The organism is Mucilaginibacter dorajii, assembly GCF_024808255.1.
GTDB classification, from domain to species: Bacteria; Bacteroidota; Bacteroidia; order Sphingobacteriales; family Sphingobacteriaceae; genus Mucilaginibacter; species Mucilaginibacter dorajii.
Map to the genome: position 1 here is coordinate 1 of NZ_JANTYS010000005.1, position 57,671 is coordinate 57,671.

General features: G+C 42.0%; 42 protein-coding genes (1 of these 42 running past the window's edge). 16 read left to right on the top strand and 26 right to left on the bottom strand.

Features of this window, described 5'->3' with window-relative positions; genetic code table 11:
- Nucleotides 1–117: 117 nt before the first annotated feature.
- The 12 genes from FHS10_RS08015 to FHS10_RS08070 all read right to left on the bottom strand — a co-directional run bounded on the left by FHS10_RS08015 (nucleotide 118) and on the right by FHS10_RS08070 (nucleotide 19,122).
- The gene (locus FHS10_RS08015; protein ID WP_259089186.1) at nucleotides 118–2,400 is read right to left on the bottom strand and encodes a glycoside hydrolase family 3 N-terminal domain-containing protein; all 2,283 of its coding nucleotides are present in this window, start codon (nucleotides 2,398–2,400) and stop codon (nucleotides 118–120) included.
- A gap of 30 nt (nucleotides 2,401–2,430) precedes the next feature.
- The gene (locus FHS10_RS08020) at nucleotides 2,431–4,227 is read right to left on the bottom strand and encodes a glycoside hydrolase family 9 protein (protein WP_259089187.1); all 1,797 of its coding nucleotides are present in this window, start codon (nucleotides 4,225–4,227) and stop codon (nucleotides 2,431–2,433) included.
- Nucleotides 4,228–4,462: 235 nt separating this feature from the next.
- Nucleotides 4,463–5,065, bottom strand: a complete 603-nt coding sequence (locus FHS10_RS08025) for a porin family protein (RefSeq protein ID WP_259089188.1) — start codon at nucleotides 5,063–5,065, stop codon at nucleotides 4,463–4,465.
- A 189-nt stretch (nucleotides 5,066–5,254) separates the two neighbouring features.
- Nucleotides 5,255–6,688, bottom strand: coding sequence for a TolC family protein (locus tag FHS10_RS08030; protein WP_259089189.1), 1,434 nt, complete (start codon nucleotides 6,686–6,688; stop codon nucleotides 5,255–5,257).
- A 14-nt stretch (nucleotides 6,689–6,702) separates the two neighbouring features.
- A complete protein-coding gene (locus FHS10_RS08035) occupies nucleotides 6,703–7,380 on the bottom strand; it encodes an ABC transporter ATP-binding protein (RefSeq protein ID WP_259089190.1) in 678 nt (225 codons plus the stop codon).
- A gap of 360 nt (nucleotides 7,381–7,740) precedes the next feature.
- Nucleotides 7,741–10,098, bottom strand: a complete 2,358-nt coding sequence (locus FHS10_RS08040) for an ABC transporter permease (protein WP_259089191.1) — start codon at nucleotides 10,096–10,098, stop codon at nucleotides 7,741–7,743.
- A 348-nt stretch (nucleotides 10,099–10,446) separates the two neighbouring features.
- Nucleotides 10,447–12,876, bottom strand: coding sequence for an ABC transporter permease (locus FHS10_RS08045; RefSeq protein WP_259089192.1), 2,430 nt, complete (start codon nucleotides 12,874–12,876; stop codon nucleotides 10,447–10,449).
- A 61-nt stretch (nucleotides 12,877–12,937) separates the two neighbouring features.
- Nucleotides 12,938–15,343 carry an ABC transporter permease gene (locus tag FHS10_RS08050; protein ID WP_259089193.1) on the bottom strand — a complete coding sequence of 802 codons (2,406 nt, stop codon included), beginning with the start codon at nucleotides 15,341–15,343 and terminating at the stop codon, nucleotides 12,938–12,940.
- A gap of 226 nt (nucleotides 15,344–15,569) precedes the next feature.
- Entirely contained in the window at nucleotides 15,570–16,247 is a 678-nt protein-coding gene (locus FHS10_RS08055) for an ABC transporter ATP-binding protein (RefSeq protein ID WP_259089194.1), read from the bottom strand.
- A gap of 238 nt (nucleotides 16,248–16,485) precedes the next feature.
- Nucleotides 16,486–17,739 carry an efflux RND transporter periplasmic adaptor subunit gene (locus FHS10_RS08060; RefSeq protein ID WP_259089195.1) on the bottom strand — a complete coding sequence of 418 codons (1,254 nt, stop codon included), beginning with the start codon at nucleotides 17,737–17,739 and terminating at the stop codon, nucleotides 16,486–16,488.
- A gap of 433 nt (nucleotides 17,740–18,172) precedes the next feature.
- Entirely contained in the window at nucleotides 18,173–18,631 is a 459-nt protein-coding gene (locus tag FHS10_RS08065; protein WP_259089196.1) for a MarR family winged helix-turn-helix transcriptional regulator, read from the bottom strand.
- 71 nt (nucleotides 18,632–18,702) lie between these two features.
- Nucleotides 18,703–19,122, bottom strand: coding sequence for an SRPBCC family protein (locus tag FHS10_RS08070; protein WP_259089197.1), 420 nt, complete (start codon nucleotides 19,120–19,122; stop codon nucleotides 18,703–18,705).
- Between the two features lie 407 nt (nucleotides 19,123–19,529).
- On the opposite strand from FHS10_RS08070, the gene FHS10_RS08075 reads away from it, so the two are divergent.
- Nucleotides 19,530–19,751: a DUF6965 family protein gene (locus tag FHS10_RS08075; protein WP_259089198.1), complete on the top strand. Its 222-nt coding sequence runs from the start codon at nucleotides 19,530–19,532 to the stop codon at nucleotides 19,749–19,751.
- Between the two features lie 4 nt (nucleotides 19,752–19,755).
- On the opposite strand, the gene FHS10_RS08080 is transcribed toward FHS10_RS08075, so the two are convergent.
- The gene (locus FHS10_RS08080; protein WP_259089199.1) at nucleotides 19,756–21,864 is read right to left on the bottom strand and encodes an HRDC domain-containing protein; all 2,109 of its coding nucleotides are present in this window, start codon (nucleotides 21,862–21,864) and stop codon (nucleotides 19,756–19,758) included.
- Between the two features lie 106 nt (nucleotides 21,865–21,970).
- Complete coding sequence (locus tag FHS10_RS08085) at nucleotides 21,971–22,522, bottom strand: C40 family peptidase (protein ID WP_259089200.1); 552 nt, start codon at nucleotides 22,520–22,522, stop codon at nucleotides 21,971–21,973.
- 239 nt (nucleotides 22,523–22,761) lie between these two features.
- Here FHS10_RS08085 and FHS10_RS08090 point away from each other — a divergent pair, with 239 nt between their 5' ends.
- Nucleotides 22,762–23,025 (top strand): CHC2 zinc finger domain-containing protein, encoded by a 264-nt coding sequence (locus FHS10_RS08090; protein WP_259089201.1) that lies wholly within the window; start codon nucleotides 22,762–22,764, stop codon nucleotides 23,023–23,025.
- 330 nt (nucleotides 23,026–23,355) lie between these two features.
- The gene (locus FHS10_RS08095) at nucleotides 23,356–25,917 is read left to right on the top strand and encodes a BamA/TamA family outer membrane protein (RefSeq protein ID WP_259089202.1); all 2,562 of its coding nucleotides are present in this window, start codon (nucleotides 23,356–23,358) and stop codon (nucleotides 25,915–25,917) included.
- A 104-nt stretch (nucleotides 25,918–26,021) separates the two neighbouring features.
- Here the strand turns inward: FHS10_RS08095 and FHS10_RS08100 are convergent, their stop codons facing one another.
- From FHS10_RS08100 to FHS10_RS08115, 4 genes are all read right to left on the bottom strand, one after another.
- Nucleotides 26,022–28,172: a c-type cytochrome domain-containing protein gene (locus FHS10_RS08100; protein WP_259089203.1), complete on the bottom strand. Its 2,151-nt coding sequence runs from the start codon at nucleotides 28,170–28,172 to the stop codon at nucleotides 26,022–26,024.
- A 410-nt stretch (nucleotides 28,173–28,582) separates the two neighbouring features.
- Nucleotides 28,583–30,040, bottom strand: a complete 1,458-nt coding sequence (locus tag FHS10_RS08105; RefSeq protein ID WP_259089204.1) for a DUF1501 domain-containing protein — start codon at nucleotides 30,038–30,040, stop codon at nucleotides 28,583–28,585.
- A 1-nt stretch (nucleotide 30,041) separates the two neighbouring features.
- Nucleotides 30,042–32,360 (bottom strand): PSD1 and planctomycete cytochrome C domain-containing protein, encoded by a 2,319-nt coding sequence (locus tag FHS10_RS08110; protein WP_259089205.1) that lies wholly within the window; start codon nucleotides 32,358–32,360, stop codon nucleotides 30,042–30,044.
- 200 nt (nucleotides 32,361–32,560) lie between these two features.
- Nucleotides 32,561–33,439: an OmpA/MotB family protein gene (locus FHS10_RS08115; protein WP_259089206.1), complete on the bottom strand. Its 879-nt coding sequence runs from the start codon at nucleotides 33,437–33,439 to the stop codon at nucleotides 32,561–32,563.
- A 315-nt stretch (nucleotides 33,440–33,754) separates the two neighbouring features.
- Between FHS10_RS08115 and FHS10_RS08120 the strand changes: the two genes are divergently transcribed.
- Entirely contained in the window at nucleotides 33,755–36,139 is a 2,385-nt protein-coding gene (locus FHS10_RS08120) for an ABC transporter permease (RefSeq protein WP_259089207.1), read from the top strand.
- Between the two features lie 14 nt (nucleotides 36,140–36,153).
- Here FHS10_RS08120 and FHS10_RS08125 read toward each other — a convergent pair whose 3' ends face one another.
- From FHS10_RS08125 to FHS10_RS08135, 3 genes are all read right to left on the bottom strand, one after another.
- Nucleotides 36,154–37,386, bottom strand: coding sequence for an RNA polymerase sigma factor (locus tag FHS10_RS08125; RefSeq protein ID WP_259089208.1), 1,233 nt, complete (start codon nucleotides 37,384–37,386; stop codon nucleotides 36,154–36,156).
- Between the two features lie 41 nt (nucleotides 37,387–37,427).
- Nucleotides 37,428–37,784, bottom strand: coding sequence for a YciI family protein (locus tag FHS10_RS08130; RefSeq protein ID WP_259089209.1), 357 nt, complete (start codon nucleotides 37,782–37,784; stop codon nucleotides 37,428–37,430).
- Between the two features lie 196 nt (nucleotides 37,785–37,980).
- Nucleotides 37,981–39,186 carry a proline dehydrogenase family protein gene (locus FHS10_RS08135; RefSeq protein ID WP_259089210.1) on the bottom strand — a complete coding sequence of 402 codons (1,206 nt, stop codon included), beginning with the start codon at nucleotides 39,184–39,186 and terminating at the stop codon, nucleotides 37,981–37,983.
- A 58-nt stretch (nucleotides 39,187–39,244) separates the two neighbouring features.
- Here FHS10_RS08135 and FHS10_RS08140 point away from each other — a divergent pair, with 58 nt between their 5' ends.
- The 9 genes from FHS10_RS08140 (at nucleotide 39,245) to FHS10_RS08180 (ending at nucleotide 49,391) form a co-directional block, all read left to right on the top strand.
- Nucleotides 39,245–39,451 (top strand): RNA-binding S4 domain-containing protein, encoded by a 207-nt coding sequence (locus FHS10_RS08140; RefSeq protein WP_259089211.1) that lies wholly within the window; start codon nucleotides 39,245–39,247, stop codon nucleotides 39,449–39,451.
- A gap of 2 nt (nucleotides 39,452–39,453) precedes the next feature.
- A complete protein-coding gene (aroB, locus tag FHS10_RS08145) occupies nucleotides 39,454–40,512 on the top strand; it encodes a 3-dehydroquinate synthase (RefSeq protein ID WP_259089212.1) in 1,059 nt (352 codons plus the stop codon).
- Nucleotide 40,513: 1 nt separating this feature from the next.
- Complete coding sequence (locus FHS10_RS08150; RefSeq protein ID WP_259089213.1) at nucleotides 40,514–41,437, top strand: sterol desaturase family protein; 924 nt, start codon at nucleotides 40,514–40,516, stop codon at nucleotides 41,435–41,437.
- A gap of 245 nt (nucleotides 41,438–41,682) precedes the next feature.
- Nucleotides 41,683–42,546 (top strand): PH domain-containing protein, encoded by an 864-nt coding sequence (locus FHS10_RS08155; RefSeq protein WP_259089214.1) that lies wholly within the window; start codon nucleotides 41,683–41,685, stop codon nucleotides 42,544–42,546.
- A 252-nt stretch (nucleotides 42,547–42,798) separates the two neighbouring features.
- Nucleotides 42,799–43,704 (top strand): prephenate dehydratase, encoded by a 906-nt coding sequence (locus FHS10_RS08160; protein WP_259089215.1) that lies wholly within the window; start codon nucleotides 42,799–42,801, stop codon nucleotides 43,702–43,704.
- Between the two features lie 96 nt (nucleotides 43,705–43,800).
- Nucleotides 43,801–44,931 (top strand): chorismate mutase, encoded by a 1,131-nt coding sequence (locus FHS10_RS08165; RefSeq protein ID WP_259089216.1) that lies wholly within the window; start codon nucleotides 43,801–43,803, stop codon nucleotides 44,929–44,931.
- An 80-nt stretch (nucleotides 44,932–45,011) separates the two neighbouring features.
- Nucleotides 45,012–46,316, top strand: a complete 1,305-nt coding sequence (gene aroA / locus FHS10_RS08170; RefSeq protein WP_259089217.1) for a 3-phosphoshikimate 1-carboxyvinyltransferase — start codon at nucleotides 45,012–45,014, stop codon at nucleotides 46,314–46,316.
- A gap of 293 nt (nucleotides 46,317–46,609) precedes the next feature.
- A complete protein-coding gene (gene aroC, locus FHS10_RS08175) occupies nucleotides 46,610–47,704 on the top strand; it encodes a chorismate synthase (RefSeq protein WP_259089218.1) in 1,095 nt (364 codons plus the stop codon).
- 448 nt (nucleotides 47,705–48,152) lie between these two features.
- Complete coding sequence (locus FHS10_RS08180) at nucleotides 48,153–49,391, top strand: MFS transporter (protein WP_259089219.1); 1,239 nt, start codon at nucleotides 48,153–48,155, stop codon at nucleotides 49,389–49,391.
- 12 nt (nucleotides 49,392–49,403) lie between these two features.
- Here FHS10_RS08180 and FHS10_RS08185 read toward each other — a convergent pair whose 3' ends face one another.
- Both FHS10_RS08185 and FHS10_RS08190 read right to left on the bottom strand, forming a co-directional pair.
- Nucleotides 49,404–49,919, bottom strand: coding sequence for a DinB family protein (locus FHS10_RS08185; protein WP_259089220.1), 516 nt, complete (start codon nucleotides 49,917–49,919; stop codon nucleotides 49,404–49,406).
- A gap of 2 nt (nucleotides 49,920–49,921) precedes the next feature.
- Entirely contained in the window at nucleotides 49,922–50,929 is a 1,008-nt protein-coding gene (locus FHS10_RS08190) for a glycosyl hydrolase (RefSeq protein WP_259089221.1), read from the bottom strand.
- A gap of 132 nt (nucleotides 50,930–51,061) precedes the next feature.
- Between FHS10_RS08190 and FHS10_RS08195 the strand changes: the two genes are divergently transcribed.
- Nucleotides 51,062–52,603 (top strand): L,D-transpeptidase family protein, encoded by a 1,542-nt coding sequence (locus tag FHS10_RS08195; protein WP_259089222.1) that lies wholly within the window; start codon nucleotides 51,062–51,064, stop codon nucleotides 52,601–52,603.
- Between the two features lie 56 nt (nucleotides 52,604–52,659).
- Here the strand turns inward: FHS10_RS08195 and FHS10_RS08200 are convergent, their stop codons facing one another.
- The 3 genes from FHS10_RS08200 to FHS10_RS08210 form a co-directional block, all read right to left on the bottom strand.
- Nucleotides 52,660–53,445 (bottom strand): murein L,D-transpeptidase catalytic domain family protein, encoded by a 786-nt coding sequence (locus FHS10_RS08200; RefSeq protein ID WP_259089223.1) that lies wholly within the window; start codon nucleotides 53,443–53,445, stop codon nucleotides 52,660–52,662.
- A 222-nt stretch (nucleotides 53,446–53,667) separates the two neighbouring features.
- On the bottom strand, nucleotides 53,668–54,249 hold the full coding sequence (locus FHS10_RS08205) for a nitroreductase family protein (protein WP_259089224.1): 582 nt from the start codon (nucleotides 54,247–54,249) through the stop codon (nucleotides 53,668–53,670).
- Between the two features lie 170 nt (nucleotides 54,250–54,419).
- Nucleotides 54,420–56,852: an alpha-ketoacid dehydrogenase subunit alpha/beta gene (locus tag FHS10_RS08210; protein ID WP_259089225.1), complete on the bottom strand. Its 2,433-nt coding sequence runs from the start codon at nucleotides 56,850–56,852 to the stop codon at nucleotides 54,420–54,422.
- A gap of 136 nt (nucleotides 56,853–56,988) precedes the next feature.
- Here FHS10_RS08210 and FHS10_RS08215 point away from each other — a divergent pair, with 136 nt between their 5' ends.
- Nucleotides 56,989–57,387: a DUF1573 domain-containing protein gene (locus tag FHS10_RS08215; protein WP_259089226.1), complete on the top strand. Its 399-nt coding sequence runs from the start codon at nucleotides 56,989–56,991 to the stop codon at nucleotides 57,385–57,387.
- 135 nt (nucleotides 57,388–57,522) lie between these two features.
- Nucleotides 57,523–57,671 carry the 5' portion of a pyridoxal phosphate-dependent aminotransferase gene (locus tag FHS10_RS08220; protein WP_259089227.1) on the top strand. It continues 1,078 nt past the right edge of the window, so the window shows 149 of its 1,227 coding nt (coding positions 1–149); its start codon is at nucleotides 57,523–57,525; its stop codon lies beyond the right edge, outside the window.

Here is a 57,671-nt window from a genome sequence, read left to right on the forward strand (position 1 = left end):
TACTCCTTGCTGAGAAATTCAACGAAAACAGATAAACATGGAGCCAATACGTTGCAAACATAGAGGCCGCATCATTTGAATTATGATACGGCCTCTTTTGAATGTAATTAGGTTTATTTACAACTTCCCTGTTCTTGAAGGAGTATTTAAAGCTGATACGTAATTAAAAGTTTGAGTTTGATCGCCTACCTGGATCTTAAATTCCCCGGCTTCGGTAACGGTTTTGCTTACATCGTTCACAAAAGCAAGGTCTTTAGGAGTGATTTTGAAACTTACTGTTTTGGTTTCACCGGGCTTTAACAAGATTTTATCATAAGCACGTAAGCGTTTGGTATCCGGCGAAATACTGGCATACGACTGACTGGTATACAACAACACCGATTCTTTACCTTCAATGGCGCCTGTATTTTTAACATCAACCGTAACCGTTAAAACTTCATTATCCTTTAACTCCGGCTTGCTGATGTGCAGGTTATTGTAGCTAAATGAGGTATAGCTTAAACCATAGCCAAACTCATATAAGGGGTTGTAGCCATGCTTATCATCGGGGTTACCGTTTTCCAGGTTCTTACGATAATAGTTATTCAACGAGTTGGTATAACGTGGATAGGTAATTGGTAACCTGCCAGATGGGTTTACATCACCGAATAACACACCAGCAATAGCATCTCCACCTTCGTTACCTGGTAGGTAAGCCATTACTGTTGCTGCCGATAGGCTTTCGGCGTCGGTAACTATTCTTGGTCTGCCTTCGGCTAATACCAATATCACCGGTTTGCCTGTTTTTGCCAAAGCCTGTGCCAATTGAATTTGCGCTGCAGGTAAATTCAAATCATCAATATTGCCCACGTTTTCGGTATATGACAATTCACCTAAACAAAGTACAATTGCGTCGGCCTTTTTAGCGGCTTTAATAGTTTCATCAATATTTTGAAGACTATCAAAAGCTGCACCAGCTTGATAGCTTACATTATCTTTACCTATTTTTTGTTGAATAGCTTCTAAAATGGTGTTTTTGCCGGCCGCGAATTTATCCGACTCATCGCCCTGCCAGGTATAGCTCCATCCACCATCTAATGAACGCATGGTATTTGCCGTTGGGCCTGTAACCAGCACTTTCATATCTTTTTTAAGCGGCAGGATGTGGTTATTGTTCTTTAACAACGTGATAGCCTCATTAGCGGCCTGCACGCTAACCTGGCGGTACTCTTCCGACCCAAATTTGGGATAATCTTCGGGATTGCCAACCGGGCGGTCGAATAAATTCAACTCGTATTTTACTTTCAAAATACGATGTACAGCCTCATTAATACGGCCCATGGATACTTTACCTTCTTTAACCAATTCAACCAGGTAGGTGAAAAACGTATAATCATAAGGCACCATGCTCATATCAACGCCGGCGTTAACGGCAATCATCACCGCGTCTTTTTGCGTAGCAGCAATGTGATGACGGTCATGCAGATACTGAATATCGCGCCAATCAGTTACGGCGACCCCTTCAAAATGGAGTTCGCCACGTAATACATCAGTAAGCAGGTATTTACTGGCGTGTACCGGTACTCCGTTAATCTCGCCCGAGTTGATCATCAGCGTTTTCGCGCCGGCCTTTACCGCCTCGGTAAATGAGGGCAAAAAATATTCGCGCATATAGCGATCAGGGATCCAGGCCGGGGTACGGTCTTTACCGCTTAGCGGGAAACTGTAGCCCAGGTAATGTTTCATACAGGCTGCCACATGATATTTATCGCCTACATCGTTACCCTGGTAGCCTTTAATGATGGCGGCTCCCATGGTTTTAACCAGGTAAGGATCTTCGCCAAAGGTTTCATAAATACGTGGCCATAGCGGCGACTTACCCAAATCTAAAACCGGCGAATAATTCCATGGAATATAGCTGGCACGGGTTTCGTAAGCTGTGATCTCGCCTGCTTTATGGGCGATATCGCGGTTAAATGTAGCAGCCATCGCAATCTCCTGCGGGAACAAGGTGCTGCCTGTAGTATAAGTTACGCCGTGTATAGCGTCGATACCATAAATAACCGGGATTTTTAACCGATCCTGATCCGCTGCTTTTTGAATGGTTGAGATCACCTCATACCAATGTGCACGGTCGTAAGCATGCCCTGTTACATTCAATATTGAGCCCACGTGGTATTTCATGATGGCCTCTTTCAATTTTTCGGCATCAAGCTGATGATCGGGAACATTGGTTTTGGATACCACGTCCGATGTAACTTCTGTCATCTGCCCTACTTTCTCTTCCAGCGTCATTTTGGCTATCAGAGCATCTACTTTTTTATCGATAGCAGTTGCCGTAGCTTTGGTTTGGGCTTGCACCGAAGGGGAAATTACATGGAGCAAAAGCAAACTTGCCGCCGTTATGTAAATTTTTCTCATGTGTTGATTGGTTTGAATTTGAGAGATATTTTACTTAGTTGATTTAGATTCTGGAGTGCTGCCAAGTTCTGCTTGCAGCGCTTCTATAGCGTTAGCCAAATAAGCTATAGGTGCATTCCAGTTAATGGTAATTTCATTAGCAGCATAAGCCCTGGTATCGTCTATATAAGCTTCATCGGGTACTTTGGAGGGCACTTTAATGCCATCCTGCATACCGGGATTTGGGCCGCCTACCAGCAAACCCGGAATCGGGTCAACTACACCATCACTTGCCGATGGACGATGATGCGGATGCATCGGCGTTTTGCTGCCGTACCCGGTAACGTAGCAATACCCGGTAGCATTTCGCCCCAAAAGATAATCAAGATCGGCCAGCGCATTATTCAGGTATTTTTTATCATTAGTTAGTTTATAAGCCTGTAGCAGCATTACCCCTTCATTAGCAGCATCCGAATTGCTGCCCCAGCCAAAATGCTTTGCAGATAATGTCATAGAGGTTTGCCAGGCATTATCCTCAACCCCATTAATCAGTTCATCCGACGCCGCTAATAATCGCTTTTTTATTTCGGGTAGATCGGTAATTTCTTTAACCCGACCCTCATTTTTAAGTAAAGTATAATATCCTAACAGCTTAACCTGCGCCCATGAAGGCACAGGCATTCTATCATCGGGTAACAGGTTGATGTGTTTTAAGTAAGCATCATCATGAGTAGTTACAAATAATTCACTTGCCGCCCAGATGAACTCATCCGTAAAAGTATTATCGCCATATGCACCGGTTGTTACCGAAGGGTTAAACTTCCTGTTGTTTTCATCCTGCCTGTAAGCTACATTGGGATATTCAGCGGCCCATTTCCAGGCGCTTTTGGAGGCTTTTAAACAAGAATCGGCCAAGCCAGGTAACTGTTGCGGAAATTGTTTAAAAATTCTTGCTGCCTGTGCTGTTACAGCAGCAAAATCAAGGGCAGCAGCAGTTCCTTTTTGCACTACGTAACGTGGTGTTTTATCCTTGTCAGGCATTTCAAACTTATCGAAAGCGGCATTGGTGAGCTTGTGGTATACACCGCCATCATTAGGATCTTGCATGGTCAGCATCCAGCGTAGATTCCATAAAACTTCATTAAGCAAGTCTGGCAAGCCGTTACCGCTTTCGGGAATATTAAGTTTCACTGTTTTCATGTAGGCAGGAAAATCCTCGTATAACGAAAGTAATGTACTGGTGCTGATGCCGCTGTTTACTACATATTTATTATAGTCGCCGGCATCATACCAACCGCGTGGCGATGAGATAATGAACCCAGCAGGCCGTTTATCACTTGCGGCAGATGGATGGATCAAAACGCTTGTATCGGGGTGCCCTTCTGTCCGGGCCCATTTGCCTGCGTATTTAGAAGGTAATGGTGTAGATGCCCGCATAAAATAATAGGCTTTAACAACTCCGGCCGCTATTTTTTGATGAACATTGTTATTGATAAAGAACGGATATGAATAGCCCAATCCTTCAATGTATAACTTATACTCGCCTGTTTTTTTTAGACCAGTAAAATCGGCTATGTAAGTTGTTTTACCGGAGAAGGCCGGTTTTACAGATTCCTTTAAATTCCCTTTAAATACAATCTGTTTGGTGATATTTTGAATAGTAAATGGAGCTGCGTTTTCAGTTAACACTACCGCCTTTTTTATGCTTTTGGGGTAAAAACCAATTTGGTTTAACTTTATCCGGCTCGATGCTGCATCCTTCGACTGAGCGTAAGCCGGGTGAATAAATAAAAGCACACTAAGTATATTACCAATAACACATCCCGGAATTTTGAAATTTTTGCGCATAGCAGTAAGCCTTTTTTTTAGGTAATTGTGGTTAAACAATAGGCTTATAAATATAGGTGTACCATATACAATAAGTATAATACTATTATGGCCATTTAGCTTGAATTTATAATACAAAAATTACAATTGACGATACGATATACCGGGATTTTGGCGGAGAAAGGCTGTCTTATTAAAACAAAAAAGACCTGCCAGAAATTGGCAAGTCTTTTAAAAAGTTTAGTCCTCTTAAAAATTAAAGAGAAAATATTTTATATGCTAAGGAAAGGCTAAAGATGCTTACGCGGGTGTGTGAATATCCCGGGCCGTAACTAAGCTTGTTTAGTCCCCCCTCGTATCTCAAATCAACAGAAAAATCTTTAATATCCACACCAGCGCCTAATTGGACCCCGTAGTTGGCGTCCTTGTAATTCAAATTTACCGCCTGACTTGTAGCACCAGATAAGTTTTGATCTTTATTGATAGCGAACGAAAAAACAGGACCGCCATAAAAGCGACCACCTAAACCAAGCGCTCCTATTTTGGTACCTATAAGCAATGGTACATCAAGGCTTGTAAATTTAGCCTTGTTTTCATTCCCTGCGTCGTCTTTAACGTTCAGGTTTTTTGAGGTAACATATAATTCTGGTTGGAAATTAAAACCCAGCGCTCCAAATCTCGCCCACACACCACCTAAGTAGCCAGCTTGTGAACTATTATCATATTTGCCGTTTGCAGGAAAAGCTGAAAAGTTGGCTCCCGCTTTGGCACCAAAAGAAAAGCTTGGAATAACCTGGGCAGATGCCATACCCGCTGATATCAGCAAAATTGTTAAAGAAAGTAAAATTGTTTTTTTCATTTTATAGGTGTCTAAGTTTAAAATAAGTCTTAACTTTTAAGATGATAAAATTAAGGCCGGTGCTAAATTAGGAATATCCGGTTTATATCCCCTGCCTTTGTAGCAGAAAATATAAAACCGGATATTAAAAGTTCAAATGCTGGGATAAATTTAGATTTTTTTTACAAATCCAAAAACATTTATCAACCGTTATAAAGTGAGCTTGCCCTGGTAATAATCTAATATTTTGTTATAGATGTAGCAATCATAACGGGCGTTGATCATGTTGATCTTTGATCTATCCAAATTGTTTTTAGCCAGCACAAAATCATAAGAGGTTAAAACACCATTATTGAAACGAATTTCAGCAATTCTGAACGACTCGCCATAGGCCTTTACCTGCTCAAGTAAAACCGTATATCTTTCGTAGGCCGATGTCATGTTCAGATACGCCTGTTCCACGTTCTGTTTTAAAACTATTTTGGTGTTGTTCTCCACGTACTTAGCCTCTTCCAGGTTTATTTTGGCCAGTTTTACCTTGTTACGATTTTGAAAATAGTTCAGAATAGGGATCTGTAAGCTTAAACTAACCTGAGTACTGTAATTGTTTTTAAACTGATCATAATAGCCAATGGTATGGTTACTATAATTGGCCTGTGTGGCATAAACGGCTTGTTTGGTACCGCCAGCGCCGTTTACAAAAGAGCCGGTATTTACAGTAGTTGAATCAACAAAAGTTGAGTTTTGTGCTGCACTTGAGTAGTTAGTGAAAATACCCGCACCTAAAGAAAGTGTTGGCAACAAAGCGCCCTTTGCAACTTTAACACCCTTTTCGGCACTTTTACTTCTTAATTCCGCGGCTTTAATATAAGCCAGCTGTTGTAGTGCTGCATCATAAACCTGGTCTGAATTTGCGTCGGTTTTTGAAGATACATCCTGTACACTTAAAGGCTTCAATTGAAGGTTTTTGTTGTACGGGATGTTGAGCATTTGCATCAGGGTAAGTTTTGAAACCTCTAACGCGTTTTTTGCCGAAACTAAATTTAGCTGATTATCGCCGTATTGCCCTTTCAAATCATACAGGTCAGATGGTAGTTTATTAGCACCTTCTTTTTCCAATATATCCAATCGCTCAACCTGCTTTTTTGAAACATCCAACTGATTGCCTACCTGGCCAAGCAATTCGGCATTATCCAAAACCTGCAGGTATGCTGTAATTACGTTGATGGTAACCTGGTCTTTAGCCTGCTGAAAGTCCATTTTACCAGCCTGGTATGAAAGCGAGGTTTGCTTAATGTTATTTAAGTTTTGCATCCCGCTAAACAAGGTAAGGTTACCATTTAAGCTATAGTTACCATAGGTAAGCGATTGCGTTACATAGCTATTGGTAAAGGGGTTAATGTTACGGCCATTGTTAATACCGTGATTAACTGCGCCGTTAATAGTTGGCAGCAGGTATTCCTTTGCCTGTTTGTAACCAACCTCCAGGCGATCCATCTGTAATTCACTTTTCTTAACGTCGAGGTTGTTTTTTATGGCGATGTCAACACATTGCTTTATAGAAAGAACAGAATCTGTTTGCGCCTGCGCGTTCATAGCCTGCACGGCAATCAAACTAAAAAATATAAATTTAAAATATCGCATTACTATATTGATGATCAGAGTTGGTGTGATGATGCTATTTTACCGTCGAGCAGGTTAATGACGCGCGTACCGTATTCAGCATTTTTTTCGGAGTGTGTTACTTGTATAATAGTTACCTTATCTTCTTTATTGAGCTTACGGAAAAGCTCCATAATCTCTTCGCCTTGTTTGGAGTTAAGGTTACCTGTAGGCTCATCGGCCAGTAATAGTTTTGGTTTGGCAATCAAGGCGCGGGCAATACCAACTAATTGTTGCTGACCGCCTGATAATTGTGCAGGGAAAAGGTCTTTTTTACCTACAATGTTAAATTTATCCAAAATATCGGCCACCATGGCTTTGCGCTCGCTGCTTTTAAAATCCTGGTAAATTAGCGGGGTTTCGATGTTTTCATAAACCGTAAGTTCGTCAATCAAATGATAGGCCTGGAAAACAAAGCCAATGTATTGTTTATACAATGCCGAACGTTGTTTTTCTTTAAGCTGATGCACCGCCTGTCCGGCAAAATAATGGAAGCCGCTTGATGGTTCGTCAAGCATGCCGATAACGTTCAATAACGAAGATTTACCTGAACCAGATGGCCCCATAATGGAAATAAATTCGCCCTCTTCAACTTCGAGGCTCAGGTCATTAAGCACGTAGTTTTTTAGTCCGCTTACCTGGTAATATTTTGAAATATGTTGAAGTGATAACATTTTTGTTTGGTGGATTAGATGGTTTGTGGATTAGTGATAGTCATTTTTTGTTGTAAACAATAATAGTGATCATTTTAATATTAAAGTATCAATAATATACCAAACTTTTAAAAAGTTGATTATCAATACATTAAATCGAAATCATTAATTAAAAACTGTACGCTTATGTAACAGGGAGCGTCCGTTTATGATACAGTGAGGAAAGAGAGAAAAGAATCAAGAGTCAAGAATCAAGACAAAGGTGGGAGAATGAAAAAGCAGGCCGGTTAAAAATGGCCTGCTGATTTTGTTTCTGTTCCGATTCTCTCTGATTTTGCTCCGGTCTTGACTCTGATTCTTAACTCTTAATTCTTTTTCCCGCTATTCGTTTCTCAAGCTCTTTATCGGGTTGGTTAGGGCTGCTTTAATAGATTGAAAACTTACTGTACCCAGGGCTACAAGCACTGTTAATAAACCGGCAAGCAGAAACACCCAAATCTCGATACTGACGTGATACGGATAGCTTTTAAGCCAGGTATACATACCGTACCAGGCTATAGGCGATGCAATTACAAAGGAAATAATAATGAGCGCTAAAAATTCTTTGGATAAAAGACCTGTTAAATTAGAAACCGATGCGCCCAAAACTTTGCGTACACTAATTTCTTTTTGACGGTTTTGTGCCATATAAGCCGCCAGGCCAAATAAACCAAGGCATGATATAAATATGGTTAACCCGGCAAACAAACTGGCCAGGGTACCCACCTGTTGTTCATCATTGAATTTTTTGGCGTATTCTTCGTCAACAAAATGGTATTCATAAGGATACTCAGAGTTGAACTTTTTAAATACCCCTTCGGCTCTTTTCAGGTTGTCGGCAGTGGTGTTATTAGGGTTCAGTTTGTAGTGGATTACATTGAACCATGATTTTGGCCCTTGTATGATCATTGGTTTAACAGGCTGATATGGCGATTGCAGGATGAAATCCCTTACCACACCAACTATGGTACAGGCCTGGTTATTACCATTTTTAATGACCTGCCCAACCGGGTTTTTAAAGCCAATAATCTTAACCGCGGCCTCGTTCAAGATCATGGCGTTGGAATCTGTTGGATAGGTCGCCACATCTATATCTCTACCGGCCACAATATGAAGGCCCATGGTTTTCACAAAATCGCCATCGGCATTAAATACATTAAAATCTATTTTTTGGCTCTGGTCTTTTCCTTTCCAGTCAAAACCCCAGCTGTCGCTCCAACCTTCGGTTACCGGCGCACTTGTTTTGGTTACAGATACCGCTGCACCGCTGCTAATGAGCTCCGAACGGATCATCTTATAATTTTTATCAATACTGCCCGACATCATGGTATAAACCAGGTTATCTTTTTTGTAGCCCAGATCCCGGTTTTGGGCGTACCTCATTTGGTTGCGTATAATAACAGTACAAATAATAAGCACTATAGCAAACGTAAACTGTATAACAACCAACAGTTTACGAGGTGTAACCAAAGCATTTGCAGCTTTAAAGGTTCCCTTCAAAACACTCACCGGCCTAAATGATGACAAGAAAAAAGCAGGATAACTGCCGGCAACTAATCCGGTGAACAAAACAAAACTCAAGCCGGCAAGCCAAAAGTAAGGACTGGCATATGGTATAAACAACTGCTTTTGGGTAAGCTGGTTAAAGCTTGATAAACTTACCTGTACAATAACAATGGCGATGATGCCAGCGATAAAAGCCAGCAAAATGCTTTCGCCCAAAAACTGCGCTATCAATGATCCTTTTTGTGCACCTACCACTTTACGGATACCTACTTCCCTCGCACGCCTTTCACTGCGGGCTGTGCTCAGGTTCATGAAATTGATGCAGGCTATAAGCAGGATAAACATGGCGATAACACCAAACAGCCTAACAGAACCGATCTTCCCTCCTACAATTTTTCCATTCTCGAATTTGGAGTATAAATGCCATTTACTGGCCGGGTGCATAAATACCTCATCGTCCTTTTGATCGGAATGCGACTTGGTAATGTTGATAACCTGTTTATTTAGCACTTCTTCTGTAATATTTGGTTTGGCTAACACCCAGGTTTGTACCGAGTTATTACCCCAATACTCATCATCACCGCCTGTTTTTTTGAGGTAGCTCCAGGGCATCAGGTATTCAAAATCAAAACGGGTATTGTTAGGCAAATCCTTCATTACGCCGGTAACCGTAAAGTTATCAACGCTGTCTATGCGCACTACCTTACCCATGGCATCTTCTTTACCAAATAGTTTGATGGCCAGTTTTTCGGTGATCACCAATGAATTGATGGAGTTTAGCGCCGTTTTAGAATTTCCTTTAATCAGCGGAAAGCTAAACATGGTTAAAAAGCCAGGGTCAGTAAAGATACCGGGCAGGTTTAGGTGTTTCTCGCCAATGGTAAATAAAAAATTGGACTGGGTTGTGCGGGCGGTTTCCTCAACAGCAGGATAACTCTGTTTCAGGGTTTTGCCCAATATTTTAGGCGTAGTTCCCCAGCACCATAGCTTGCCATCAAAAACGGCACGGTTATAAGCAAGATACAGGCGCGATTTGTTTTCATGGAACTGATCGTAACTCACCTCATTCTGGATCCAGAACAAGATAAGCGCCGCGCTGGCCATGCCAATGGCTAATCCCGAAATATTGATGAACGTAAATGATTTGTGGCGCCATAAGTTACGCCAGGCTATTTTTATAAAATTTTTGATCATATGCAGATAAATGAAGTTGTTAATCAAGAATAGCCCTGTAAAACGCCACAGGACATTAACTTACCTATCAGACGGCAAAAACCGGCAATAGGTTGCATCGTTTTTTAAACTCTAAAACCTAAAGTTTAAATTCCAAAAAACTATGTTCTAAAACGCTAATGATTAAATCCTAAAAGCTAAAAAACAAGTTCCTACTTCCAAAGCAGAGGGTCCTGATTTGCTTATCCGGAAACCTTTTAATCTAAAACTTTTCTTTTCAAAGTCCTCTCCCTTGGAGAGGATTTAGGTGAGGCTCTTTCTTTTCAAAGTCCTCTCCCTTGGAGAGGATTTAGATGAGGCCGAGGCTTCCTACTCATTCTTCAAACTATCCGCCGGATTTGCAACCGCTGCCTTAATGGATTGAAAGCTTACAGTTATAACCGCAATCAGCAACGCTGCAACACCAGCCAGCACCAGTACCCACCATTGAATGTTAATGCGATAAGCAAAGCCTTCCAGCCATTTATTCATAAAATACCAGGCAAGTGGTGATGCTATCAGGATGGAAATACCCACCAGTTTTATAAAATCTTTAGAAAGCATACCTGCTATGGCGCTAACGCTGGCTCCCAATACTTTGCGGATGCCAATTTCTTTGGTACGTTGCTCTGCAGCGTAAGCAGCCAGGCCAAACAAGCCTAAACAGGCAATTACAATGGCCAATGCAGTAAAAATGATAAAGATTTGCCCGGTGCGCTGCTCGGTACGATAGATGGCATCAAAATCCTGATCCATAAATGTGTAGTTGATCTGCACATTGGGGTTCACATCCTTCCAGGCGGCATTTATTTGTGTCATCAGCGCGCTTAGGTTATTGGTATTTACGCGGATGCTTAGTGCGCCATTATCGTCACCAAGCGTTAATATCACAGGGCTAACACTTTCGTGCAGCGAGTTAAAATTAAAATCTTTCACCACTCCCAATATGCGGTACTGCTTCATGTGGGCTAAATCATGCTGGCTACTCACCGAGCGGTAAATGATACTGTTTAAAGGATCTTTAAAACCCAGGAATTTGGCAGCTGCCTGATTAATTACTACTCCATCCGAGTCGGTAAGCATATCTTTTGAAAAATTACGCCCCGTGGCCATTTTCATATTCAAAGTAGGCACATAGTCGGCATCAACCTGCCAGCTTTGTGGAAACATGGATGTTTTTTCGCTTAATGAAGCATCTTTGTAGTAAATCGCAGTACTTTTAAATCCGGATGTTGGCAAAAAGCCGGTCATAGTTGCGTTAATTACACCGGGAAGCTCTTTTACCTTTTGCTTAAATAATTTAGCCTTATTATTAAGCTCAAATACATTTTTCACTATCAGTACCTGGCTGCGGTTGTAACCCAGGTTTTTGGTTTGGATATAATTGAGCTGGTTATAAATGACCAGTGTGCCAATGATAAGAACAATAGAGATAGAGAACTGGAAAACAACAAAAAAACTGCGCAGCCCACCTCCTTTAAAGCCCCTTGCTAATTTACCTTTCAACACATCAACAGGTTGAAACGCCGAGAGATAAAATGCAGGGTATGAACCCGAAAGCACACCTACAAACAACGCGATGCCAATCAAAGATGGCACTATCCATACCATTGATGTGCTGTTGATAGCTAATTCTTTGCCGGATAATTGATTAAATAACGGCAATAAAAACAAGGCGATTACAAATGCCAAAACAGTTGAAATGACGGTTACTAAAACCGATTCGGTTAAAAACTGGGCAACCAGGTGTTTGCGGGCCGATCCTAAAACCTTACGCACACCAACTTCGCGCGCCCGGTTTGCAGATCGCGCTGTTGATAGGTTCATAAAGTTTATACAGGCTATCAGCAATATAAAAACGGCGATCAATAAAAAAATATAAACATACTGTGTGGTGCCGTTTGCAGCCAATTCGCCGGATAGGCTCGATTTAAGGTGAATGTCCGTAAGGGGGATTAAATTTAACCTGAAAAAGCTGCCCTGTTTTTCAAAGTCGGCATAGCTCATATTAAGCTGGGCTTTCATTTGCGCGCCGCTGAATTTTTCTAATAAAGCAGGGAAACTGCTTTCCAGTTGTTTGGCGTATGATTTATCTCTTAAAAGCACATAGGTGTTATAATCGCTGCGCAGCCATTCGGTTGAACGACTATCGGGAAAGGACGACATCGATATGAAAAAATCAAAATTGAAATGCGAAGTGTGCGGTACATCTTTAATAACACCCGTTACTTTACAAAGTGTATTATCGTTAAACAGCAAAGTTTTGCCAACTACGTTGGTGCTGTTAAAATATTTTTTAGCAGTAGTTTCGGTGATAACAACACTATTGGGCTCAACCAACGCAGATGCAGGGTTGCCATTGATCATGGGCAATGTAAAAACGCTGAACAAAGAAGGATCGGCAAAGGCAACGTGGTTTTCAGAAATGTTTAGAGCCCCCTTTTTAACATGCGATGTACCGGCATTTTTTAACCGCGTAGCATTTTCAACAAAAGGATATTCGGCAATCAGTGTTTTGGCCAGCGGTGCCATACAAACTGCATATTTCACGCTGTTGTCGCCAAGCTTTAAATCCTCATTAACCCGGTAAATCCGGCCCGCTTTATCGTTATACCGGTCGTAGCTCAATTCATCGGCTACATATAAAATAATAAGCAGGCAGGTAGCCAGCCCAAGGGCAAGGCCCAGGATATTGATAGTGGTAAAACCCCGGTTTTTACGAAGCCCACGATATGCTGTTTTGATATAGTTTCTGATCATCTCTCTTGGTTCATTAAATTGTGTCATTGAGTCATTAGTATGCTTGTCAATGACTCAATGATTATTCGCTCCGGAGGCTCTCTACCGGGTTATTCAATGCTGCTTTTATAGATTGAAAACTAATAGTAATAAATGCTATAACCACGGCCGTACCACCGGCCAGCGCTACTATATACCAATGAATACTGGTGCGGTAAGCAAAATTCTGCAGCCAATTTTGCATGGCGTACCAGGCAATTGGTGTTGCTATTAGTATTGATATAAATACCAGTTTTATAAAATCCATTGACAGCATGCTAATGATGGTAGAAATATTAGCTCCTAATACTTTGCGGATGCCTATCTCCTTCTTGCGTTGCTCTGCCGCGTAAGCCGCCAGACCAAAAAGACCAAGGCAGGCTATGCTGATTGCCAATGTTGTAAACGATATAAATATGGTACCAATACGCTGTTCGCTGCGGTAGGTGGCATCAAAATCTTCATCCATAAATGAATAAGTAATTTGCTGATTGGGCGATATTGCCTTCCATTTATCCTGGATCTGCGACATAAGGCGGCCAATATCTGTAGTATGGATCCGCACGCTTATAGCGCCGTTATCCAGGGCATAGGTTAAAACCGCCGGCGAAATTTTTTCTTTGAGCGATTCGTAATTAAAATCCTTCATTATTCCTATAATATGGAATTTTTGCAGGCCCACCGAATAACGGTAAACATCTTTATTAAGGGGGTCCTTGGCGCCAAATCTTTTTACAAAAGCCTCATTTACTATTATACCCATCGAGTCGGTTGGCATTTGTGCCGAAAAATTACGACCAGCTACCAGTTTTATACCCATAGTACCCATGTAATCTTCATCAACCGGCCAAAATTCAGAAAGTACGTCTTTTTTAATATCAATGGTGGCATCGGGGAATAAGCCGGTTTTATTGCGGTCGTCGCCGGTAGGTGTATATGACGATAAGGTGGTACTTACTACCCCAGGCAATTGTTTTAGTTCTTGCTTTAGTATTTTGGCCTGGTTACCCAATACGCCTGTATTTTTAATTACCAATACCTGACTTCTGTTAAACCCAAGGCTTTTGTTATGGATATAATTTAGCTGGTTATATATAACAAGAGTACCTATGATGAGGAAAATGGAAATTGAAAACTGGAAAACAACCAGGAAGCTGCGCAGAAAACCACCCTTAAAACCGGTTGCTACCTTGCCTTTTAAAACATCAATTGGTTGAAAGGCCGAAAGAAAAAATGCGGGATATGAACCGGCCAGGAAACCGATAACCAGCACAATAACAATAAGTGAAGGTACCAGCCAGGATAAAGATTGTGTTGTAAATGCCAGATGCTTGTCGGCCATTTGGTTAAATAAAGGCAGCAGCAACCATGCTAAAAACACCGCTATTATGGTTGATACCAGCGTTACTAAAATAGACTCGGTTAAAAACTGGGCAACCAGGAATTTACGGGCCGAGCCTAATACCTTACGTACCCCCACCTCTTTGGCCCGGTTTGATGAGCGCGCGGTAGATAGGTTCATGAAATTAACACAGGCGATAAGCAGGATAAGGATACCAATAACCGAGAATATGTACACATATTGAATACTGCCCCCTTTAGCCAGCTGGTATTGACTATCAGATCTTAGGTGGATATCAAGCAACGGCGTTAAAATAATTTTCAGATAGTTGCCGCCGGTAGTCCAGGCTGCAGGCGAAAAGGAATGTTTGATTTCGATCTTCAGGATCTCGGCTTCTAACTTTTTGATGTTGGCACCGGGCTTTAGCAATAAATAGTTATGCTGCCCGCTTACACCCCAGCCATAAATGTGGCTTTCGGGTAACGACGACCATGATAAAAAGAAATCATAGTTAAAATGCGATTGGGCTGGGATATCTTTAATTACTCCGGTAATTTTGTAAACGCTGGTATCATTAAGGGTTAAGGTTTGCCCAACAACGTTTGTCTTGTTAAAATATTTTTTTGCCGTGCTCTCGGTTATCACCGCGGTATGTGGTTCTGTTAAGGATGCCAGTGGACTGCCATCTACCATAGGCAGTGTAAAAACATCAAACATGTCTGAATTAGCAAACACCACATTGTGCTCCTGCAGGTTGGTGCTGCCTTTTTTGAAGCGAAATTTTTGAGGAGATATGAATAAAGCCGATGCCGGGATCAGCTTGGTTGATTTTTCAATTTCGGGGAAGTTACCTTTTAATGCATTAAGCAAGGGGGCTTCTGTGCCGGCATATGAGCCGGCATTGCCATTTAGCCGGGCTTCTTCGGTTATCCTTACAATCCGGTCGGCATTAATATTATAGCGGTCGTAGCTTAGCTCATCAACCACATAAAAAACAATCAACAAACAGGTAGCCAGGCCAATTGATAAGCCCAAAACATTTAAAACAGTAAAACCCTTGTTTTTTAACAGGGAACGATACGCGGTTTTTAAGTAATTTCTTATCATCTTATTGGTTTATTAGTTGGCTGCGCGTCATTAGGTCATTGGTCATTTAGCTGCGCTGTCATTTTTTACTTACTACTTAAATCTCATTTCAATAATGACTTAATGACGAGAAGCAAATTACCAATGATATAGTACAAAACAAGCCGACCCCTTCCGTTTGGAAGGGGTAAGCAGGCACTATTAACTTATATAAACTATCTTCTGTTGGGGTAGAATGATGTATGGTTTAAACCATTATATTTTCCACAACGGCCTGTCCGTCAAGCAACCTGATGATGCGGTGGCTGTAACGTGCATCATGCTCAGAGTGCGTCACCATAATAATGGTTGTACCTTGCTCATTCAGGTCGGTAAGCAGTTCCATTACATCATTACCATTAGTACTATCCAGGTTACCGGTAGGCTCATCCGCAAGGATCAGTTTGGGTTTGTTTACAACCGCGCGGGCAATGGCCACACGTTGTTGCTGACCACCTGATAACTGTTGCGGATAGTGGTTTCTGCGGTGCATGATCTGCATTTTATCCAAAACTTCTTCTACCCTTTTTACACGCTCAGATGCAGGTACACCGGTATAGATCAGTGGCAACTCTACGTTTTCAAATACAGTAAGCTCATCAATAAGATTAAAGCTTTGGAAAACGAAACCGATGTTGTGTTTGCGTAGGTCGGCACGTTTACGCTCGGTGAAATGCGCCACCTCAATTTCGTTAAAAACGTAGCTGCCTTCATCCGGGTCATCAAGCATGCCTAAAATGTTAAGCAATGTTGATTTGCCGCAGCCAGATGGGCCCATGATGGCCACAAACTCGCCCGTTGCAATTTCAATTGATAGCTTGTTTAAAGCTATGGTCTCTACCTCTTCTGTACGGTAAAATTTTTCGAGATTAGTAATTTTTATCATTTGCCCCTCCTGAACCAGCCTGTGATAATTGGTTCGTTTTTTTGATTTGGTTTATATTCTTATTTTTTAATCAATTTCTGTTTATATGACGCTGGCTGTCAATGTTTCGTTGCAGTAAAGCTGCAAACATTTAATCCTTCCGGCCAGCCCCCTCTAAATCTCCCTCGGTTGGGGAGACTTTTTTTACTGCCTCTTTCCTTTTTAAAGCCCTCCCTACCGGGGAGGGTTTGGGTGGGGCTTATTTTTTGAGCACCAGTTCCTGGATATCGCCATAGGTTTCATAGCTTGAGGTTATTACCTTATCGCCAGGATTCAAACCATCGGTTACCACATAGTAATCAGGACTTGAACGGCCAAGCTGAATATTAACCTTGTAAGCTTTTTTACCATCTTCACTCACCTTGAATATCCAGTTACCACCTGTTTGCTGGAAGAACCCTCCTTTAGGTACCAATACAGCGGTAGTTTCATCGCTTAATGCAAGCCTTACCTGTAAGGTTTGCCCTTTACGGATGCCCTTCGGTACAGTACCAACAAATTGCATATCAACCTGGAACCTACCGGCTGTAATAATGGTAAATACCTTTTTAATAATTAAGTTATAAGTTTTATCGGCAAACTGAAAATCGCCTTTTAAGCCCGGGTATATACGAGACAAGTAGTGCTCATCAATATCAACTCGTACCTTAAAGCCCGATTGTACGTCTATCTGGCCTAAGTGCTCTCCTTTGTTTTTGTTCTGGCCTACTTCGGCATCTAAATTCGTCAGCTGGCCGTCAATAGGTGCCCTTAGCGTTAAAAGGGCAACTTTTTTTCTCATCAGTTCCAGGGCGCTCCTCATTTGCGCGTATTGCTCTTTTGATTGCGAATCCTGTTGTTTTACCAGTGCTGTATCCTGAGTTAAAATTTGGGCAGCCAATCTTTTACGGCTTACCTGGTATTTATAAGTGTTTACCGCTTGCTGATACTCCTGTAAACCAATTGCTTTTTGATCGTATAACTTTTTATCAAGATCATAAACACGTTTAGCCTCTACATACGCGTTATCCACATCGGCCATGGTATTTAATTTACCAATTGTACTTTGCGTAGCATTATTATGCGATATCTGCATTTGTGTTTGTTGACCGTATACTGCTGTTTCCTGGTTTGCAAGGGTTAATTCCAGATCGGTGTTTGATAACCTTAATATAGGGTCACCTTTTTTAAGTGTAGCGCCGTCTTCAACAAATTTTTCTTCAACCACGCCACCTTCAGAAGCATCAAGAAAAATAGTAGTAAGCGGCATTACTGTACCGTTAACCGGAATATTTTCCTGGAAAGGGCCTTTAGTGATAGTACTAATAGTTATGCGTTCGGTATCAACATCTAACTTGCTTTTACCAGATGTAGCGTAAATAACCCCTCCAATCAATAAAATAATGCCTGTAATACCAGCTATAGTAAGTATTCGTTTGGTATTCCAGGTCTTTTTTTCAATTTTTCTGTCCACTGTAGTATAATATATTTTGAATAGTGATTACAAAAACACATGCCACAAATTAAAATACTGTATTTCAATAACTTAATAGCGCAATAACTATTTAAAGCGTACGCTTCTGTTACAGCAAGTGTCCGGTTATGATACACAAAAACAAGCTTTTATAGTACCCTGACCTACCCCTTCATGGAAATGCCTTTTACCACCAATGTAATGAATTCGTGTTATCAGTAAAGCATCTTTTTTTGAGTTAGACACGAATGCCCGCCGCCTTGGTTACAATTTAATCGAATTTCACGAATTTTAGAGTTAATTGATAGCACAAATTAAAATATGAAGTCAAAAAAAACGTAAAATTCGCTACAATCTATCCTACGGGCAGTTAAATTGGCGTTTACTCAAATCTCAGCTTGTGAGAAAATAATGTTAAAAGCGATTTCCCTCCCTACCCTTTATAACTAAGCAAATTCAATAGCGTTTTATTAAATGCAGCGGAGTTATTACCCAATAACTCAAAAAACTTACGGTCAAAATCTTCAACGGCAACAACCGCCAGCCTCGCCACCTGCTTGCCCGTTTCTGTAAGTAAAATAATTTTCGCCCTCGTGTCTGTTGCATGTTCCTGTCGCTTTAACAATCCTTTGGTTTGTAGTGTACGCAGTACGGTAGAAGTTGTCATCGGGTCTATTTTTGTATGTGTGGATAACAAAACCTGGGTTACCTCCCTATTGTGCAAAGTTAACCAATGCGTGCTGGCCAATAGCACATATTGCGAATGGGTAAGATCATATGGCGCCAATGCTTTCTTTATTTCGCGTTGCCACAAATTAGTTACCTGCCATAACAAAAAGCCGCTGCTATCTTCGGCGTTTTCAAAGCTAAAGGTATTATCTGCCTGTTTCATAGTTGTAATTTTATTAATAATCCATAGTTACCAGATCATCTGTTTACTTCAATTTAAAGAACCTACAACTATCACAGCTTTTTTGCGGCCGCGATTTGCTTCAGCATATCGGCCGGAGTATCATCAACAATTTTCTGGGCTACCAACTTTATCCCAACAAAACTTAGTAAACCTGTAACCCATAGGGTATTGGTGATTTTCAAACCGTCGGCGGTATCTTCAAACAAATGTTCATCATACATTTTAGCCAGGGCAAAATTGGTAACATCTATATATTTTTGATTTTTAACCGTTTCTGTCAGGTTCACTTTAACATTAGGTCCACCTTTGGGTCTTAAAATAAAGTGATTACCTGCCTCAAACTCTCCTTCTATTTTAGCGAATTCAATATTTGAATCCCACTCATGCCAGTTATTGACATCTGCAAACAGCTTCCACATTTGTTCTTTGGTAACATCCTTGGTTACCATTGAGTAAGTTTTTTTCCACATGGTTTTAAGTTTTTAGCATTAATGATTTAATAAGTGTAAATATAGTATGTTAACTTATTAAAATACAAATTTTTCATAATTTATTTTTATACAACCAGTTACCGTAAAATTTTCTGACACCAAACACAGATTTTCGCAGTGAATTAGCCTCAAAAGTGACTGTGTAGCCCAAAAGAAGCCCTCCATATGGTGGTCAACAACAGGCACAAATATTTGGATGCGTCTAAATTGCGCAATACATCAGTTTAGTGTTAACCTTGTTAAAGTATAAAATATTGATTATTAAATAGTTACAATACATCGTATCTAAAATGTGTTAAGTTATGTTAACCCAATTAGATACCTTTGCCTTGGCGGTGCTTTTGAATTTAGAAGAAGGAAAATAAAATGTTTATTAACTTTACCTCATGACTTTTGAGGAACTAAACGATTATTTTACCAATACACCACTACCCGCCGAACTTAGATTAGACCGTGCCACTACACAGCTTAATGTGCCAGATCGTGTTAAGCAGTTGCTTACCAATATGAATTTATATCCCGATAACTGGCGTCATAAACATCAGTTGCTGCGGATCAAGAACGCCCTGGAAAATCCTTACAATGGCCCTGGTATCCCTCGTTATTAAAAACTTAAGAAAACAGATCGCCTTCGCCTAAATAAGTCCTGATGAGTTTTAGGATCTGGTCGCCGAAATCGGTTGCCTTGGCATCGCCAAAACTTTTTACCTGCGAAAGCTGGTTTAGTGTACGTGGCAGTTTGGCTGTGATATCTCTCAGCATATTTTCAGATACCAGCGTGTGTTCCAGAATTTTGCGCTGCGCACTGGTTTCTTTACGCCAATGAAGTAGCTGCTTATACAGTTCGGGGTTTATGATCTCCTTTTCTTTAGGCAACTCTTTAGCATTCCAGTTTTTATAGATGGGCTTATAGCCGATGCCCGCTTCTTTCACCGATGATAAAACATCGGCAGTTGCGGATGCTATAGGCATACGGATAAAAGCGGCAGTTTTTGCTTTAAGGTTTACCAATAAATAGTTCAGGCTATCATAAAACTCGGCGGAGAAATCATTGGCATTTTTAGCGGTATAAAACCCGTTAATAGCGGTGGAAAATACATTCAGTTTGGCTACAAAATAAGCAGCCGCATTTTTTAAGCGACCAGTAAATACGGTGTTCTTCCATATGCCCTCATCAGAAGGTAAGGCCGAGAGTTCTTTCCTGATGAACCTATCGCCTATCGCTTTAATTTCTTGCAACAGTAAAAGCTCGGTTTGCTGTACGTGGCTGCTCAGCGGACTATCCTTTGGCTCAGTTGCAAGTAGAATGACTTTAAGTTGTTTCCACCCACCGGCCAGCATCGAAAAATCAAAGATATCGCTTAACTCCTCCTGCTCGATATTATGAATGGTTGCCTGTAATAATTGCTCATCCGGACTTTGCGCTACAGCCGTTTGCATAAAGCGAATGATCTCAGGGTCGGTTCTGATATTTTCTTGCCGTACGGGAGATTTGAGGATCATTCCTTCTAATGTACGGCAGCGGCTAAGCGCCACGTAAGCCTGCCCAAAGGCAAAGGCGGCATCAACATCGATGATCGCCTTTTCGAAGGTTAGGCCCTGGCTTTTATGGATAGTAATGGCCCAGGCCAGCCTTAACGGATATTGACTGAATGAGCCATTATTGGTTTCATTTACTTTTTGGTCAGTTTCGGATAGCGCGTATTTTACATTTTGCCAAATCTCGGGCACCACTTCAAACTCGGTTCCATCATCTAAAAAACTTAAGCGAATACTGCCTTGGCCAATGGCGGTGACGCGCCCTGTCCGGCCGTTATAGTATTGTTTTTTGCCCGAGCTATCGTTTTTGATAAACATTACCTGGGCACCAACTTTTAGTACTAACGCTTCTTCGGCCGGATAGCCTTCTTTAGGGAACTCACCGGTTATCACGGCTTTAAAAGTAAATGCCTCTCCATTCAATTCTTCCAGCCGTTGCTGGTTTATATCGTTAACCAGTTTATTATGGGTAGATAGCGTTACATAATCCTTTAACCAATTGGCATTCAGGTTGGCATCAAAGCGCTCGTTTAACCTGCCTAAAAGGTCATTGTTGGCATAACCATTCCGGATGTTGTTCAGGATTTCTACAAATACAGGATCTTTTTGGCGATATACCTGGGTAAGCTCAAAAACCAGCACCGGGAACTTTTTAAAAGCCAGGCTGTCAAAAAAATAAGGGCCGGTATAAAAGTTTTTCAATACCGGCCAGTCCTTTTCAAAAACCGGAGGCAACTGAAAAAGATCGCCTATCATTAACAGCTGTACACCGCCGAAGGGGCGATTTGATCCTTTGGCCTGCCTCAATACCGAATCAATATAATCAAGCGCATCTGCCCGCACCATACTGATCTCGTCGATGATCAGCAGATCGAGGTATTTTAAAACCTTGTCTTTCTCCTGGCTTATTTGTCGCGGGGCAAGATCATTTAACTCCTGTGCACTGGTAGCGGGCACCTGTGGTCCAAACGGTACCTGGAAAAAAGAATGAATGGTAACCCCTCCTGCATTGATAGCGGCAACGGCAGTGGGTGCAACAACCGCCAGGTTTTTGGTAATATTGGCCCTTATGTAGCGCAGGAATGTGGTTTTCCCGGTGCCCGCCTTACCTGTCAGGAATATTGGCCTGTTGGTATTTTCAATAAATTTAATAATGAGTTCCTGAAGGGGCTCCAACACCATGCGCTTTCCTGTATTTATGTAGATCTCTGCACAAAACAGAAATCATGTCAAATTTAGCGATTGAATTGCATCATCGCCTATATTGTTGAAAACCGGAATAATTAAATTACAAACTGGAAAGATCTGCGGCAGGCGGAGCCGGCGTTTCGTCATTCTGAGGAAATACACGGATAATTTTCATAAAACGGCCCATGTAGTAATCATTCAGCTCTGTTTCGGTAACACCATTTGCGGCTCCTGAGGTGGAATGTATAAATTTAAAGCCTTCCGCTATAGATGACAACATGATGCCGATATGCCCTATTGATCTTGAATGTCTTTTATGTCTTTTTCCCGTTCCGGTTCCTGTAAAAAGGATCAAATCGCCGGGTTTAGCATCTTTTAGTTCAATTACTTTTCCCGCCGATAAAAAATCACCGGAGCTGCGGGGAACCGCGATATCGAAATGGTTAAACACGTAATTAACAAAGCCCGAGCAATCAAACCCTCTGAGCGGATTGGTTGATCCATACCTGTAATTGATACCCTTTAACGAACGGGCAAACGTTATCAGATCTGCGGGTGAAATATCCCCGGTTAAAACACCCGTGGCTGTTTTAAACTTGTTAGATTTTGCTACAACCTTCTTTACCGGCGCGGCCGAAGTTGTGGCTGCCACAGTTTTATCCGGATTGCCGAAAGATAAGAGAACAAGCATCAGGGAGCAGCATTCGGTATAAAATCGCATCCGTAATGATACAAAAAAAACTTTCCAATTCTAATTTTTGTGTAAAAGTTTCGGCTGTTCCCCTATACATTAATTTTTTTCCACAATCTGTGTTTCCTGTTTTATAGCTATGTTGTAAGTGCTATTTTCGCCGCGCCCTTCCCTGGGAAGTATAAAATTGTTAAAATAGCATGTCGTCAGATCAAAATATTTTATCGGCACAGGTCGATCTTGTTAAAATTGTTTCCAGGTATATTTTATTAGAACAAAGCCGCCGCAACCTAAAGGGCCGCTGCCCTTTTCATAAGGATCTTGCTACTTCGTTAATGGTATCGCCAGAGAAAAACCAGTTCCAGTGTTTTGGCTGCGGTAAGGGCGGCGGCGCGGTAGAATTTGTGATGGCTATCGAAAACAAATCGCGCGAAGAAGCGATGCTATTGATAGCAAAGGGATAGGTTTTACTTGCATTGTTACCTCAATAGTTTGCAGCGTGTTATGCTAATAACGCAAGGTAAACTATTGACGATATTTCGTTTTTATCCCTGAATAAATGACATATCATGAACTCCCATCAATACCAAATACACCATACACTTATTATCAATTCGATATAAAATGGCATAACTTTAGCCTGTGATGCACAAATATGTGACAACTGCTTTTATCTTTATGCTTGATCCGGGCTTAATCTGCTTTTCCATTTTGGTGGGATAAATTGATTCCCTGTTATTGTATGCTGTGAAAAATATTAACTTGATTAAAAACGTACAAATTACCTATACCGTATGAAAAAAGTTCTACTCGTTTTAACAATTGGCCTTGTATCTACCCTTGCTAAAGCCCAGGAAGGCCCAATTACAGGTGTAATAACCCAGGATAGCGTTGAGGTACGGGTGCATGAACAATATGATAAGGTAACCGGCTTTCACCGCTGGCTATTTGGCGAAAATTACCGCAAAGAATGGGGAGCGCTTACCAAACTGCCGGTTCTGCGTATTTCTCAGCTGCATGGCGGCCTTACTCCCGAACAATTGGGCGGTGGTTTTCAAACAACATCATTAAGAATGGTTGACCCCACCGGTAAAGAATGGGTATTACGCAGCGTAGAGAAAGACCCATCTAAAACCCTGCCAGAACAGTTGAGGCAAACCTTCGCTGCCGACTGGGAGCTTGATGCCATGAGTGCCCAACACCCTTTCTCGGCCCTTATTGTGCCGCCATTGGCTATTGCTGCCGGAGTGCCGCATGCTACGCCTATCATCGGTGTAGTATCGGGCGATAAAAACTTTGGTAAGTATAATGCAACATTTGCAGGTAAGGTATGCCTTTTTGAGGAACGCGAACCAACCGGCAAATCAAAAAACGTGCAGGATGTGATGCAAGACCTTTATGATGATAATGATAATTCATTTGACAGCCATGCCTGGCTAACGGCACGTTGTCTTGACTTATTGGTGGGCGACTGGGACAGGCATGATGACAACTGGCGTTTTACTAAAGACAAAGAGGATGGTAAAAAAGTGTATACCGGCATTCCACGCGACCGCGACCAGGCTTTTTATATTAACCAGGGCGTATTGCCAAGCCTGGCATCCAGCCAATGGCTTGTACCCTTTTTGCAGGGATATGGCGGCGAAATAAATGATATCCGTTTTTCGATGTGGACGTCGGTTTTCCTTGATCGTTACCCGTCTGCCCGTATGAGTTATAAGGACTGGATGAAAATTGTGAACGATTTTGTAGCTGTTGAAACCGATGATGTATTGGAGCAAGGCCTTAAACGTTTGCCGGCTGCATCGTATAAAATAAGGCATGATGAGCTTTTTAAACAGCTTAAAGAAAGGCGTGCCAATATCCCGGCAGCTATGGATTACTATTACCGTTTTATTAACCGCATCATTGATATTCATACCAGTAATAAAAATGAGCAGATTAGCATAACTGATGCGCCTGACAATGGGCTAAACATCGCCATTAATAAGATCACCAAAAGCGGAAATGTCAAGGATACCATCATCAATGCCAATTTCGACCCGGCTATAACCAAAGAGATCAGGATCTATACCGGCGAAGGCAGCGACAGGGTGATATTAAATAACCAGTCCTCACCTATCAAATTACGTTTTGTGGATAGCCTTGGCCACAAAGAATACAACATCGTAAAATCAAAAAATAAGGTTCCGATTTATGACCGTGGCGACGATATACAGGTAACCGGCGATAAGCAAAACGTAAGCCTGCATTTATCAAAAGATAGTTCCAATACCGCTTACCTGCCTGTTAACCCAATCAATGTATGGATGCCTTTGGCCGATGTTGGCTTGAATAAGGATGACGGTTTTATATTAGGCGCTGGTTTCCGGTTCACACATCAGAATGGTTTTCGTAAGCTACCTTATAATGATATGCAGCAGTTATTAGTCAGCCATTCGTTTTCTACCAAAGCTTTCAGCTTAAGTTATACCGGCGAGTGGATCCACGCTTTTGGACAAGCCGATTTCACTATAAACACGTTGATTAAAGCACCTGATAATACCATTAACTTTTTTGGCCGTGGTAACGAAACCCAGTTTGATAAGAGCGGCGATTATGTGCGTTATTACCGCACCCGCTTTAACACCTATCAGCTTGATCCCGCCTTTAGGTGGAAAGGAACTAAAGGCACCAGTTTTAGCATAGGGCCATCCCTGCAATATTACCATTATAATGCCGAGGATAATGTCGGGCGTTTTATCAATAACACTTCGCTCATCAAATCGTACGATAGTTTATCGGTAGATAAAGCCAAACTTCACGCGGGTGTGGTAGCCATATTTACCAACGATAAACGCAACAATAAAATGCTGCCAACATCGGGTACTTATCTGAATGTTAAAGTGCAGGGCTATGCCGGATTAAACAACAATTCAAAATCTTACCTGCAAGTGATCCCCGAGTTTGGCGTTTACCAAAGCCTGGGCAGCGCCGTTGTTTTGGCCGATAGGATTGGCGGCGGTGTTACAGCTGGCAAATCAGCGTTTTATCAATCGTTGTTTTTGGGTGGAGAAGGCAATTTATTAGGCTACAGGCAGTTTAGGTTCGCCGGTCAACATATGGCTTATAACAACTTTGAAACCCGCATCAGGTTAACCAATATTTCCAGCTATATATTACCAGGTGAATTAGGTCTGATGGGCTTTTACGATACCGGCCGCGTATGGATCAAAGAAGAGAGTTCAGATAAATGGCATAACGGCGTTGGCGGCGGTTTATATTTTGAACCAGCTGGTTTAACGGTAGTGCAGTTATTAGCAGGCCATTCGGAAGAAGGTTGGTACCCGTATTTTTCGTTGAATTTTAGGTTTTAGGGAAGGCGATTAGCCGTTTTGCGATTTCCCATAGCAAGTTGTAAATCCCAGACTTACGAAGTTTTAAAAACTTCGTAAGTCTTTAGCGGCACAGCAACTCCCCCTCAATTTATAAACACCTCATCCATAAACAACCATCCCGGTTTTCCTTTTGCAGGATGCCATGTGGGAACGATTTTCAGTGGTTTGGCTATGAGCTTCATGCAGGATATAGGTATACTCGTTTTCAAAGGGCATTCTATACTTAATAATGCAAAAGGATCATCTTTACCGGGCGCTACCGTATTAACCGCGCCCAACAGTTTTAAATGATTTTGATCGACCCCGCCCCACACTTCCACAGAGGATGGTAAAAAGATCTGTGAGCCGATATTACGCATCACGCTAAGGCTTAAAATATGTGGTTCAACAGGTTTGTTAAACCACATCAACATATCCAGGTCCTTTTGCGATGCCAGCCATTTGCCGTTGCCAAAATTACCACCTCCTAATTCTTTATCAATTAACGTTTTGGGGCCGTCACCTTTGTATTTACTATCCGGATAAGTTAAAAAACTAATGCTATCCGGCGTGTACAGGCATTTATAAACATTAAATTGCGCGGTATCGCTACCTATCCATCCGGCTTTAAATGCACGCGCCTTAATCACGGTACTTTGCGTAATTATAGTGCCTGGTTTATAGGAGGTAGCATGAACGCTATCGGGCACGCTCCCGTCCGTGGTGTAACGGATATCAACTCCTTTAATTGGATTACCCAATTGCAGCTGGTAATTTTGTTTAAATATCACCGCCGGATTTTTTAATTGTACACTGGTAAGTTTTAAAGCTTTGCCATCATCTTTATAGCCTGTAATAAACTGTAATTGTCTATTGGCTTTTTGCAGCGGGGCAAGATCGGCTATTTTTAGGCCGGTATCCCAAATGGTAAGTTCGGTTAAACTTTTAATAGGTGCCAGCACATTTACATCTGCCGCGTTTAGCTTTACACCGGCAACAGAAAGGGTTTTAAGGTGTTTTAAAGCTGCAAGTTCCTTTAAACCTTTCCCTGTAAGATCACTAAAATTAAGGCTGAGGCTGCGCACGTTTTCAAACTGCGCTATGGCTTTAAGATCGGCATCTTTTACGGGCATCTTGTTTAAATTGAGCGATACCACCTGCTTTTTTATCGGGCCAAGCTCATCAAGCACCTTTACGTTATAGGTGCTTTTATTGTAGATGTTTACCGCCAATGCCACTGAACCATTAGCCAGCGGATAAATTACCCGGTAGTTATTATTAAGCTTTTTGATATCCTTATCATCCGCGGCAGCAAAATCATAAACCTCCTCTGCATTTTCGGCGGGTTTTAAAAAGCTTGCCGCAATTGTCCTCAAAGAGTCGGTAGCAGGCAAATCTATCACCTTCTTTTTAAAATCGGGATTACCTTTTACCCAAAGATAAAGCAATGTTTTTTCCTCATCCGTTAATTGTGTTTTACCTGTTGGCGGCATGTGTTTTTTTTCGCCATCGGGTAAATGGATGCGCTGTAAAAGCAAACTTATCTCCGGTTTGCCGGGCACAAAAAGTTTCCCGCTTTTACCGCCTTTTAATAATGCCGACTGGCTGGTGAGCATTAACCCGCCTTTCATTTTATCGGCATTATGGCAGCTTTGGCATTTGGCTTCAAATATGGGGTTAATCACATCGCGGTAAACCAGCGCCTGTTCAAGTGGCACCTTATCCTTACTCATTACCGGCCCTAAAACAAAATCATCGCCATGGGTAAGGTTACCGCCAAAGTGCCCTGCTATCACCAGGCAAAACATCAATACCAAAGCCCCGGTTTTGGCCAGTGTGGCGCTGTATTTAGGCTTATTGCGAATAAGGTAAATACCGTAACTTATAAAAACCACGCTTACACCAAACCACTTATGCCATAACAGGTTGCCGCCCTCATAACCAGGCTCACGCGATAACAGCAAGCCCATAATAACCGTTAATGACGATAGTAAGGCACCACACAGCAACAGGTAATCGGCGAAGTTTTGATACAACCTTTCATTGGCAAACTCATTCCGAAACCGGAAATATTCCATCAGCATGGCCAATAAGAGGATCACGATAGGAAAGTGAAGTATCAGCGGGTGAAGCCGGCCCACCGGCTGCAACCACAACGGCACAACCAGACTATCGCCGGCTGCCAGTAAAACCAAAATAAAAATATTAAGCGCAAACAACGCGCCTTCGGCAAAACCTTTATGGCTGCTTTTCATATAATAAGCAATGTGTTATGATAGTTGAATTAAAAGGGTGTGGGTATAACGATGGTTGTCATATCCTGTTTTCTCTTCCCTCCCAACGGACCTATGTACAGATCTTTTCAAATTTAATTACTAATAAAAACGTTGTCATTTCGAACGAACCTATGGGGGATTGTAGGCCGGAGGTGAGGAGAAATCTTGCACGAATGACCACGTTTGCTCGTCGCTTGTATAGGATTTTTCGCTTTGCTCAAGAGATAGTTTCTCTTTCGCACCCCGCTCATTCCCCCCCTTCGCTCTATCGAAATGACATTTTTTTAGTTAAAAAGATGTGTACACACCGTAGCTGTTGGGAGGGAACAAAAACCTTTCAAATATCCTAAACTTTAATCCTGTTCATCCCAAAATATCCCAAAATCGTGTTATGTGATTATCCCTTTCACCACATTCCCAGCAACATCGGTTAACCGGTATCTTCTACCTAAACTTTTAAACGTTAGTTTTTTATGATCGATGCCTAACTGGTTAAGCATGGTGGCATGAAAATCATGCACGTGCACCGGATCTTTAACAATGTTATAGCCAAAATCGTCCGATTCGCCATAAACCATACCGGGTTTGATGCCTCCGCCTGCCATCCAGATACTGAAGCAGCGCGGGTGATGGTCGCGGCCATAATTGGCTTTTTCCAGCTTACCCTGGCTGTAATTGGTGCGGCCAAACTCGCCTCCCCAAACCACCAGGGTTTCATCCAATAATCCACGTTGTTTTAAATCGGTAACCAGGGCAGCCGATGCCTGGTCGACATCCTTGGCCTGGCCGGCCATTTCCTGCGGCAGGTTACTATGCTGATCCCATCCCTGGTGGTAAAGCTGCACAAAGCGTACGCCGTTTTCTGATAGCTTGCGGGCCAGCAAACAGTTGGCCGCATAGGTACCCGGGATCAAACAATCCGGCCCGTACATTTTCACAATATCGTCCGATTCTTTGGATACATCCATAATTTCGGGTACGGCGGTTTGCATCCGGTAGGCCATTTCATATTGCTGTATCTTGGTATTGATCTCCGGATCGCCAAATTCCTTATAATTGATATCGTTCAGCTCGGCCAATTTATCCAGCATTTTGCGGCGCTCGTGTCGGTTTAGGCCATCAGGATCATTCAGGTATAATATCGGGTTTTCGCCGCTGCTAAACTGCACACCCTGGTGAATAGAATCTAAAAAGCCATTACTCCATAATTTGGAGTAAACGCCCTGGCCGTTGCCTTTACCTTTGGATAGCAGCACTGTGAATGCCGGCAGGTTTTTATTCTCGCTGCCCAACCCATAGCTCACCCACGAGCCCATACTTGGCCTGTTACCCTGCTGCGCGCCGGTTTGAAAAAAGGTAAGTGCAGGGTCATGGTTAATAGCATCAGTATTCATGGAACGGATAATGCAGATATCATCGGCTATTTTGCCAATGTGCGGAAACAGATCGCTTACCCAGGCACGCGATTCGCCGTATTGCTTAAAATCATAAAACGAACCCACCAGCGGAAAGGAGGTTTGTTTGGCCGTCATCCCGGTAAGGATCTGGTTACCCCGTACAGATGGCGGCAGCTCCTGCCCCATCATATCGCGCAGTTTGGGTTTGTAATCAAACGATTCCAGTTGCGAAGGTGCACCATCCTGGAAAAGATAGATCACCCTTTTGGCCTTTGGCGCAAAATTGGGGATGCCGGGAATAAAATCGGCCTCGCTTTCATCGCCCTTGCCGCTAAAAAGATCGGGGATAAGCAATGATCCCAGCGCCACACTGCCAATACCCAGGCTTAACCTGGAGAGGAACCTGCGCCGGTTGATATTAAGCCTGCTTTCTAAAAAATCTCTTTCCATATCAGGTTTTGGTTATCGCTTCTTCTAAATTGTAAATGGCATCCACTACTTTCATCATGGCCGCCAGGTTTAGCCTATCTATATTGGAGGGTACAGGGTACTCTCCCACGCTCAGTAATTTTTCAGCGTCGGCTTTATTCATGCCTTTCAATTCATCTTTATAATAGGCCATTAATATGTTTAGTTCTTTTTTCTGTGGATAGCGGCACATAATGAGGCGGAAAGCTTTAATTATTTTATCGTTAGATGATGAATGATCTGCCAGTAATTTAGCTGCTAATACACGCGCCGCTTCCAACACCGTTGGATCATTGAGCATTACCAGCGCCTGTAACGGCGTGTTGGTGCGCAAGCGTTTAACCTCGCATTGATCGCGGTTACTGGCATCAAAAATACCTAATGAAGCAGGCGGTACCGTACGCTTAATTAAAGTATACATACCACGGCGATACAGGTTAGGGCCATGCACCTGTTTATAACTGGCCAGTTGCCCCCTGCCCGATGTGGCATTTTCCCACAAACCAGGCGGTTGATATGGGTTTACACTCGGTCCGCCAATATCCCGGTTCAGCAGGTCGCTACTGGCTAAAACCAGGTCGCGCACAAACTCGGCCGGTAATCTTGACCGTGGGCCGCGTGATAGCAATGTGTTATCCGGGTCAGATTTTAATTTATCGGAACTCATTACTGCCGACTGACGGTAAGTTGCCGACATCACAATTTGTTTAACCAGCCGTTTAATATCCCAGCCATGATCCCTGAAATCAACAGAAAGCCAATCCAGCAACTCGGGGTGCGATGGCAAATCGCCCTGCATCCCAAAATCGCCCGAACTTTTTACAATGCCTTTGCCAAAAAACTCCTGCCAGGTTTGGTTAACAAATACCCTTGCAGCCAGCGGATTATTTTTATTAAACAGCCATTCGGCCAAACCAAGCCTGTTTTTGGGGTAATTGGCTGTAAATGGCAATATCGATTTTGGCGTTCCGGGCTCAACAACATCGCCATGGGCATCATAGTTGCCACGTTTCAGGATATAGGTGGGCCGCACTTTGTCGCTATCGCCCATGATAGATACAATAAGCTTATCGGTATCGCGCTTGTTGATGAAGGTGAGAATCTTTTTAACCTCTTCATTGCTGATCTGCATCAATGGCCGCTTAGCGTAAGTTTCGGGGCCGCCAACAACAGATTCGATGCCGACTTCCTTTACGTTGTTAAAAAATGAAAATACCTGGTAATATTCCTTTTGCGAAAACGGGTCGTATTTATGATCATGGCAATGCGCGCATTCCAGTGTAATACCCAACATGGCTTTACCAAAGGTATTGGTGCGGTCGGTTACGTAGCTTACGCGATATTCTTCGTCAATTACGCCACCTTCTTCGGTTATTTTATGGTTGCGGTTAAAGCCTGTTGCCAGAATTTGTTCTTTGGTAGCGTTGGGAAGCAGATCGCCGGCCAGTTGCCACGTAATAAATTGATTATATGGCAGGTTTTCGTTGAAGGCATGGATTACCCAATCGCGCCACGGCCATTGGCTGCGGTAATTATCATCCTGGTAACCATGCGAATCGGCATAGCGGGCAACATCCAGCCAATGCAGGGTCATCTTTTCGCCGTATTGTGGGCTGGCCATCAGTTCATCAACCACTTTTTGATAAGCATCGGGGCTTTTATCGGCCAAAAACTTATCCATCAGTTGCAGGCTTGGTGGCAGGCCTGTTAAATCGAGCGAAACCCGTTTTAACAGGCGTTCTCTATCAGCTTCGGGGTTAGGGTCAACTCCTTTTTCTTCCAGTTTGTGTAATACAAAGTTATCAATCGGATTTTTTGGCCAGGTGATGTTTTTCACCTGCGGGATAGGATACGAACGAGGTGCCACAAAAGCCCAATGCTTTTCGTATCTGGCACCTTGCTTAATCCATTTCTCTATCAGGTCTACTTCAAAAGGGGTTAACTTTTTTAGGTTTGATGAGGGTGGCGGCATCTGCTCTGCTGTATCTTTGGTAGATACCCGGCGGTACAGTTCAGATAAAATAGAGTTACCCGGTACAAGGGCATGCGCCGATGGGTTGTCTTTTAATGCCTGGTAAGCACTCTCGGGGATATCTAATCGTAGATCGGCCTGGCGGTGGGCCGCATCCGGGCCATGACATTTAAAGCATTTATCTGACAGGATTGGCCTGATGTTAAAGTTGTAACTGATGGTATCGGGCATTTGCTCTGCATCAACCTGGCCGGATGAATTACATGCGTGCAGGGTGAACAAAACGGATGCAGCAATAACAAGCCACACATAATATAACTTCTGGAACATCAGTCAAAATTGGTTAAATTGGTCTACAAGAAATTAAAGTTAATAATTTCGGGATCAATTCACAATTCAATTAAAGCTTTTGTATTGTAACAATTGCATTATGTAGGTACAAACCAACAAAAATCAACTTTTGAGTAAAATGATGTAAACAAAAACGGCCCTGACTTATTGCCAGGGCCGTTTAACAAACATTTTTTTTCTTATTGAGCCGGAGCAGTTGTGGCGCCCGGTGCCGGTGCTTTACCTATCAGATCCATAAACTGATCGAGTTTAGGAGTGATGATAATTTGTGTACGCCTGTTTTGGCTTTTGCCGGCAGGTGTTGCGTTATCGGCAATTGGGTTATACTCGCCCCTGCCGCCCGCAGTTAAGCGTTTAGGATCAACATTATAGGTTGTCTGTAAGGCTTGCACTACAGATGATGCCCTTAAAGTACTCAAATCCCAGTTGTTACGGATATTGGTTTGTTTAATTGGCACGTTATCGGTATTACCTTCAATCAACACATCATAAGTAGAGTAATCGGTAATGATCTTGGCTATTTTTGACAATGCAGAACCTGCTTTATCAGAGATCTCATAGCTGCCTGATTTGTACAACATATTATCAGACAATGAAATATAAACCACGCCTTTTAATACCTGTACATCCACACCCTGCGCATCTTCTTTGCTTAAAGAGCGGGTAAGGTTGTTGGTTAACACCATATTAAGCGAGTCGCTTTTGTTTTTGGTGGCCACCAGGTACTGGATATATTTGTTTGATGAATTGATCTCATCAACCAATTTTGAAATGTTTGCGCCGCCCTGGTTATTACCAGCCAGGCATTTATTCAATGCATCCTGTAAACCAAGCGCATTTGATTTAGCCAGCGCTATTTGCTCGTCGAGACTGGCAATCCGGCCATTCGCAACAGCAAGGGCCTGCTCACTGCGCTGATATTTTACACTTAAATCCTGTGTGCTGTTTTGCAACTGCGTATAATTTCCTTGCAATTCGGCGTACTTTTTGTTGCTAACGCAACCCTGGGTTACCACTGCTATTATAACAACCAGTGGCACTAATCGAAGTATCTTCATGGTATATACTATTTTTTATTAAAGATCATAATAAATTTATGATCGGCATAGCTCTTACAACAAGAACGTGCCTGAAAAGTTTAAATTGTTTAGTTCATGTTATTCGCATGACTTAAAAAGGATTGTTCACAGCACCTTATATAAGCTCCAGAATCAACCAAAACCGGCTGAAAGCGAACGCCTGCTGTACGTTTCTGATACATTAAGTAAAATGAAAAATCAACATAAAAAACTTACAATCAGATACTTAAAAATCTGGCATTAATTTGATTATACAGGCAGGTATATTCGTACTAATTATCAAACAAACAGGTTATGATCAAAAATTATTTTAAAACCGCGTGGCGTAATATCGTCAAAAACAAAACCAGTTCGTTCATTAATATAGTTGGCCTATCGGTAGGTATGGCTGTTGCCATTATGATCGGTCTGTGGATTTACGATGAAGTTTCGTTTGATAAACAAACCTCAAATTACAACCGGATAGCCCAGGTTAAGCAAAACGTAACCAATAACGGCGAGGTACAAACCTGGGGTTCAGTTCCTTATCCTTTAGCCGCCGAGCTAAGAAAAAGTTACGGCAGCGATTTTAAATACGTGGTAATGGCAGCCGGTATTGGCAATCATATTGTAACCCTCGGCGATAAAAAGCTTACCAAATGGGGGACATATTTTGAGCCACAGGCACCGGATATGCTGGCTCTTAAAATGATATCGGGCAGCAGGAGCGCTCTAAGTGATCCTTCATCAATATTGATATCCGCAGATGCGGCAAAAGTTTATTTTGGCGATGCTGATCCGTTAGGAAAAATATTACGAATAGATAACCAGCAAAATGTAAAGGTTGCCGGTGTTTATCAAAACTTTGCGCACAACTCCACCTTTGAGGGCTTGGAATTTATGGGATCATGGCAAATGTATTATAACAATACCGATTGGGTAAGAACCATGCAAGACCCATGGCGACCCAACGCGTTTACCCTGTACGTACAGTTAAATGAGCATGCCGACCTGGCTGCGGTATCTTTAAAAATAAGAGATGTAAAACTAAACCATGTTAACGCCCAGCTGGCCAAGAAAAAACCTGCCCTGTTCCTTCAAGGCATGAGCAAGTGGCACCTGTACAGCGAGTTTAAAAACGGTATTAACGTTGGCGGCCGCATTCAATATGTTTGGCTGTTTGGCATCATTGGTGTATTTGTTTTGCTGCTGGCCTGCATCAACTTTATGAATTTAAGTACGGCCCGTTCAGAAAAACGCGCGCGCGAGGTGGGCATCCGTAAAGCGGTTGGCTCATTACGCAGCCAGCTCGTTTACCAGTTTTTTACCGAGTCGCTGCTATATGTATTTATTGCTTTTGCTTTATCGCTATTATTGGTTGAATTAGCGCTGTCATTTTTCAATGAAGTGGCCGATAAAAGCATGACCATTCCCTGGGCAAACCCGATATTCTGGTTATTGTGCATCAGCTTTAGCTTAATAACCGGTATTATATCGGGCAGCTACCCGGCTTTTTATCTTTCCTCTTTTCAGCCGGTTAAAGTATTGAAGGGCGTTTTCCGCGCAGGCAAATTAGCTGCTGTTCCGCGCCAGGTATTGGTCATCCTGCAATTTACTGTTTCGGTGATCCTCATTATTGGTACCATTATCGTTTTCAGGCAGATCCAATTTGCCAAAAACCGCCCGGTTGGTTACACAAGGGATGGGTTGATTACCGTGCCAATGGTAACCCAGGATATTCATAAACAATTTGAAGTAGTTAAAAGTGAGCTATTTAAAACCGGTGTAGTGGCCAACGTGGCCGAAAGCAGCGCCCCACCTACCGAACAATGGGGCAGCACCAGCGCTTTTGAATGGGAAGGTAAAGACCCTAACCTGAGTATTGATTTCCCGCAAACGGGCGGCTCTTATGATTATGGCAAAACCGTTGGCTGGCAGTTTAAACAAGGCCGGGATTTTTCGAGAGCCTTTGCTACCGATTCATCTGCGGTGATTGTGAATGAAACTGCCATTCATTTCATGGGACTTAAAAACCCCATAGGTGCAAATGTTAAACTTTACGGACAGCCATTAAAAATTATAGGCGTAATAAAGGATATGATTGTAACCTCACCTTATGACGAAGTTAGGCCATCTATATTTTATCTTTCGAGGGATGCGGGCAGCATGATTGTGATCAAGATAGATCCAAAAACATCTGCCAGTGCCGCTGTAGATAAGATTGGGAACGTATTTAAACAATTTAACCCGGCGCAGCCCTTTGTATACCAGTTTGTTGACCAGGAGTACGCGCGCAAATTCAGCGATGAAGAGCGGATTGGTAAACTGGCAAGCTGTTTTGCAGGCCTGGCTATTTTTATCAGCTGCCTGGGTTTATTCGGCATGGCATCCTTTATGGCCGAACAACGCATTAAGGAAATTGGCGTGCGTAAAGTATTGGGCGCGTCTATTTTCAATTTATGGGGAATGCTTTCAAAGGATTTTGTGAAACTGGTACTGGTTTCGCTGCTGATTGCCATACCTGTATCTTACTTTTTGATGCACAACTGGCTGCAAAAATACCAGTACCGGTCTGACATTGCCTGGTGGATTTTTGTGGTAACGGGCATTGGCGCTATGCTCATCACACTGCTAACCGTAAGCTATCAAAGTATCAAAGCCGCGTTGGCCAACCCCATTCACAGCTTAAAAGCCGACTAACCAATTATAATCACTTAAACCGTAAGCAGGTCTATCCTTTTTTGGATAGCCTGTTTATCATTTTGAGTTTTGGCCAGGGCAATTGCCTGTTCCAGATTTTGTTTAGCCAGTTCATTATCAATACCTGTATACAATTCGCCAAGCAGCGCGAAATAAAAGTGGCCGTCTTTAATATCTAATTTCTCCACTTCAATAATTGCCTGTTCTTTGTCGTTTGCTTTTGAAAGCGCATAAGTACGGTTTAGCGCAGCCATCGGCGAATATTCTATTTGCAAAAGGCGGTTATAAAACTGTAGGATACCCTCCCACTTTTCTTTTGTATCCTCCTTTTGGGTATTCCAGTAGGCAATGCCGGCTTCAAGGTGGTATTTTGATAGTTGATTACCTGTAGCTGCAGCCCTTAAAAAGTACGCGCCTTTGCTGATCAGATCTGTATTCCATAAACTAAGGTCCTGCTCTTCGTACAGGATCTGCTCGCCATTTTTACCAAACCGGGCATCAAACCTTGAAGCATGAAAACACATCAACGATAGTAAGGCATTTACCTGCGGCTTATTGGTATCGTTGTTCTCCACAAGCATGGTGCACAAGCGCATGGCCTCAAGGCATAACTCTTTTCGAAGTGTATTATCCTGGCTTACCGAATAATATCCCTCGTTAAACAGCAAATAAACGGTGGTTAATACAGGAGCCAGTCGCGCATCTATTTCGGTGGGGCTTGGTAGTTCTATCTTAATTTTCAGTTCCCTGAGCTTTTCCTTTGCCCTGAACAAACGTTTATTAATGGTTTCCTTATTACTCAAAAAAGCATCGGCTATTTCCTGGATGCCAAACCCGCAAAGGATGCGTAACGACAAACCAATTTGCGCTTCGGCGGAGATAGCCGGGTTACAAATGGCAAACATCATTTGCAGCTGACTGTCATTGATATTTTGTGGAGATAGGTCAATCTCTGTTTCGTAACTATTGGGCGTGGCGTTTATTATTTGTGGCGATACTTTCCCTTCAAACGTATTAACCCGCAGTAAATAGTTCTTAGCCTTGTTTTTGGCCACATGATACAGCCATGCTGGCGGGTTTGGCGGCACGCCGGTAAGTCCCCAGGTTTGTGATGCGGTGAGAAAGGTTTCGCTGGCTATATCCTCGGCTATCTCTACCTGGTCGAACCCAAAATGGTTACAGAGTACCGCCACAATTTTGCGGTACTCTGTTCTGAAAAGGTGCGGTATTAATTCTCCCTGGTTCATGGCGAATGGTGTGCTAATTTATCGGGCCGGTCTCGACCAAATCAATTATCCTGATGCCGGCCGCTAACCTGCCTTACCTCAACACTATTGCCCTCCCCAAACAATATAGGGCAGGTTTTAGCCAGGCTCACAGCCTCTTCCAGGTCTCTTGCTTTTATGGTGATAAAACCGGCTATCGATTCCTTTACTTCGGCAAAGGGGCCGTCGGTGATCACATTATTGGGTTTAATAACCTTACCTTCGGTAGCCAGCCCTGTACCACCAATAAATTTATTTTGGGCGGCTATGCCCCCTACCCAATCCTGGTACATTTTCATATAACCTTCCAATTGCTCTGGCGATGGCTGCGCTTCTTTGGTGATCAGATCCAGGCGCATAATTACTAAATACTCGTTCATTTTGTGTGGGTTTTAATTGGCCGCCCGCAGACAACCGGGTTAATAAATATATAAATTATACCCCAGTAACAAATAAAACGCCGGAGATTGGACAGGCAAAAAAAATATTGGTAAAAGCAAAAGGCCATTGCTCAGCAATGACCTATATATTTCCTGTCTTAACTCTTACTCTTATTTCTTGACTATTTTCAGACTCTTAATTCTTGGCTCTCCTACGACGTTCTTTAACAATTAAGCTCAGTTCCCGGCTCATTTGCCCGGCGATAGCAGTATTTTCCTGCGCCCGGCGAAACAGGTATGGCAGCACTGCCTTTATTGGCCCATAAGGCACGTATTTGGCTACGTTGTATTGCGCATCGGCCAGGTTAAAACTCAGATTATCGCTCATGCCCAACAATTGCGAAAAGTACACGTGTGGGTGTTTATGATCAATGCCCTTGGCATCCAAAAGTTCGGCCAGTAAACGGCAGCTTTCTTCGTTATGTGTACCGGCTATAAAAGCTATCTGATCAATATGACTGGTGCAATAATCCAACGCCGAATCATAATCCAGATCGGTTGATTTTTTATCCGGTTGGATAGGCGAATTGTAACCCATTTCAACCGCACGTTTACGCTCTTTTTCCATATAGGCACCACGTACTATTTTGGCACCCAAAATAAAACCTTCGCCCTGCGCAATTTCGTGGTCATTCAATATCGAAGCGAGTTTATCATGCCTGTACATTTGATAAGTGTTATAAACAATAGGCTTTTGCGTGTTAAACTGGGTCATCATGGTTAGGGCCAGCAAATCAATGGTTTCCTGGATCCAGCTTTCTTCGGCATCAATCATTACCGGCACATTGCTGGCATGCGCTTTAGTACAAATAGCCAATACCCGATTTTGTACACGTTGCCATTCACTTTCTTCTTCGGGCGTAAGCGGTAAACGGGCGTCTAACTTCTCCAGCAAAGCAAACCGACCTACACCTGTAATTTTAAATACAGTTAAGGGTACAGCTTTATCTTTTGATGCCCTTATAACGGTGCGGATGATCTCATCGCGGGTACTGTCAAAAACGGCCTCGTCATCTTCGCCTTCTATAGAATAATCTAATATGGTGCCTACGCCGCCGCTATACAGGTTTTTGATGGTGTTATCGCATTCGGCAATGGTTTCGCCTCCGCAAAAGTGTTTAAATATGGTGGCCTTAATGATACCTTTAATAGGCAGACCTATTTTAATAGCAAAGTTGGTTACCGGCGGACCGATCTTTACCAAAAAGTTAACATTAATAATCCTGAATAACCAGTATGCACGGTTAAGATCGGTATTGGACGAATGACGAAAAGCGATTTCTGTATTTTCAAAAGAGGGCTTAGCGTGTTTGGAATTGTTATTAGTTTCGTTAGAAAGCATGCGCAAAATTATAAAATGATAACTCATTATTCCATGAATAGTTTAATTTTGCGCCTCCATGATTGAATTTAAATTAAAAGGCGACCATATTCCCATGATTCAGCTGTTAAAAGCTGCCGGCCTGGTGTTAACCGGCGGAGAGGCTCAAATAGTTGTAACAGAGGGTGAAGTAACCTATAATGGCCAGGTTGATTACCGCAAAAGATTAAAAGTAAAACAGGGCGACGTGGTTGAATTCAGAGGAAATAAAATCATGGTTGTTTAATTATGAATACCATTCAGAGCGATAACTACCCCGTTTTTTTTGAAAACAGCATTGATGAACTTGTAAAATTTATAGAACAAGGTCATTATTCCCGTTTTTTTATTTTAACTGACGAGAACACTGCCGAGCATTGCCTTCCACTGGTAAAAAGCAAGGTTGAACATTTAGATAACTTCGATATTATTGAGATCAATGCCGGCGAAGAAAGCAAAGACATTGATTTTTGCATTGGGGTTTGGCGAATGCTGATAGATTTTGGTGCCGACCGCAAAAGCCTGCTTGTTAACTTAGGCGGTGGCGTTATCAGCGATTTAGGAGGTTTTGCCGCATCTACCTTTAAACGGGGGATTGATTTTGTGCACGTACCCACTACCCTGCTTTCGCAGGTTGATGCTTCGGTAGGTGGCAAAACGGGTATAGATATCAATAGCATCAAGAATATCATTGGTACATTCACCCAACCTAAAGCTGTGTTTATTAACCTTGGCTTTTTAGAAACCCTGCCACCAAGACAAATCCTATCTGGCCTGGCAGAAATGCTGAAACACGGCCTCATCCAGGATGCTGCTTACTGGCACCAGTTAAAGGCAAGTGATCTTACCATACCTTCGGCCCAACTGGTTCACCGTTCTGTTGAAATTAAGAATAAGATCACGATTGAGGACCCCCATGAAAAAGGCATCCGCAAGGCACTTAATTTTGGACATACCATTGGCCACGCTGTGGAAACCGACTCGTTGATCAATGATAAAGATCCTTTATCACATGGCGAGGCTATAGCTATCGGCATGATCTGCGAATCATACCTGGCCCACAAAAAAACAGGCTTACCTGCCGAAGAATTACAGGAAATAACCGAAACACTTAATAAACTTTATCCACGTTATACTATCAAACAATCTGATTTCGATACCCTGCTTGAGATCATGAAAAAGGATAAGAAAAACCAAAACGGCAACATAAATTGCACCCTGCTGACTAATATTGGTCAATGCAATATTGATAATAACTGCACAGAAGCCGAACTTTGCGATAGTTTATTGTATTACATTAATTTGTAAAATGCACGGGTTAGATAAAAGTGAAATAAGTGCCCTAATTATACTTTGCCTGCTGGTGGTTTTAACCCTTGTTGAAATGGGTTTGAGTTATTGGGAAGACAGGCACTATTACAAAACGCGCGATACTTTCACTAATATATATCTTACCTCCCTTGCAGTTGTAACCAACCTGATAGTTAAAGGCAGCACATTTCTGGTTTTAAGTTTAACTTATCAGTATCGCTTATTTCAGATCCATAACGTTTGGCTTTATTGGTTTGTGCTGGTTGTTGCACAAGACTTTTTATACTGGGTGCTTCACTACACCGGGCATTACTGCCGCCTGTTTTGGGCCATGCATGTAACTCATCACTCATCCGAGAATTTTAACTTTACAACCGGCTTCCGGTCTACGGTGTTTGAACCTTTTTACCGTACATTCTTTTATCTGCCATTGGCTTTAATGGGCTTTAACGCCTTAGATATATTATACGCTTACCTGGTTACCCAGTTTTATGGCAACCTGGTGCATACCCAATATAAAATACCATTGCCAAAATGGTACGGGTTGATCTTTGTAACCCCTGCACATCATAGGGTTCACCACGCGTCAAACATCCCCTATCTTGATAAAAATATGGGTATGGTGTTAATCATTTGGGACAGGATCTTTGGAACGTTCAGAGACGAAGACCTGCCCGAACCTGTAAAATATGGCATAACCAAACAGCCGGAAGACATGGGGCCTGTAAATATCCTGTTCCACGAATGGAAAGCCCTGATGCACGATGTTAAACGCGCGCCGGGTTTTAAAAACAAAGTAAGTTATTTATTAAACCCACCGGGTTGGAGCCATGATGGCAGTACACAAACCGCACGGGTAATGCAGCGGGAATACGAAATACAGCAAATAACATCTTTATCCGAACAAAAGCAAACCGCTTAATTTGTAATACAGGACAAACGCATCTAATTGGGTTAACATAACTTAACACATTTCGCATTAAAAACTACATAACTGACTAATAATCAGTATTTTAAATTTTAGTAAGGTTAACACTGAACTTATGTATCGCGCTATTTAGGCGCGTCCAAATATATGTGCTTGTTGTTGGCCAGTACAAGTCCCTTCGATACCTGGATCATCATTGCTATATTTGAAAGGTAAACAAGCTAAAACTTGTAGAGCCAATGCCACAATTAATATCCAAACTTCAGCATAACACCTACGAAAAAGGGGAATTTTCAGACGAGGCTCTAAGGGATCTCGAAGAAACCATCCAACTGATCAAAACTTTCCCCTGGGACGTGGAGCGCCCGTCAACAGATATTCAGCTAACCGGCCCGTCTGTTACTATTATAGATAATGATTTGAACTACTTAAAGCTGGGCTTATACTTTGGCGGTAAATTTTGCGTGTACTACCTTGATCGCGATAATCACCTCTATGAATACCATGCACCCGATATAGATGATGCCAGCCGGTTAGTCGGCGACTTTTTTAATCAACAACTTGATCTTGCGCCTTTTGAAAAGCATTTCTTTAATATCGGCAATCAACCGCACTTTATTACCAATTATTTTGAATACCGCATACAAGCATGGCGAATGGGCCTGATAACATCAATAGTGGCTTTCTATCTTATGATGATGACCGTTTTTTTCTTTGAAATACCGTCAACAGGTTTTATTTTTTTGCCGATAATACTCTTTTTAGGCCTGGGAGGTCTGTTACTTTCAATGTTATATAATGTTTTTAAGATCAGGCATCAATATCTTCAAATTTCAAGGGGTAACAACCAGTTTTCATTTGGGCAAAATGAAGATAATATCAACACATACAACAAAACCGATATCAAAGAGATCGTAATTTTCCAGGGCAAAAACTCCGGTCGTTCTAATATGCTTGAGTCTTTTGAGATTGTATTTAATAATGGCGAGCGACTGAGATTAACGGGAATACTAATACAGCGATATGACTTTTTATCCAAGTTCCCTGAAAAATTAGGCATCCCTGTTATTTATGAAAGAAATAATCTATTTAAAAACAGGTGAAATCATTTTTTACGATATAATATTTGGTTCGCCTATCTTATTTAACAAAAAATAAAATTTTCTATTGACAAAAACATTTTTTACCGTACATTTACAACGTAATAAAAAACAAATGAAATTTAACAGCGCATATTTTTACGGTTACTACTTTTACTTTAACAGTGAGAGCCGGGACTAATATGTACTAAACACACATAAAGAAAATAAAAAGTCCCGGCACAAAATGCCGGGACTTTTTGCTTTAACAGGGTTATGAAAATAGAAAAACCAAGAGTTGCCATACAAGGGATCCGCGCTTCGTTTCACGAAGAGGCCGGGTTAAGATACTTTGGCGAAAACGCCGAAATGATAGAGTGCAACTCTTTTAAGCAAACTTTTGAAAGCTTAAAAAACCGCGAAGCAGATTATGTGGTAATGGCTATTGAAAACAGCATTGCCGGCAGCATCCTGCCAAACTACACCCTATTGCTTGATTACGGTTTCCCGGTGGTAGGCGAAATTTACCTGCCCATACAACTACACCTGATGGCTTTGCCGGGCGTAAAGTTTGAGGATGTAAAATATGTAACCTCGCACCCTATTGCCCTGCGCCAATGTGTTGATTTTTTTGACGAATATCCGCACCTTAAAATTGTGGAGAGCAGTGATACCGCGGCCTGCGCCAAACGCATCCGTGATGAGCAGTTAACAGATACGGTTGCTATTGCCAATTCGCTTGCTGCAAGCCTGTACGGTTTAGATGTTTTGGAGCGCCGCATCGAATCAAATAAAAGAAATTTCACCCGTTTCCTGATCCTTACCCATCATGATAACATGGAGAAAAAAACGGCTAATAAAGCTTCCCTTTGCTTCCAGGTAAGCAATAAGGTTGGTGCTTTGGCCAAAGTGCTTAATATTTTTGCAGAAGAAGGCTTAAATATGAGCAAAATTCAATCAATGCCGATACTGGGTAAACGCAACGAATACAATTTTTATGTAGATGTTGAGTGGGACGAGCAAAAACACTACGATGCCGCTATAAGGCAGATCCTGAAGTACACACAAAACTTTAATATACTTGGCGAATATGAAAGACATGATGACGAGCTATCAGTAGCACCTAAACCACGAAAAGTTGAGCGAGTACGCAGGTACATCAACATCCGGCGCAACGTTTAAGATCCTGCGGATCTGCATAAAATAGAGAATCAAAAACCACGAACATAAAACATACCGGCTAAAAAAAACAAAGAGGCCGGAACAAATAATAAAACAATGAAATTAAATTTAAACATTCAGCCGCTGCATACCTGGATTAAAACCGGTAAAGAACCATTGGTAATTTCAGGTCCTTGCAGTGCCGAAACTGAAGATCAATTAGTAGCTACAGCTCATTTATTAGCTCAAACAGGTAAAATTTCTGCCCTGCGTGCAGGTATCTGGAAACCGCGTACCCGTCCGGGTGAGTTTGAAGGTATTGGAAGCATTGGTTTAGAGTGGTTAAAACGCGCTAAAGCCGAAACAGGTTTGCCGACTGCTGTTGAAGTTGCAACCGCTAAACACGTAGAAGAAGCTTTAAAAGCTGGTGTTGATATTTTATGGGTTGGTGCACGTTCAACCGTTAACCCGTTCACTGTGCAGGAAATAGCTGATGCTTTACGTGGTGTTGATGTGCCAGTAATGGTTAAAAACCCGGTAAACCCCGATCTTTCTTTATGGGTTGGTGCTTTGGAGCGTATCAACAATGCCGGTATCACTAAATTGGCTGCTATTCACCGTGGTTTCTCATCTTACGAAAAATCTGCTTTCCGTAACGAACCAATGTGGGATATCGCTATCGCTTTGAAAACTTTATGCCCTGAGTTACCTATCATTAATGATCCAAGCCATATTTCTGGTAACCGTGATTTGATTGGTTACATTTCACAAAAAGCTTTAGATCTGGATATGCAAGGTTTAATGATCGAATCACATATCGATCCAAGCGTAGCCTGGACAGATGCTAAACAACAGGTTACTCCTGCTGCCCTTGCCGATATTATTGATCATTTGGCTTTACGTAAACCAGAGATCCGCAACGCTGAAGTAAATGATAAACTTGCTGAGCTACGTAACCAGATTGATAAAATTGACGATTTAGTTATTCAAAAAATTGCTGAGCGTATGCAAATCGCTGAGAAAATTGGCAACTACAAAAAAGATAACAACATCACCATTTTACAAGTTGGCCGTTGGGACGAGATCCTGCAAAAACGCACTAACTATGCTAAAGCTTTAAAATTAGGTGGTGAGTTTACTGAGAAGTTATTGGAACTATTGCACAGCGAATCAATCCGCAGGCAAACAGAGATCATGAACGCCGACGCCAGCCAGGGTCAATCAGCAGAAAAACTAACACACGCTTAATTTAAGTCAAAAATCAAAGGTCAAAAGTCAAAAATCGAATTTACTCTTTTTGCGACTTTTGACTTAAGACTAACCAAACGATGCCAAACATCATTTTAAATAAAAGTAATAAGCAAGTAAAAGGTACGGTCAACCTCACCGGCTCAAAAAGTGAGTGTAACCGCGCCTTAATTATAGAGGCACTGAGCGATGGCAAAGTGCACGTAGATAACGTTTCTGACGCTGCAGACGCTGTGCTATTGGCGGGGATATTGAGAAAGACTCAAGAGTCAAGAGTCAAGAATCAAGAAGTATTGGCTGGCGAAGTGGAACCACTCACCACTCACCACTCACCACTCACTACCGTAGATATCGGCCCGGCTGGTACAGCTATGCGGTTTTTGACGGCTTATTATGCTATACAAGATGATGAAGTAATTTTAACGGGCAGCAAACGGATGAAGGAACGGCCAATAGGTATATTGGTTGATGCCTTACGCGAGTTGGGTGCCCATATTGATTACAAAGAAAATGACGGCTACCCTCCTATCAAACTAAAAGGTGATTTTGAGCAACTTACCGGTAAAATCAATATTAAAGGCGACATCAGTAGCCAGTATATTACCGCGTTGCTGCTTATCGCGGCTCGTTTACCGCAGGGTTTAGAATTACATATTGAAGGTGAATTAACATCGCGCCCTTATGTTGAAATGACTTTGGCCATGTTACAAACGGCAGGCATTCAGCATGTGTGGACTGATAACGTTATTGCTATAGCAAACCAGGAATTTGCTACCACATCATTATACATTGAACCGGATTGGAGCGCGGCTTCATACTGGTACGCCATAGCGGCGCTTGCCGATGAAGCTGAATTGTTTTTGACGGGCCTTACTGCTTACAGCCTTCAGGGTGACAGCGTGATTACCGAGATTATGGCCAACTTTGGTATCACATCGCAATTTAAGGATGGCGGCGTGCATTTATTAAAGGAAGCAAAACCGCTTAGCCGCAAAATCTTTGATATGAAGGAATGCCCTGATTTGGCGCAAACGGTAATTGTAGTATGCGCGGCCTTAGGCCATGAAGCTACCTTTACAGGTTTGGAAACGCTGAAGATCAAGGAAACCGATCGTATCTTGGCCTTGCAAACCGAGCTTGCCAAAATGGGTGTTAAACTGATTGAAAAAGGGCAGGTTTATAAACTGGACTGCAGCGAAAAATTCATCCCCGAAAGCATGTTTATCAACACCTATCATGATCACCGTATGGCCATGGCATTTGCACCGCTGGCGCTTATTATTCCACAATTGGAATTTGAAAATGGCCCGGTAGTTGAAAAATCATACCCGGCTTTCTGGACTGATTTGGAAAAACAAGGCTTTACGGTACAATCCATAGGTTAAAGGACAAAGGTAAAAGGCTAAAGGTAGCAATTGACTACGATCATGTCATTGCGAGTTTTGAAATCCGGCGAACCGTGAAGGTGGGAATGACAAAGCGACGAAAAACTTACGAAGTTTTAAAAACTTCGTAAGTTTGGATTTACAACTTGTCATTAGTAGGCACGAAGCAATCGCGAACTATGCATACTCATTTTGCAGGCGACGAGATTGCTTCGTTCCTCGCAATGACATATTAAATTATAAACTTAAAAAATTAAAAGTCTCCCCTACAGGGGGAGATTTAGAGGGGGCTTATGGCAGGCAATTCATTCGGACAGGTATTCAGGATAACAACTTTTGGTGAATCGCATGGCGAGGCTATCGGCGTAATAATTGACGGCTGTCCGGCACAGTTGGAAGTTGACCTGGATTATATCCAGGGCGAATTGGATAAACGTAAACCTGGCCAGTCAAAGATCACAACACAACGTAAGGAAAGCGATGTGGTAAAAATCCTATCGGGTGTGTTTGAAGGTAAAACAACAGGCACTCCTATTGCTATGCTGATCCCCAATGAAGATCAGCGTTCAAAAGATTATACTCATAATGTAGACGTGTTTCGCCCCTCGCATGCCGATTACACCTACCAAACCAAATACGGTATCCGTGATCACCGTGGTGGCGGCCGTTCATCGGCCCGCGAAACCGCGGCACGTGTGGCAGCTGGTGCTTTAGCTAAACTATTGTTAAAAACCCAGGGTATTGAAATTGCCGCGCACGTAAGCAGTGTTGGCAAAATAGATGCCCCTAATGTGGAGATCAAAAACGTACAGGAGTTTATTGACGAGCGTGAAAAGAACATCGTTCGTTGTGCCGACCCAGGCACTGCCGAAGAAATGATTGAATTTATTGACGGCGTGCGTAAAGATGGCGATACCGTTGGCGGTAAAGTAAGTTGTTACGTAAAAAACTGCCCCGTAGGCCTTGGCGATCCTGTTTTCGATAAATTACATGCCGACCTTGGCAAAGCCATGTTGAGCATCAACGCTGTACATGGCTTTGAATTTGGTTCGGGCTTTGCAGGCAGCGAGATGCGCGGTTCCGAGCATAATGACATCTTTGTAAAATCGCATTTAGGCGATATTGCAACCATCACCAATTTCTCTGGCGGTATCCAGGGCGGTATCAGCAATGGTATGCCTATCGAGTTTAAAGTAGCCTTTAAACCTGTAGCTACCATCATGAAAAACCAGGCCACCATTGATAGCGACGGAAACGCTGCCGAAATATCGGGCAAAGGTCGTCATGATCCTTGTGTGGTACCTCGCGCTGTTCCTATTGTTGAAGCCATGGCTGCGCTTGTTTTAGCCGATCATTGGTTGAGGAATAGGAACTCGAGATTGTATTAATCTCCTATACACATTAAAAAACCGCGTCATTGCGAGTTATAAAATCCGGCGGACTGTGAAGGTGGAAATGACGTAAAAACTATCCTCTAAACCCTGTCATTCTGAGGCACGAAGAATCTTCTTCACTATAAAAGTCTGCGATGAGCAGGGCGAAGAAGATACTTCGTTCCTACCCATGACGTCTATTAAAAGATTTGTCATCCTGAACGCAGTGAAGGATCTATTCTACGCCATTCCTATTCGCCCTGTAAAGTTCGCTAATAGATGCTTCGTGCCTCAGCATGACAGGGTGGAGAGGGTAGTTGTTACGTCATTTCCACCTTCAGATTCCTCCGGATTTTTAAACTCGCAATGACGTTTCCTTTTTTCCTGCTGTTTATAAATTTTGCTAATGTTAATAGTATTATAACCTGCCCATGGGTAGGTATTGTTTATATTTGCCTTAACCATGATACCCTCGCTTATCCAATCATACCAAAACGCTTATAGCGGATTATCCAAAAACAGCTGGTACTTAAGCATAGTTATGCTCATTAACCGCAGCGGTACAATGGTGATTCCATTCATGAGTATCTATACTATACAGGTGTTGCACTTCACTATAGTACAAGCCGGTATGATCATGGCTTTCTTTGGGATAGGTTCCTTTTTCGGGGCTTTCATTGGCGGCAAACTTACCGATAAGATCGGTTTCTATGATATCCAGGTGTGCGCTTTGCTATTGGGTGGTATTTTGTTTATCATCTTAGGGTTTCAGCGTACTTTTTTAAGCCTGAGTATCTGCACGTTTATTTTAAGCGTATGCAATGACTCTTTCAGGCCGGCAAATTCGGCAGCCATAGCACATTATAGCGATGATAGCAATAAAACCCGCTCATACTCCTTAAACCGGCTTGCTGTAAATTTAGGCTGGGCCTTTGGTGGCGGTTTGGGTGGGTTCCTGGCTTCAATAAGTTACCATTCACTTTTTTGGGTTGATGGCTGTACAAATATTTTTGCGGCTGTGCTTTTGCTAACGCTGATGCCACGCGCCAAAATCAAAATCACTATAAACAAGGTTAAGGATACAGTAACGGCTGTATCATCTGCCTATAAAGACAAAGTTTACTTAGTATTTATTGTATTGAACACGCTTTTTTCAACCTGCTTTTTTGAATTTTTTGTGATGCAGCCCGTGTTTTATAAAATACAGTGGCACTTAAGTGAGCGCTATATTGGCTGCCTGCTGGCCCTTAATGGCATCCTGATCGTAATTATTGAAATGGTGCTAATCAATAAGCTGGAAGGCAAAAGAAACCCTTTAACTTACATCTGCACAGGCATTATATTATCAGGTTTAAGCTTTGTATTATTAAACATATTGCCCCATAACGGCCTGGTGGCTATTTTGATAGTAGTACTGATCACCTTAGGCGAAATTGTGGCCATGCCTTTTATGAATGCTTTCTGGATCAGTCGCACCAATAACCGCAACCGTGGCGAATACGCCGCGCTTTACGGCATGTCATGGTCGGCAGCACAAATCATCGCCCCTGCTTTTGGCAACCGGATAGTAGCATACGGTGGCTTTGATACGCTGTGGTGGGTTTTAGGAGGCATTTGCCTTTTGGTATCCATTGGCTATTATATTATGAAAAAAGTAACTCATACCCCCAAACAAGCACTTACTTTAGAAGACGCTTTTTAATTCAATAATGTGTTAAACGCTTTGCGTAAGCACTTTCACAGTCACCAACAGCTGTCCCAAATGTCGCATGGTATGCTCGGCACCATGCACATAAAGCCCAATTACTGTTGATGGAAGCTTCCCCCTGCCTACTTCCCTTTTCTGTGTCAATATACTGCTATCTGTTTGTTCCAGCTGTTTTAATGATGCATCCACCTGTAGGTTAAACTTCTCTACCAGGTAAATTGCAGTTATTGCTTTATTGTATTTGCTTTCCTGTGCAAGGTAGTCGAGTTGTTCGGTACTAAGCTGTTCGCCTTTTGCGTAGGTAAAAAGTCTATCAAGTACACCAGTTAAATGCTGTAAGTGAAAACCAACCGAAGCCATGCCGGCAACTTTATTCCACAACAACTCATCCGGAAAATGGGCCATTAGCTCATTAAGCTCTTCCCTGGCCTGTAGTAAAGCATGGGCTACGGGCTGCAACAATGCCGGCATATCTGTTAAAGGTCCCCGAAGCCAGACTTCTGGTAGTTTATCCTTTGCCATTTTTATTTTTGAAGTATTGCTTTAACCTCATCGTGATTTAAGGTTTGGGGCAGGTTGTAAATCTCTTTTACTCTATCATGGGTGTTATCTGTCCAAAGCCAGCTTGTCCATACCATAAACCAGGCCCACTCTGGTTGTGCTGCCAGTATTTCAGGTTTAGGCAGTTCGCCGGTTTCACCAAGACAAATTAACTTGCCATTAGCCAGTTGCAATAATTCGTTATAATCTTTTTGCTCATAGTCAAAATGGTATACATCCGATCCTAAAATGTCTACATAGTCGGCACCTGGATAGTACAATTTATAGTCGTAGGCTTCATCTTTAGGAATATCTCTTAAACCATTGGCTCCCCATACCCATATCAGGTTATTTAAGTGGTGATAATTGGTATAACGGTCATACATCATCTTCCAAAGTTTGATAATTCCATTCTCACCTTTTTTATCGCCCCACCAAAACCAAACCCCATTCATTTCGTGATACGGGCGCCACAATACCGGGATATGCGTATCACGTAGTTGCTTCAGGTAAACAGCCTCTTTATCAATATCGGCAAGCCACTTTTTATTTAATGGCGTGTTCGGCGTAGTTAACTCAGTCCATTGGGCATCTGTCAGTTTACCCTGAATGCTTGTTTTCCAGTCATATGGCGGGTTATCTGTTGGGCGGCCCTGATGCCACATAATGGTTACCAGGTAACCCTCCCGCCATTTTTTTTGAGCTTCATAAACTAATTTTTGCCCAAGGTCTTTATCGCCCCATAACATGAAATCAGAACCCCAAAGGGCCGGATATTTCCCGGTAATGGCTTTGGCGCTATCAGAAAATGTATTTAAATCGCTGTTGTAATTTTGCTGACCCGATAAAATATGCTTACCTTTTATAGAATATAAAAAGGAGAGTACTTTTATAACCTCAGGCGACGCATCCTTATTTACCGGTTTAAACCCTTGCGAAAACGAAAAAAAAGGCAATACTAAGAGCGAACAAAAAAATAAACACTTTTTCATGATGTATATTACAAGGGATTTAAATCAATAATGATACTAAATTGCATTATTTCAAATTTAATTAAAAACTTATAAGCTTTGTGGTATGGCTATTGCTAATCATAAGCTATATTTAACAGAATACTATTAACTATGCCTTCCGTCACGACAAATAAAGCTTCACTTCCCCTACTACTGTTATCATTTATAATAATCACAATTAGTTTCCAAAGCTGTAAAAAAAAGCACTCCGAACTGGCCGACGATCTTTTCAAAATAACGCAAAACAAAGTTTTTAAAGATCTTGATCCTGAAATTTATGCCCAGGCATTTAAAAAAGAACTGGTGGCCGAAAGATCAACGCTATCTAATGAGGCCGTGATCGAAGCCTATTACAAAGCAAATGATTACCAGCCAACTTTTACATTACAACATTTAAGTAATGGCGATTTAGATGCGATACCAGAATACTATTGCAAAGTTAACGAGCATGGTTTAGATCCTAACTTGTTTCAACCGAATGACCTTAGAGTTTTAGTAACCAAATTTCATGATAAACAGGCCTTTAAAACACCTGAGGAAGCTTACCAGGCCCTGGCAAAACTGGAATTACTTACAGCAAGCTCATTAATAAAATATTCAAACGCACTTCAGTTTGGGGTTATTAATCCTAAAAAACTTTATTCAAGGTATTTTACTGCTACAAAACGTCCGGATAGTACATCGATGAAAGCTGTATTTAGTGCAGGCAGTATCAAAACATACCTTGATAGTATTCAGCCAAAAAGTCCGCAATACCTTGCTTTGCAAAAGGTTTTCATCGCGGGCGATTCCTTACCGGGGTTATCAAAAGAAGAAACCCATCGCTACCTGTTGGTTAACCTTGAACGCTTACGCTGGCGGAATAAACCTTACGAAGCCAAATATGTGTATGTAAATATTCCGGATTTTAAGCTTGATGTAATTGAAGATGGCAAATCGATATTGAACATGAAAGTTTGTGTGGGCCAGGGCCGTAATATGGACAAGCAAAACAGCCTTGGGGCTTTTAATGATACCTGCAGAATAGAAAAGCCATTTCCGCGTGAAACCCCTCAATTAAACAGCGTTATACACAGCGTTGATGTAAACCCTGTTTGGAATATTCCGCAAAGTATAGCCAATAAGGAAATTATTGTTGAGGCTGCTAAAGACCGCTATTACCTTGCAAACAAAAACATCGATGTATTTAAAGACGGTGACAAAATAGATGATCCTGAAAGTATCGACTGGTCGGGCATTACCAAGGAGAATAATGACTACGATTTTAAACAAAGGCCGGGCGATGATAACTCTTTAGGTAAGATCAAATTTCTGTTTAAAAACAAAAGCAGCGTTTATTTGCATGATACGCCTGCCAAGTCAGCATTCAGGCAGTCGATGCGGGCCGTGAGCCATGGCTGTGTACGTTTGGGCGATCCGCAGGCTTTAGCGAAAAACCTGTTTGGCGAAGGAGAAGATTTTGACACCATAGTAAAAGATATGAGTGAAGATAACCCCGAACCCACCAGCATCTCATTGCCTCAAAAAACGCCTATTTACATCACCTACGTAACTTGCTGGGCCGATGAAAATGGCGTAATACAATACCGCCCGGATGTTTACGGATTGGATATAGTACTTTACGCCCACCTGCAAAAATATATGAGTAAATAAAAATGCCCGGCTTTTAAAAGCCAGGCATCCAGGTTTATAATTGGATAAGTATTTAGTTATAGTTTAGCTATATCAAATGATGTAGAATCGGCAGCCATCATATTTAAAGGAGCCGTTTCATCAAGGTATTTTGAACTGTAACGTTCATCATTACCATTAATAAAGATAACAGATTTGCCCTGTATGGTATTGATCACAAAATTGGCAACCTCTGGTGCAACGGCAGGACAGCCAAAACTACGGCCAACGTGGCCCTGTTCGTTTATTGCACGCTGACCAACATAATTTGCCGCATGAACAACAATACTGCGCATACGTGCACTGATGTTAAAACCTTCATCTAATCCATCCAAACGTAACGAACGGCCATGTTTACCCATGTAAACATCATCCGTAAGGTAAAAACCAAGGCTGCTTTGATGCGAATCGTTCCTATCAGAAAACTTATCGGGCATTTCCATGCCACTTCCCTGCCCATGGGCTACCCATGTATTTAGCAGTAATTGCTTGCTGAATAAATTAATGATCCACATTCGCTTTTCAGCGCTCGATTTACTGTAGTCGATAACAGTAAGAATAGCGCTGTTTTGTGGTAATTGATGGTTTAACCTTAAATTGGTATAACCTGTAAAAGCTTTTTCAAACACATCAAACGCTAAACCCGATCCTTGCAAGTTTGCCGCCTGGTATAAGTTGTTAACGTATTGGTTAAATAGTTCTTTAGCAGACAGGGTTGAATTTACCCCACCATTTGATTTGCTCCCCACCGGCGATCTCCAACTTAATATAGTTGCCGAGAAAAAAAAGATCACTAATGTTACGCACCAAAAATATTTCCTCATACTTTGTTTTGAGTTAATTTTTAATCAATTAATAAAAATTAGTAACAGGGCTTGGTATTTAGGAATTGCCCGGCATTAGGAACCGAACAATTACAAAAGTATAACTCTTTATTTAAAAAACAATCATTTCAACAGATTTATTTATTAAAATGATAATTTATTACAGACAAAGTAATTAATACTGACGTATACGTTATGAGAAAAGAAAAAGTTTGGGTTAGATTATTTAATCCATTTAATTTTTGTTTCGAGCGGAATTGTTCTTTTTCCTTCGGGATGCTCATCGGCATAACCAAGATATAGTACACCCATCACCTGGTCTTCTTCGCGGAGTTGTAGAAATTCTTTCATGGCAGGTTTTAATATGGCCCCGCCTGTACCCCAGTATGATGCCATCGTTAGTGCCGTGGCACCCAACAATATATTTTGTACAGCAGTTGAAACTGAAGCCATTTCCTCAAAAGCAGGGATCTTAGGCAGATCTCCCCGCTGCATAATGGCGATGATCACATGCGATGCTTTATCGCCCTGGTGTTGCAGGTTGCCGTATACAGTTTCGTTAAAGTCTTCTGCACTGGTATTTTGTTTATACAGATTGGCATGTTGCTGGCAAAACTCAGCAGGGTTTTCATACACCACAAATCGCCATGGTTCTGTAAAGCCATGAGTTGGGGCCCAGTCGGCCAGTTCAAGTAAAGCAGCGATGTGGCTGTTAGGTGCCTTTTGTCCGTTCATCATATTAGGTTTGATGGTACGGCGGGTTTGTATGATATTTGATATAGTAGCGAAAGAAGTAGAATCCATAGAATTAGTATTTAGGAGTAAGTGACACATAGTATCAAGTAGTAAGTATCAAGTAGTAAGACAGCTGCAACGAGGTCAGAGAAAAGGTATTAAGTTTTAGCAATGCGGCATAAAGCCAGAAAAATCTTGATACTTGATACTTACTACTTGATACTATCTGCTACTTGATACTAATAAATTGCAGGAAACTTAGCTGGGTTAGCTTCGCTCATGATGGCGTAAACGGCTTCAACAATGTCATCAAAAGATGGTTTACTAAAGTAATCGCCATCTGATCCGTATGGTGGGCGGTGCTCTTTAGCGGTTAATGTTTTTGGCTGTGCATCTAAGGAATAATAACCTTTTTGTTCTTCTAAAATTTGTTGAATAATATACGCGGAGGCACCTCCCGGTAAATCTTCATCAATTACCAATAACTTATTAGTTTTCTTTAATGAAGCGCTGCAAACATGATCTCTATCAAATGGATACAGTGTTTGCGGATCGATAACTTCAATGTTGATACCCATGTTTTTCAGCTCTTCGGCAGCCTCCAAAACAATGCGTAACGTTGAACCGTATGATACAACCGTAACATCAGACCCTTCGGTCATGATCTCTGCTTTACCCAAAGGCACTGTAAATTCGCCAACGTTTGAAGGTAATTTTTCTTTCAGGCGATAACCGTTAAGGCTTTCAATAACCAGGGCTGGCTCATCGCCACGTAGCAGCGTGTTATATAAACCGGCAGCCTGGGTCATGTTACGGGGCACACAAATATGAAAGCCTCGCATCGAACCCAATATCATCCCTAACGGTGAACCAGAATGCCAGATGCCTTCCAACCTGTGGCCGCGGGTACGAATAATTACCGGTGCTTTTTGACCGCCAAAGGTGCGATAGCTCAGGCTGGCAATGTCATCACTAATCACCGTCATTGCATAAATCAGATAGTCGAGGTATTGAATTTCGGCTATCGGCCTTAAACCACGCATGGCAAGGCCCATACCCTGCCCTACAATAGCGCTTTCCCTAATGCCGCTATCAGTGATCCTGATATCGCCATATTTGCTTTGTAAACCGGCAAAGCCTTGATTTACATCGCCAATAGCGCCTAAATCTTCGCCAAATGCAACAATAGTTTTATCCCGCGCAAAGTTGGCATCAAAACAGGCGTTTAATACCTCACTTCCGTTGATGGCCCGTGCATTTTCGCCGTAAGTAGCCAACACAACAGGCACATAAAGAGGCGATTGTGGTGTATCGGAAAATAATTTTGAATTGTATCTTACATTTGCTTTATCCTTTTCAACCTTTAGCAGGTTGGCAAGGATCTGCCTTTCTGCCGAATCTTCTTGTACCGTTGCCCGTAACGTTTTTCTTATTGCAGATACAATTTCCTTACGACCGGCATCATAGCTTTTACGCAATTCGGTCGCTATATCAATAACTTGATCTTTTACCGAAACAGTTTCAGCAAACTGTTCAATTATTGTAGCTGTTTCTTCCAGTTCGGTATTTACTATCGTAATCAGTTCTCCGGCCGCTTCGCGCTGGCATTCGCGTACATATCTCTTAGCCTCATTTTCCAGTTCGGTCAATTCCTCTTCTGTTGAAATAGCTGATGATATCATCCATTGACGCATTTTAAGCAAACAATCGTGCTCATCTTCCCAGCTAAGGCGGTCTTTTGATTTATAGCGTTCATGTGATCCCGAAGTTGAATGCCCTTGCGGCTGCGTCATTTCAATAACATGAATGAGCACCGGTACGTGCTCCTCACGACAAACGGCTATAGCCCTTGCATAAGTTTCGCATAAAGCGATGTAATCCCAGCCTTTAACTTTAAAGATCTCGAAACCGTTTGAGCCATTTTCGCGCTGAAAACCTTTCAGTATTTCAGAAATATCTTCTTTGGTGGTTTGCAACTTAGCCGGTACAGATATAGCATAGGCATCATCCCATATAGAAATAGCCATAGGTACCTGTAGTACCCCGGCAGCGTTAAATACCTCAAAAAACAAACCTTCGGATGTTGCCCCATTACCTATGGTTCCAAAAGCAACCTCATTACCGTTAACAGAAAACTGTTTAAGGTATTCTAATTCTTTATTCTGCCGATATAATTTTGATGCATAAGCTAAGCCCAGCAAACGGGGCATATGGCCACCTGTAGTTGAAATATCCGATGAACAATTCATTGTTTCGGCCTGGTTTGCCCAGCTCCCATCGGCATTAATAAAACGTGTAGCATAATGGCAATTCATCTGTCTGCCGGCAGAAGAAGGATCCTTTTCAACATCGGGGTTTGCATAAAGCTGAGCGAAAAATTCCCTCAGGTTGCTCATCCCCGTAGCAAACATAAATGTTTGGTCGCGATAATAGCCCGCACGCCAGTCGCCTGCTTTAAAGGCTTTGGCCATAGCCAGTTGTGCAACTTCTTTGCCATCGCCAAAAATACCAAACTTGGCCTTGCCCGTTAAAACTTCTTTTCTGCCTATAATACTGGCCTGCCTGCTCTCATAGCCAATACGGTAATCATCAATCACAATCTTTTTGAAATCATCAAAACTTAGCTCAGCTGTATCAAATTTGCTGGTAGCACGCATTGTAGTTTCAGGCATATATAATTCTGTTTAGACGGTAAAAGTATAAAATTCTATTTTGTAATTGGAATAGTAACAATTAAAACATGGAGTTTTGACAATAGTTTTGATATTACATTAAACCTTTTATATTTGTGTTAATCAAATATAGCATATGAAAAAGATACTAATGATTTGCGCAGTGGTTTTAGGTTTTGCCTTTACTGCATCGGCACAAGATAACCAAAAGGCCGAGTTTAAATTTAACGAGGAAAAACACGACTTTGGTAAAATACCACAAGGCACTCCGGTTACTACTGTTTTTGAATTTACAAACATTGGTAAAGAGCCACTTATACTTACAGAAGTAAGGCCAACCTGTGGTTGCACCATTGCTGATTATACCAAAACACCGGTAAAAAGTGGTGATAAAGGTGTAATTAAAATCACCTATAACGCGGCTGTGGCATCGGCTTTTAACAAAACAATTGTAGTTAAATCAAACGCGGTAACACCCGAAAAATATTTGAATATTATTGGCGAGGTTATAGCCAAACCCGCTTCAAGTAAGTAATAATTGTAACTTATTAGCTATAATTCACTTTTCCTAAAGAGTGAACAAAATAAACAAAAAAAGACCCGGTTTGGGTCTTTTTTTGTTTACAGGCATATTGCACACATCAATAGTATCTTTTTAGTAATTTTGCACATGCCAAAAATATCTCAAAAAGGGCAGCGCATGCCCGCATCTCCTATTCGTAAATTAACGCCTTATGCTGATAAGGCTAAGCTTGATGGCAAAAAAGTTTATCATTTAAACATTGGCCAGCCGGATATTGAAACCCCAGAAGGCATGCT

Coding starts and splice junctions, on each gene's coding strand:
- FHS10_RS08015 (WP_259089186.1), bottom strand. CDS start 2,400: ATGAGAAAAATTTACATAACGGCGGCAAGTTTGCTTTTGCTCCATGTA.
- FHS10_RS08020 (WP_259089187.1), bottom strand. CDS start 4,227: ATGCGCAAAAATTTCAAAATTCCGGGATGTGTTATTGGTAATATACTT.
- FHS10_RS08025 (WP_259089188.1), bottom strand. CDS start 5,065: ATGAAAAAAACAATTTTACTTTCTTTAACAATTTTGCTGATATCAGCG.
- FHS10_RS08030 (WP_259089189.1), bottom strand. CDS start 6,688: ATGCGATATTTTAAATTTATATTTTTTAGTTTGATTGCCGTGCAGGCT.
- FHS10_RS08035 (WP_259089190.1), bottom strand. CDS start 7,380: ATGTTATCACTTCAACATATTTCAAAATATTACCAGGTAAGCGGACTA.
- FHS10_RS08040 (WP_259089191.1), bottom strand. CDS start 10,098: ATGATCAAAAATTTTATAAAAATAGCCTGGCGTAACTTATGGCGCCAC.
- FHS10_RS08045 (WP_259089192.1), bottom strand. CDS start 12,876: ATGATCAGAAACTATATCAAAACAGCATATCGTGGGCTTCGTAAAAAC.
- FHS10_RS08050 (WP_259089193.1), bottom strand. CDS start 15,343: ATGATAAGAAATTACTTAAAAACCGCGTATCGTTCCCTGTTAAAAAAC.
- FHS10_RS08055 (WP_259089194.1), bottom strand. CDS start 16,247: ATGATAAAAATTACTAATCTCGAAAAATTTTACCGTACAGAAGAGGTA.
- FHS10_RS08065 (WP_259089196.1), bottom strand. CDS start 18,631: ATGAAACAGGCAGATAATACCTTTAGCTTTGAAAACGCCGAAGATAGC.
- FHS10_RS08070 (WP_259089197.1), bottom strand. CDS start 19,122: ATGTGGAAAAAAACTTACTCAATGGTAACCAAGGATGTTACCAAAGAA.
- FHS10_RS08075 (WP_259089198.1), top strand. CDS start 19,530: ATGACTTTTGAGGAACTAAACGATTATTTTACCAATACACCACTACCC.
- FHS10_RS08080 (WP_259089199.1), bottom strand. CDS start 21,864: ATGGTGTTGGAGCCCCTTCAGGAACTCATTATTAAATTTATTGAAAAT.
- FHS10_RS08090 (WP_259089201.1), top strand. CDS start 22,762: ATGTCGTCAGATCAAAATATTTTATCGGCACAGGTCGATCTTGTTAAA.
- FHS10_RS08095 (WP_259089202.1), top strand. CDS start 23,356: ATGAAAAAAGTTCTACTCGTTTTAACAATTGGCCTTGTATCTACCCTT.
- FHS10_RS08100 (WP_259089203.1), bottom strand. CDS start 28,172: ATGAAAAGCAGCCATAAAGGTTTTGCCGAAGGCGCGTTGTTTGCGCTT.
- FHS10_RS08105 (WP_259089204.1), bottom strand. CDS start 30,040: ATGGAAAGAGATTTTTTAGAAAGCAGGCTTAATATCAACCGGCGCAGG.
- FHS10_RS08110 (WP_259089205.1), bottom strand. CDS start 32,360: ATGTTCCAGAAGTTATATTATGTGTGGCTTGTTATTGCTGCATCCGTT.
- FHS10_RS08115 (WP_259089206.1), bottom strand. CDS start 33,439: ATGAAGATACTTCGATTAGTGCCACTGGTTGTTATAATAGCAGTGGTA.
- FHS10_RS08120 (WP_259089207.1), top strand. CDS start 33,755: ATGATCAAAAATTATTTTAAAACCGCGTGGCGTAATATCGTCAAAAAC.
- FHS10_RS08125 (WP_259089208.1), bottom strand. CDS start 37,386: ATGAACCAGGGAGAATTAATACCGCACCTTTTCAGAACAGAGTACCGC.
- FHS10_RS08130 (WP_259089209.1), bottom strand. CDS start 37,784: ATGAACGAGTATTTAGTAATTATGCGCCTGGATCTGATCACCAAAGAA.
- FHS10_RS08135 (WP_259089210.1), bottom strand. CDS start 39,186: ATGCTTTCTAACGAAACTAATAACAATTCCAAACACGCTAAGCCCTCT.
- FHS10_RS08140 (WP_259089211.1), top strand. CDS start 39,245: ATGATTGAATTTAAATTAAAAGGCGACCATATTCCCATGATTCAGCTG.
- aroB (WP_259089212.1), top strand. CDS start 39,454: ATGAATACCATTCAGAGCGATAACTACCCCGTTTTTTTTGAAAACAGC.
- FHS10_RS08150 (WP_259089213.1), top strand. CDS start 40,514: ATGCACGGGTTAGATAAAAGTGAAATAAGTGCCCTAATTATACTTTGC.
- FHS10_RS08155 (WP_259089214.1), top strand. CDS start 41,683: ATGCCACAATTAATATCCAAACTTCAGCATAACACCTACGAAAAAGGG.
- FHS10_RS08160 (WP_259089215.1), top strand. CDS start 42,799: ATGAAAATAGAAAAACCAAGAGTTGCCATACAAGGGATCCGCGCTTCG.
- FHS10_RS08165 (WP_259089216.1), top strand. CDS start 43,801: ATGAAATTAAATTTAAACATTCAGCCGCTGCATACCTGGATTAAAACC.
- aroA (WP_259089217.1), top strand. CDS start 45,012: ATGCCAAACATCATTTTAAATAAAAGTAATAAGCAAGTAAAAGGTACG.
- aroC (WP_259089218.1), top strand. CDS start 46,610: ATGGCAGGCAATTCATTCGGACAGGTATTCAGGATAACAACTTTTGGT.
- FHS10_RS08180 (WP_259089219.1), top strand. CDS start 48,153: ATGATACCCTCGCTTATCCAATCATACCAAAACGCTTATAGCGGATTA.
- FHS10_RS08185 (WP_259089220.1), bottom strand. CDS start 49,919: ATGGCAAAGGATAAACTACCAGAAGTCTGGCTTCGGGGACCTTTAACA.
- FHS10_RS08190 (WP_259089221.1), bottom strand. CDS start 50,929: ATGAAAAAGTGTTTATTTTTTTGTTCGCTCTTAGTATTGCCTTTTTTT.
- FHS10_RS08195 (WP_259089222.1), top strand. CDS start 51,062: ATGCCTTCCGTCACGACAAATAAAGCTTCACTTCCCCTACTACTGTTA.
- FHS10_RS08200 (WP_259089223.1), bottom strand. CDS start 53,445: ATGAGGAAATATTTTTGGTGCGTAACATTAGTGATCTTTTTTTTCTCG.
- FHS10_RS08205 (WP_259089224.1), bottom strand. CDS start 54,249: ATGGATTCTACTTCTTTCGCTACTATATCAAATATCATACAAACCCGC.
- FHS10_RS08210 (WP_259089225.1), bottom strand. CDS start 56,852: ATGCCTGAAACTACAATGCGTGCTACCAGCAAATTTGATACAGCTGAG.
- FHS10_RS08215 (WP_259089226.1), top strand. CDS start 56,989: ATGAAAAAGATACTAATGATTTGCGCAGTGGTTTTAGGTTTTGCCTTT.